The sequence below is a fragment of the Streptomyces sp. NPDC030814 genome (assembly GCF_055572155.1).
Genome location: NZ_JBVIDX010000001.1, coordinates 767,607 through 822,638 on the forward strand (window position 1 = coordinate 767,607; position 55,032 = coordinate 822,638).

General features: G+C 71.6%; 54 protein-coding genes and 1 pseudogene (1 of these 55 cut by a window edge). 31 read left to right on the forward strand and 24 right to left on the reverse strand.

The features are described from left to right. Positions 1 to 11 precede the first annotated feature (11 nt). Together ACZ43N_RS03185 and ACZ43N_RS03190 are read right to left on the reverse strand one after the other, a co-directional pair. Complete coding sequence (locus ACZ43N_RS03185) at positions 12 to 503, reverse strand: NUDIX domain-containing protein (protein ID WP_468094607.1); 492 nt, start codon at positions 501 to 503, stop codon at positions 12 to 14. Between the two features lie 52 nt (positions 504 to 555). Beyond that, on the reverse strand, positions 556 to 1,626 hold the full coding sequence (locus ACZ43N_RS03190; RefSeq protein WP_468094608.1) for an ADP-ribosylglycohydrolase family protein: 1,071 nt from the start codon (positions 1,624 to 1,626) through the stop codon (positions 556 to 558). A 172-nt stretch (positions 1,627 to 1,798) separates the two neighbouring features. Between ACZ43N_RS03190 and ACZ43N_RS03195 the strand changes: the two genes are divergently transcribed. After that, complete coding sequence (locus ACZ43N_RS03195; protein WP_468094609.1) at positions 1,799 to 2,968, forward strand: glycerate kinase; 1,170 nt, start codon at positions 1,799 to 1,801, stop codon at positions 2,966 to 2,968. A gap of 4 nt (positions 2,969 to 2,972) precedes the next feature. Here the strand turns inward: ACZ43N_RS03195 and ACZ43N_RS03200 are convergent, their stop codons facing one another. The 10 genes from ACZ43N_RS03200 to ACZ43N_RS03245 form a co-directional block, all read right to left on the reverse strand. Next, entirely contained in the window at positions 2,973 to 4,184 is a 1,212-nt protein-coding gene (locus ACZ43N_RS03200; RefSeq protein ID WP_468094610.1) for an alpha/beta hydrolase, read from the reverse strand. Positions 4,185 to 4,388: 204 nt separating this feature from the next. Further along, entirely contained in the window at positions 4,389 to 5,267 is an 879-nt protein-coding gene (gene pssA, locus ACZ43N_RS03205; protein WP_468094611.1) for a CDP-diacylglycerol--serine O-phosphatidyltransferase, read from the reverse strand. Beyond that, on the reverse strand, positions 5,254 to 5,910 hold the full coding sequence (locus tag ACZ43N_RS03210; RefSeq protein ID WP_468094612.1) for a phosphatidylserine decarboxylase: 657 nt from the start codon (positions 5,908 to 5,910) through the stop codon (positions 5,254 to 5,256). Before ACZ43N_RS03210 ends, pssA begins: the two co-directional genes overlap by 14 nt. Before the next feature lie 180 nt (positions 5,911 to 6,090). Beyond that, complete coding sequence (locus ACZ43N_RS03215) at positions 6,091 to 7,296, reverse strand: acyl-CoA dehydrogenase family protein (RefSeq protein WP_468094613.1); 1,206 nt, start codon at positions 7,294 to 7,296, stop codon at positions 6,091 to 6,093. 2 nt (positions 7,297 to 7,298) lie between these two features. Then, positions 7,299 to 7,811, reverse strand: coding sequence for a MaoC family dehydratase (locus ACZ43N_RS03220; protein WP_468094614.1), 513 nt, complete (start codon positions 7,809 to 7,811; stop codon positions 7,299 to 7,301). A 5-nt stretch (positions 7,812 to 7,816) separates the two neighbouring features. Next, entirely contained in the window at positions 7,817 to 8,776 is a 960-nt protein-coding gene (locus ACZ43N_RS03225; protein WP_468081052.1) for an HpcH/HpaI aldolase/citrate lyase family protein, read from the reverse strand. Then, entirely contained in the window at positions 8,773 to 10,800 is a 2,028-nt protein-coding gene (locus tag ACZ43N_RS03230) for a protein meaA (protein WP_468094615.1), read from the reverse strand. Before ACZ43N_RS03230 ends, ACZ43N_RS03225 begins: the two co-directional genes overlap by 4 nt. Positions 10,801 to 10,815: 15 nt before the next feature. Next, the gene (gene ccrA / locus ACZ43N_RS03235; RefSeq protein ID WP_468094616.1) at positions 10,816 to 12,153 is read right to left on the reverse strand and encodes a crotonyl-CoA carboxylase/reductase; all 1,338 of its coding nucleotides are present in this window, start codon (positions 12,151 to 12,153) and stop codon (positions 10,816 to 10,818) included. A gap of 436 nt (positions 12,154 to 12,589) precedes the next feature. After that, positions 12,590 to 13,399: a TetR family transcriptional regulator gene (locus tag ACZ43N_RS03240; protein WP_468094617.1), complete on the reverse strand. Its 810-nt coding sequence runs from the start codon at positions 13,397 to 13,399 to the stop codon at positions 12,590 to 12,592. Between the two features lie 160 nt (positions 13,400 to 13,559). After that, complete coding sequence (locus ACZ43N_RS03245; protein WP_468094618.1) at positions 13,560 to 15,374, reverse strand: 3-hydroxyacyl-CoA dehydrogenase family protein; 1,815 nt, start codon at positions 15,372 to 15,374, stop codon at positions 13,560 to 13,562. A 369-nt stretch (positions 15,375 to 15,743) separates the two neighbouring features. Here ACZ43N_RS03245 and ACZ43N_RS03250 point away from each other — a divergent pair, with 369 nt between their 5' ends. Further along, positions 15,744 to 16,319 carry an adenylosuccinate lyase gene (locus ACZ43N_RS03250; protein ID WP_468094619.1) on the forward strand — a complete coding sequence of 192 codons (576 nt, stop codon included), beginning with the start codon at positions 15,744 to 15,746 and terminating at the stop codon, positions 16,317 to 16,319. A gap of 67 nt (positions 16,320 to 16,386) precedes the next feature. Here ACZ43N_RS03250 and ACZ43N_RS03255 read toward each other — a convergent pair whose 3' ends face one another. From ACZ43N_RS03255 to ACZ43N_RS03270, 4 genes are all read right to left on the reverse strand, one after another. After that, positions 16,387 to 16,935 carry a GNAT family N-acetyltransferase gene (locus ACZ43N_RS03255; RefSeq protein ID WP_468094620.1) on the reverse strand — a complete coding sequence of 183 codons (549 nt, stop codon included), beginning with the start codon at positions 16,933 to 16,935 and terminating at the stop codon, positions 16,387 to 16,389. Positions 16,936 to 16,977: 42 nt separating this feature from the next. After that, entirely contained in the window at positions 16,978 to 17,376 is a 399-nt protein-coding gene (locus ACZ43N_RS03260) for a RidA family protein (protein ID WP_468094621.1), read from the reverse strand. A 57-nt stretch (positions 17,377 to 17,433) separates the two neighbouring features. Further along, a complete protein-coding gene (locus ACZ43N_RS03265; RefSeq protein WP_468094622.1) occupies positions 17,434 to 19,005 on the reverse strand; it encodes an alpha/beta hydrolase in 1,572 nt (523 codons plus the stop codon). Between the two features lie 159 nt (positions 19,006 to 19,164). After that, positions 19,165 to 20,208: an Rv2578c family radical SAM protein gene (locus ACZ43N_RS03270; protein WP_468094623.1), complete on the reverse strand. Its 1,044-nt coding sequence runs from the start codon at positions 20,206 to 20,208 to the stop codon at positions 19,165 to 19,167. A 209-nt stretch (positions 20,209 to 20,417) separates the two neighbouring features. Between ACZ43N_RS03270 and ACZ43N_RS03275 the strand changes: the two genes are divergently transcribed. From ACZ43N_RS03275 to ACZ43N_RS03325, 11 genes and pseudogenes are all read left to right on the forward strand, one after another. After that, complete coding sequence (locus ACZ43N_RS03275) at positions 20,418 to 20,861, forward strand: SRPBCC family protein (protein WP_468094624.1); 444 nt, start codon at positions 20,418 to 20,420, stop codon at positions 20,859 to 20,861. A 191-nt stretch (positions 20,862 to 21,052) separates the two neighbouring features. Continuing rightward, complete coding sequence (locus ACZ43N_RS03280) at positions 21,053 to 23,488, forward strand: MFS transporter (protein WP_468094625.1); 2,436 nt, start codon at positions 21,053 to 21,055, stop codon at positions 23,486 to 23,488. Between the two features lie 239 nt (positions 23,489 to 23,727). Then, positions 23,728 to 26,241: an ATP-binding SpoIIE family protein phosphatase gene (locus ACZ43N_RS03285; protein ID WP_468094626.1), complete on the forward strand. Its 2,514-nt coding sequence runs from the start codon at positions 23,728 to 23,730 to the stop codon at positions 26,239 to 26,241. A 303-nt stretch (positions 26,242 to 26,544) separates the two neighbouring features. Continuing rightward, positions 26,545 to 27,267 carry a class I SAM-dependent methyltransferase gene (locus ACZ43N_RS03290; RefSeq protein ID WP_468094627.1) on the forward strand — a complete coding sequence of 241 codons (723 nt, stop codon included), beginning with the start codon at positions 26,545 to 26,547 and terminating at the stop codon, positions 27,265 to 27,267. A 116-nt stretch (positions 27,268 to 27,383) separates the two neighbouring features. Further along, positions 27,384 to 28,217: a M55 family metallopeptidase gene (locus tag ACZ43N_RS03295; protein WP_468094628.1), complete on the forward strand. Its 834-nt coding sequence runs from the start codon at positions 27,384 to 27,386 to the stop codon at positions 28,215 to 28,217. Continuing rightward, complete coding sequence (locus tag ACZ43N_RS03300; RefSeq protein WP_468094629.1) at positions 28,210 to 29,541, forward strand: M20/M25/M40 family metallo-hydrolase; 1,332 nt, start codon at positions 28,210 to 28,212, stop codon at positions 29,539 to 29,541. The genes ACZ43N_RS03295 and ACZ43N_RS03300 overlap by 8 nt, the downstream gene beginning before the upstream one ends. Positions 29,542 to 29,584: 43 nt before the next feature. After that, positions 29,585 to 31,594, forward strand: a complete 2,010-nt coding sequence (locus ACZ43N_RS03305) for a prolyl oligopeptidase family serine peptidase (protein WP_468094630.1) — start codon at positions 29,585 to 29,587, stop codon at positions 31,592 to 31,594. Between the two features lie 35 nt (positions 31,595 to 31,629). After that, positions 31,630 to 32,556 carry a S66 peptidase family protein gene (locus tag ACZ43N_RS03310; protein ID WP_468094692.1) on the forward strand — a complete coding sequence of 309 codons (927 nt, stop codon included), beginning with the start codon at positions 31,630 to 31,632 and terminating at the stop codon, positions 32,554 to 32,556. A 92-nt stretch (positions 32,557 to 32,648) separates the two neighbouring features. Further along, positions 32,649 to 32,909, forward strand: a complete 261-nt coding sequence (locus tag ACZ43N_RS03315; RefSeq protein ID WP_468094631.1) for a LapA family protein — start codon at positions 32,649 to 32,651, stop codon at positions 32,907 to 32,909. 67 nt (positions 32,910 to 32,976) lie between these two features. Beyond that, positions 32,977 to 33,522 carry a GNAT family N-acetyltransferase gene (locus ACZ43N_RS03320; RefSeq protein WP_468094632.1) on the forward strand — a complete coding sequence of 182 codons (546 nt, stop codon included), beginning with the start codon at positions 32,977 to 32,979 and terminating at the stop codon, positions 33,520 to 33,522. 21 nt (positions 33,523 to 33,543) lie between these two features. Beyond that, positions 33,544 to 34,107: pseudogene (locus ACZ43N_RS03325) on the forward strand (arginase family protein); the annotation flags it as partial. A 12-nt stretch (positions 34,108 to 34,119) separates the two neighbouring features. Here the strand turns inward: ACZ43N_RS03325 and ACZ43N_RS03330 are convergent. Then, positions 34,120 to 34,473 (reverse strand): VOC family protein, encoded by a 354-nt coding sequence (locus tag ACZ43N_RS03330; RefSeq protein ID WP_468094633.1) that lies wholly within the window; start codon positions 34,471 to 34,473, stop codon positions 34,120 to 34,122. Between the two features lie 137 nt (positions 34,474 to 34,610). Between ACZ43N_RS03330 and ACZ43N_RS03335 the strand changes: the two genes are divergently transcribed. Further along, on the forward strand, positions 34,611 to 35,120 hold the full coding sequence (locus tag ACZ43N_RS03335; protein ID WP_468094634.1) for a phage holin family protein: 510 nt from the start codon (positions 34,611 to 34,613) through the stop codon (positions 35,118 to 35,120). Positions 35,121 to 35,126: 6 nt separating this feature from the next. Beyond that, the gene (locus ACZ43N_RS03340) at positions 35,127 to 36,173 is read left to right on the forward strand and encodes an SDR family oxidoreductase (protein ID WP_468094635.1); all 1,047 of its coding nucleotides are present in this window, start codon (positions 35,127 to 35,129) and stop codon (positions 36,171 to 36,173) included. 169 nt (positions 36,174 to 36,342) lie between these two features. Here the strand turns inward: ACZ43N_RS03340 and ACZ43N_RS03345 are convergent, their stop codons facing one another. Further along, positions 36,343 to 37,302: an LLM class F420-dependent oxidoreductase gene (locus ACZ43N_RS03345; protein WP_468094636.1), complete on the reverse strand. Its 960-nt coding sequence runs from the start codon at positions 37,300 to 37,302 to the stop codon at positions 36,343 to 36,345. Positions 37,303 to 37,536: 234 nt separating this feature from the next. Here ACZ43N_RS03345 and ACZ43N_RS03350 point away from each other — a divergent pair, with 234 nt between their 5' ends. The 13 genes from ACZ43N_RS03350 to ACZ43N_RS03410 all read left to right on the forward strand — a co-directional run bounded on the left by ACZ43N_RS03350 (position 37,537) and on the right by ACZ43N_RS03410 (position 47,281). Next, the gene (locus ACZ43N_RS03350; RefSeq protein ID WP_468094637.1) at positions 37,537 to 39,003 is read left to right on the forward strand and encodes an NAD(P)/FAD-dependent oxidoreductase; all 1,467 of its coding nucleotides are present in this window, start codon (positions 37,537 to 37,539) and stop codon (positions 39,001 to 39,003) included. Then, positions 39,000 to 40,847 carry a transketolase gene (locus ACZ43N_RS03355; protein WP_468094638.1) on the forward strand — a complete coding sequence of 616 codons (1,848 nt, stop codon included), beginning with the start codon at positions 39,000 to 39,002 and terminating at the stop codon, positions 40,845 to 40,847. The genes ACZ43N_RS03350 and ACZ43N_RS03355 overlap by 4 nt, the downstream gene beginning before the upstream one ends. A 42-nt stretch (positions 40,848 to 40,889) precedes the next feature. Further along, positions 40,890 to 41,831, forward strand: a complete 942-nt coding sequence (ligD, locus tag ACZ43N_RS03360; protein ID WP_468094639.1) for a non-homologous end-joining DNA ligase — start codon at positions 40,890 to 40,892, stop codon at positions 41,829 to 41,831. A gap of 62 nt (positions 41,832 to 41,893) precedes the next feature. Beyond that, positions 41,894 to 42,292 (forward strand): gas vesicle protein GvpO, encoded by a 399-nt coding sequence (locus ACZ43N_RS03365; RefSeq protein WP_468094693.1) that lies wholly within the window; start codon positions 41,894 to 41,896, stop codon positions 42,290 to 42,292. 46 nt (positions 42,293 to 42,338) lie between these two features. Beyond that, positions 42,339 to 42,764: a gas vesicle structural protein GvpA gene (locus tag ACZ43N_RS03370; protein ID WP_468081099.1), complete on the forward strand. Its 426-nt coding sequence runs from the start codon at positions 42,339 to 42,341 to the stop codon at positions 42,762 to 42,764. Next, positions 42,761 to 43,510 carry a GvpL/GvpF family gas vesicle protein gene (locus tag ACZ43N_RS03375; RefSeq protein WP_468094640.1) on the forward strand — a complete coding sequence of 250 codons (750 nt, stop codon included), beginning with the start codon at positions 42,761 to 42,763 and terminating at the stop codon, positions 43,508 to 43,510. Before ACZ43N_RS03370 ends, ACZ43N_RS03375 begins: the two co-directional genes overlap by 4 nt. Before the next feature lie 43 nt (positions 43,511 to 43,553). Beyond that, positions 43,554 to 43,814 (forward strand): gas vesicle protein GvpG, encoded by a 261-nt coding sequence (locus tag ACZ43N_RS03380; RefSeq protein ID WP_468094641.1) that lies wholly within the window; start codon positions 43,554 to 43,556, stop codon positions 43,812 to 43,814. Then, the gene (locus tag ACZ43N_RS03385) at positions 43,814 to 44,461 is read left to right on the forward strand and encodes a DNA primase (protein ID WP_468094694.1); all 648 of its coding nucleotides are present in this window, start codon (positions 43,814 to 43,816) and stop codon (positions 44,459 to 44,461) included. The genes ACZ43N_RS03380 and ACZ43N_RS03385 overlap by 1 nt, the downstream gene beginning before the upstream one ends. After that, positions 44,454 to 45,665, forward strand: a complete 1,212-nt coding sequence (locus ACZ43N_RS03390) for an SRPBCC family protein (protein WP_468094642.1) — start codon at positions 44,454 to 44,456, stop codon at positions 45,663 to 45,665. The genes ACZ43N_RS03385 and ACZ43N_RS03390 overlap by 8 nt, the downstream gene beginning before the upstream one ends. After that, complete coding sequence (locus ACZ43N_RS03395; protein WP_055512022.1) at positions 45,662 to 46,027, forward strand: gas vesicle protein; 366 nt, start codon at positions 45,662 to 45,664, stop codon at positions 46,025 to 46,027. The genes ACZ43N_RS03390 and ACZ43N_RS03395 overlap by 4 nt, the downstream gene beginning before the upstream one ends. Further along, positions 46,024 to 46,818 carry a GvpL/GvpF family gas vesicle protein gene (locus ACZ43N_RS03400; protein ID WP_468094643.1) on the forward strand — a complete coding sequence of 265 codons (795 nt, stop codon included), beginning with the start codon at positions 46,024 to 46,026 and terminating at the stop codon, positions 46,816 to 46,818. The genes ACZ43N_RS03395 and ACZ43N_RS03400 overlap by 4 nt, the downstream gene beginning before the upstream one ends. After that, on the forward strand, positions 46,815 to 47,003 hold the full coding sequence (locus tag ACZ43N_RS03405) for a gas vesicle protein (protein WP_055512018.1): 189 nt from the start codon (positions 46,815 to 46,817) through the stop codon (positions 47,001 to 47,003). Before ACZ43N_RS03400 ends, ACZ43N_RS03405 begins: the two co-directional genes overlap by 4 nt. After that, a complete protein-coding gene (locus tag ACZ43N_RS03410) occupies positions 47,000 to 47,281 on the forward strand; it encodes a gas vesicle protein K (RefSeq protein WP_055539027.1) in 282 nt (93 codons plus the stop codon). Before ACZ43N_RS03405 ends, ACZ43N_RS03410 begins: the two co-directional genes overlap by 4 nt. Before the next feature lie 36 nt (positions 47,282 to 47,317). Here the strand turns inward: ACZ43N_RS03410 and ACZ43N_RS03415 are convergent, their stop codons facing one another. The 3 genes from ACZ43N_RS03415 to ACZ43N_RS03425 form a co-directional block, all read right to left on the reverse strand. Then, positions 47,318 to 47,488 carry a hydrophobic protein gene (locus tag ACZ43N_RS03415; RefSeq protein WP_468094644.1) on the reverse strand — a complete coding sequence of 57 codons (171 nt, stop codon included), beginning with the start codon at positions 47,486 to 47,488 and terminating at the stop codon, positions 47,318 to 47,320. A 43-nt stretch (positions 47,489 to 47,531) separates the two neighbouring features. Further along, the gene (locus ACZ43N_RS03420) at positions 47,532 to 48,353 is read right to left on the reverse strand and encodes a class I SAM-dependent methyltransferase (RefSeq protein WP_468094645.1); all 822 of its coding nucleotides are present in this window, start codon (positions 48,351 to 48,353) and stop codon (positions 47,532 to 47,534) included. 112 nt (positions 48,354 to 48,465) lie between these two features. Beyond that, a complete protein-coding gene (locus ACZ43N_RS03425; protein ID WP_468094646.1) occupies positions 48,466 to 49,953 on the reverse strand; it encodes a phosphatase PAP2 family protein in 1,488 nt (495 codons plus the stop codon). 268 nt (positions 49,954 to 50,221) lie between these two features. On the opposite strand from ACZ43N_RS03425, the gene ACZ43N_RS03430 reads away from it, so the two are divergent. After that, entirely contained in the window at positions 50,222 to 51,841 is a 1,620-nt protein-coding gene (locus tag ACZ43N_RS03430; protein ID WP_468094647.1) for an ABC-F family ATP-binding cassette domain-containing protein, read from the forward strand. Between the two features lie 279 nt (positions 51,842 to 52,120). Here the strand turns inward: ACZ43N_RS03430 and ACZ43N_RS03435 are convergent, their stop codons facing one another. Further along, entirely contained in the window at positions 52,121 to 53,242 is a 1,122-nt protein-coding gene (locus ACZ43N_RS03435; protein WP_468094648.1) for a baeRF2 domain-containing protein, read from the reverse strand. A 56-nt stretch (positions 53,243 to 53,298) separates the two neighbouring features. On the opposite strand from ACZ43N_RS03435, the gene ACZ43N_RS03440 reads away from it, so the two are divergent. Both ACZ43N_RS03440 and ACZ43N_RS03445 read left to right on the forward strand, forming a co-directional pair. Beyond that, positions 53,299 to 53,565 carry a DUF6158 family protein gene (locus ACZ43N_RS03440; protein ID WP_468094649.1) on the forward strand — a complete coding sequence of 89 codons (267 nt, stop codon included), beginning with the start codon at positions 53,299 to 53,301 and terminating at the stop codon, positions 53,563 to 53,565. After that, positions 53,562 to 54,251 carry a TIGR03086 family metal-binding protein gene (locus tag ACZ43N_RS03445; RefSeq protein WP_468094650.1) on the forward strand — a complete coding sequence of 230 codons (690 nt, stop codon included), beginning with the start codon at positions 53,562 to 53,564 and terminating at the stop codon, positions 54,249 to 54,251. Before ACZ43N_RS03440 ends, ACZ43N_RS03445 begins: the two co-directional genes overlap by 4 nt. Before the next feature lie 89 nt (positions 54,252 to 54,340). Here ACZ43N_RS03445 and ACZ43N_RS03450 read toward each other — a convergent pair whose 3' ends face one another. Together ACZ43N_RS03450 and ACZ43N_RS03455 are read right to left on the reverse strand one after the other, a co-directional pair. Beyond that, on the reverse strand, positions 54,341 to 54,883 hold the full coding sequence (locus ACZ43N_RS03450) for a type 1 glutamine amidotransferase domain-containing protein (protein ID WP_468094651.1): 543 nt from the start codon (positions 54,881 to 54,883) through the stop codon (positions 54,341 to 54,343). 74 nt (positions 54,884 to 54,957) lie between these two features. Then, positions 54,958 to 55,032: the 3' end of a CBS domain-containing protein gene (locus ACZ43N_RS03455; protein ID WP_468094652.1), read on the reverse strand. Its footprint extends 366 nt past the window's final position; the window shows 75 of its 441 coding nt (coding positions 367-441); its start codon lies off the right edge, out of view; it ends in the stop codon at positions 54,958 to 54,960.

The following is a 55,032-nucleotide window of genomic DNA, read 5'->3' on the forward strand; positions in this document are numbered from 1 at the left end:
GTCGACGGTCCTCAGCCCACCCGGATCCCGTTCTCCAGCTCGACCGGACCGGTGCCGTCCGCCAGCGCGTCGAGTGCGGCGAGCACCCGGCGGCCCAGTGCCTGCGGGAGGTAGTCCGCGAGTTCTGCCCGCGGCACGAGCCGCCACGACAGCAACTCCTCCTCCTGCAGCCGGATGCGGTGCAACTCGTCCTCGCCGAGCACCCCGCCGTCGTACAGATACGCCACCAGCGGCGGCCGTCCCGCTCCGTGCACCCAGTCCACCGCGAGCAACCGCCCCAACTCGACGTCGAGGCCGATCTCCTCGGCGGTCTCGCGCCGCGCACCCTGCCGGGGCGTCTCCCCGTCGTCCGACTCGATCGTCCCGCCCGGCAGCGCCCACCCCTCGCGGTAGTTGGGCTCCACGAGCAGGACCCGCCCCTCGGCGTCACGGAGGACCGCGGCGGCGCCGGCGAGGACACGCGGGAGGCTCGCGATGTACGCGGCGAAGTCTTGAGTGGTCATCCAGGAAGGGTAGACGGCGCCCGAGGGGCGGGAAATCGGCGCTCGGGGGCAATCAGAGCGCCGAGACCGCCGCCAACCGCACGGTCCGCTCCGCGAGTTCGCTGATCCGCACCCCGTCGAAGCCGAACACGGCGCTGCGCACGGTGTCCTCCAGCGGGTCCTTCCACCGGTCCGGGATCGCCGCCGCCCCGCACAGCACCCCCGCCACCGAACCGGCGGTGGCGCCGTTCGAGTCGGTGTCCAGGCCCCCGCGCACGGTCAGCGTGACGGTGCGGGTGAAGTCGCCGTCGCCGTACAGGAGCCCGGCGGTGAGCACCGCCGCGTTCGGGATCGTGTGGATCCAGTGCGTCCCTGCGGTCTCCTCGGCCACCGTCGTGAGTGTGTCGTCCCACGCCATCCCCGTCTCGTGCAGCGAGGCGACCCGCCGCACGGTCCGCGCGAGCCGGCTGCTCGCCGGGATCACCGTCAGCGCCTGCTCCACGGCCTCCCGCACGGTGCCCGCGGTGAACGCCGCCGAGACCAGCGCCGCCGCCCACATCGCCCCGTACACGCCGTTCCCGGTGTGCGACAGGACCGCGTCACGGCGGGCCAGCGAGGCCGCGCGGCGGGGCGCGCCCGGACAGGTCCAGCCGTGGACGTCGGCGCGGATGAGGGCGCCGATCCACTCCTGGTACGGGTTCTCGTACGTGGCGGTCAGCGGCGGCTTCAGACCATTGGCCAGGTTGCGGTAGGCCGCCCGCTCCGCCGTGAACGTCTGGAGATACGGCAGCCGCAGCAGCCACAGGTCGCCGACCTGCTCGGTGGTGAAGTCGAAGCCGTGCGTCTCCAGCAGATGGAGCCCGAGGATCGCGTAGTCGACGTCGTCGTCGCGGCAGCTGCCGTGGATGCGGCCGCGTACGCACTCACGCCACTCGGGGCGCAGTGCGAGCCGGTCGTCCTCGTGGGCCGGCTCCGGCAGGTAGTCGGTGAGGGGCAGCGCGTCGGCCCGGCGCAGATAACGGTCGATGCGCTCCCGCGTCCAGTGGTCGCCCAGCTCGACCGGCTTCCCGAGCATGTTGCCCGCGATCCGGCCCAGCCAGCCTCCGAGTACACGGTCGGCGAGTTCGCTGCCCACAGGGGTCATGGCTGAAGGTCTACCCAATTCCGCGGATCGGCGCTCGGTGAACGGGTGGGCACGCGGCGTGTCGTGTTCGCCGGGCGGGCCGGGGCATGACGCGGGGGCCACGGTGAGGTTAGGGTCACAGCGGCGCGACTGCCTTGACGTGCGCAAGGCCCGATGACGAGGGGAATGCAAGGTGGCGAACGCCGCTGTGGACGGGACCGACACTGACACGGCAATCCCGCGGGTGCTGATCGCCGCGGACAAGTTCAAGGGCACGCTCACCGCCGTCCAGGTCGCCGAGCGGGTGGCGGCGGGCCTGCGCCGGGTCCTGCCGGACCTGGAGGTCGAGGCGCTGCCGGTGGCCGACGGGGGAGACGGCACGGTGGCCGCCGCGGTCGCCGCCGGATTCGAACGACACGAGGTACGGGTGACCGGCCCGCTGGGCGAGCCCGTGACGGCCGCGTACGCGCTGCGCGGCGACACCGCCGTGGTCGAGATGGCCGAGGCGAGCGGGTTGCAGCTGCTGCCCGACGGGGTCTTCGCACCGCTCACGGCCTCCACCTACGGCTCGGGCGAGCTGTTGCGCGCCGCCCTCGACGCCGGTGCGCGCACGATCGTGTTCGGGGTGGGCGGGAGCGCCACCACGGACGGCGGCGCCGGCATGCTCGCAGCGCTCGGCGCGCGCTTCCTGGACGCGGCGGGCGAGAGCGTCGGACCGGGCGGCGGCGGGCTGCGCGACCTGGTGACGGCGGACCTGTCGGACCTGGATGACAGGTTCGCCGCCATCGCCCTCGTCCTGGCGAGCGACGTCGACAACCCGCTGACGGGCCCCAAGGGGGCGCCCGCCGTGTACGGCCCGCAGAAGGGGGCGAGCCCCGAGGACGTCGCGGTCCTCGACGCGGCGCTGGCGCACTTCGCGGCCGTGCTGGAGAAGTCGCTCGGCGGCCGGGCCGCCGAGCACGCGCTCGCGCCCGGCGCGGGTGCCGCGGGCGGCATCGGCTACGGCGCCCTCGTCCTCGGCGCCCGCTTCCGCCCCGGCATCGAGGTGATGCTCGACGTCCTGGGCTTCTCCCAGGCACTGGACAGGGCGACGCTGGTGATCACCGGCGAGGGCTCACTGGACGAGCAGACGCTGCACGGCAAGGCCCCCGCGGGTGTCGCCGCGGCCGCGCGGGCCGAGGGCAAGGAGGTCGTGGCGGTCTGCGGCCGCCTGGCTCTGCCCCCCATGGCGTTGGGGCGGGCGGGCATCCGCCGGGCGTACCCGCTGACGGAGGTCGAGCCCGACGTGCAGCGGTGCATCGCCGACCCGGGCCCGATCCTGGAGCGGGTGGCCGAACGGATCGCCCGGGACTTCCTCACCTGATCCGCTACGGCAGCTTGATCAGATTGCCGTCCAGCTCCCGGAAGTAGCTGCCGCTGCCGAGGCCCTCCACCTTGCCGTTCTTGAACCAGTGCTTCGAGAAGTGGTGGACGGCCTTCGCGGTGGTCTCCCAGACCATGGAGTGGCCCGATCCCTCGAAGCAGAACATCAGCTTCCGGTTGCCCCCGATGGCCGTGTACAGGTCCGGAACTGAGAAGTGCAGGTCGTCGGGCATCGGAGTGCGCGTGACGGCGGTGCGGTCCTGCTCGCCGTAGAGGATGAGTACGGGGACCCGGTCGCCCAGGACGGACTGGCCGTCCTTCTTGAGCGGCGCGGTCTTGTTGTTCCACCCCCACCAGTAGGTGTTCCGGTACCTCAGGACGCCCTCCCGGTCGCCGTTCAGGGGCGGCCCCCATTTGCCGGCTACGGGGTCGTCCTCCATGCAGGCCGCCCACACGAGCTCGTCGATGCCCTCTTCCCACAGGCCCTCAGGGCCGGTCAGGCTGCGCTTGAACCCGCCCTTGCTGGTGACGTGCATCGGGAAGCCGAACATGAGGGGCGGCTTCCCGACGGGCAGCGTGGAAGCCTCCGGCGGCTGACCGAACGGATTGGCCTCCTGCAGGGACCACCGTCCCCGCGGGGGGAACATCGGAGCGAGCAGCAGCAGGCTCTCGACCTGCTCGGGGTGCTGGAGGGCGTAGGGCCCCATGATGAACGAGGCCGCGGACCAGCCGACGAAGCGGATCCGCTTCTGCGGGCCGACCTGGGACCCGATGAACTGGACCACCGCCGCGAACTCCGCCCAGTCGCTCAGCGAATTGCCCAGTTCGGTCTTGTACTGCGGCGGGCAGGGCGCCGGGATCGTGTGGGGGACGAGGACCGACTGCTGCTGGGCCGGGTTCGTGTTGCACGGGTCGTCCATCTGCCCCGGGCGGGTCGACCTGCCCGAGCCCTGCAGATCCATGATGAAGACGTCGTAACCGGCTTGGGCCAGTTCCTTCGCCCAGCTGTACCGGTCGGGGTCGCCGCCGGGCACCTGTACCAGGTCGAAGCCCGCCAGCGCCGGCACGCTCCTGCCGTGCAGCATCAGCACGGGTTGGCGGTCGTGGCCGTGGGTGCCGTCGTACTCCCGTACGGGCAGCACGATCTCCATGTCCTTGGTCGCCGGCATGGTCGACTTGAGCTTGACCTTGTGCTCTCTCAGTTCGTACGAGGTCATGTCCGTCTCCTGGAGGTGGCGAAAGGGTCAACTGGTGTGAAAACCCCTCATTTCCACCCTCCCCTTCCTCCTCACGCCCGGCAACCGGGCCCGTACACGAGGTAGTTGACCCCTCAAGGTCAAGGCGCCGACGACTTTGAACGCACAACAGGTGTGGCCCGAGCCGGGAGGGCTCGGGCCACACCTGTCGGTGCCGGAGTGGGGTCAGGGCAGCTGTGCCGCCCGCGCCTCGCGGCGGTTGTCGCGGAAGTTGTTCACCCGGCGGGCTGTGGCGAACAGGGGGATGACCGCGCCCATGACGAGCTGCAGGGCGCAGCCGGCCTGGAGGAGGAACTGACCGCCGGGGGCGTCGAAGGCCCAGGCCGCCAGAAGACCCATGGACAGGACGATCCAGGAGAGCATCGCGACCGCGAGCACACCCCGCGGCTTCGGGTACTCGACCCGGCTCACCATCAGCCACGCCGTGCCCAGGATCGCCAGAAGCGTCGCCTCGAAGGGCAGCTCCAGGAGCACGATCGACACCACGGTCAGCGCGCCGAACGGTGACGGCATGCCCTGGAACGTGCCGTCCTTCACCGTCACGCAGGAGAATCTGGCGAGCCTCAGCACCACCGCCAGCAGGACGACGATCGCGCCCACCGCGGCCACGCGCTGGTGCGCGTCGTTCGCGACCATGCCGTAGACGAGGACGAAGTACGCCGGCGCCAGGCCGAAGCTGATCAGGTCGGAGAGGTTGTCCAGCTCCGCGCCCATCGGCGAGGAGCGGAGCTTGCGCGCCACCAGCCCGTCGAACAGGTCGAAGATCGCCGCGCAGAGCATCAGGATGACCGCGGTGGCCGCGCTGTGGCGGGCCATGCCGGTCTCCTGGCTGCCCGTGAGGTGCGGGATCAGGATGCCCGTGGTGGTGAAGTACACCGCCATGAAGCCGCACGTCGCGTTGCCGAGGGTCAGCGTGTCCGCTATTGACAGGCGCAGCGACAGCGGCATCTCCTCCGCGTCGTCCTCCGCCTCGTCGACGTCCGGCACCCACTCGGTCGCCGGGCCGGTCTTCCCGGCCTGTGTATCAGGATCAATCACGGTCAATGCGAGTCACCCCAGCCACGGTCTTCTGACCCACCTCGACGTCGACCTCCACGCCCTCGGGCAGGTAGATGTCGACCCGCGAACCGAAGCGGATCAGCCCGATCCGGTCACCCTGCTCGACCTTGGTGCCCTCGGGAACGTACGGAACGATGCGGCGAGCGACGGCGCCGGCGATCTGGATCATCTCGATGTCACCGAGTTCGGTGTCGAAGTGCCAGACGACGCGCTCGTTGTTCTCGCTCTCCTTGTTGAACGCGGGGACGAAGCCGCCCGGGATGTGCTCGACGGACGTCACCGTGCCGGAGAGCGGCGCGCGGTTGACGTGCACGTTGAGCGGGCTCATGAAGATCGCGACGCGGGTCCGGCCGTCCTTCCACGGCATGATGCTCTGCACCACTCCGTCGGCGGGTGAGATGACCCGGCCCTGGGCGATCTCACGCTCGGGGTCGCGGAAGAACCACAGCATGCCCGCCGCCAGCGCGGTGGCGGGTACGGCCACTGCCCGCGCGGCGCCGGAGCGGCGCGAGCGGGCGAGGCTGAGTGCTGCGGTGGCGACGGTCGGGAGAAGCCACGGCGATGCTCCGCGCGCGAGCCGTACGCCCACGAGGCTGTCGCGAGGTGCAGAGGTTTGGCTGTGGGGCATGGATGACCTTCGTAGCGGATGATGCCGCGCGGTGACAGGGGACGGCGGCTTTCCGGGGATCGTACCGGTCGCGGCCCGCAACTGGGCAAGCCAGGAAGCCGAGTCGACGGCCGAACACTGCTGACGGGGTGTGATCTTCTTCTCGAAGAAAACACCCCGAACCAGACATTCGACCCTGGACTAGCCCTGGAATCGATACTCCTCGAGTAGCCGGCGACCGATGATCATTTTCTGGATTTCGGCGGTGCCTTCACCGATGAGCAGCATCGGAGCCTCGCGGTAGAGGCGCTCGATCTCGTACTCCTTGGAGAAGCCGTAGCCGCCGTGGATCCGGAAAGCGTCTTCCACGACTTCTTTGCAGTATTCGGAGGCGAGATACTTCGCCATCCCTGCTTCGAGGTCGTTTCGTTCGCCCGAGTCCTTTTTGCGTGCTGCGTTCACCATCATGGCATGAGCGGCCTCGACCTTGGTAGCCATCTCGGCCAGCTTGAACTGGATCGCCTGGTGCTGGGCGATCTGCTTGCCGAAGGTGTGGCGCTGCTGGGCGTACTGGACGCCCAGCTCGAATGCACGCTGTGCGACACCGCAGCCACGGGCGGCCACATTCACCCGGCCGACTTCGACACCGTCCATCATTTGGTAAAACCCTCGGCCGGTGACACCGCCGAGTACACGATTGGCCGGAATGCGCAGTCCGTCCATGATGAGCTCGGTCGTGTCGACCCCCTTGTAGCCCATCTTGTCGATCTTCCCGGGGATGGTGAGGCCGGGGCGGACCTCCCCGAAGCCGGGCTCCTTCTCGACCAGGAAGGTCGTCATCGACTTGTGGGGCGCCGTGCCCTCGGGGTGTCCTTCGTCACTCCGGACCAGAACGGCGACGAGCGTGGACGTCCCGCCGTTCGTCAGCCACATCTTCTGGCCGTTCAGGACGTACTCGTCGCCGTCCTTGACCGCCTTCGATGTGATCGCCGACACATCCGAGCCGAGCCCGGGCTCCGACATCGAGAAGGCGCCGCGGACATCGCCGGCGGCCATCCGGGGCAGGAAGTATTCCTTCTGCTCCTCGGTGCCGTGCTGCTTGAGCATGTACGCCACGATGAAGTGCGTGTTGATGATCCCGGACACGGACATCCAGCCGCGGGCGATCTCCTCGACGCACAGCGCGTACGTGAGGAGGGACTCGCCCAGACCGCCGTACTCCTCGGGGATCATCAGGCCGAACAGACCCAGCTCCTTGAGCCCGTCGACGATCGCTTGCGGGTACTCGTCGCGGTGCTCCAGCTCGGTCGCGACCGGGATGATCTCCTTGTCCACGAAGTCGCGGACGGTGGAGAGGATCTCCTGCTGGACGTCCGTGAGACCGTGGGTCTGGGCGAGTCGCGCCATGGCTACTTCTCCTGCTCCTTGAGCTCGGGGCGGCCGGGCTGCTCGCCGCCGCGCTCCTTGATGTACGTCTCGGTCGGCACCATGACCTTGCGGCGGAACACGCACACCAGCGTGCCGTCCTGCTTGTAGCCCTTGGTCTCGACATGGACGATGCCGCGGTCGTTCTTCGACTTCGACGGCCACTTGTCGAGCACGGTCGTCTCGCCGTAGATCGTGTCGCCGTGGAAGGTCGGCGCCACGTGCCTGAGCGACTCGATCTCCAGGTTCGCGATCGCCTTGCCGGACACGTCCGGGACGGACATGCCGAGCAGCAGCGAGTAGATGTAGTTCCCGACCACGACGTTCTTGCCGAAGTCCGTCGTCTTCTCGGCGTAATTGACGTCCATGTGGAGCGGGTGGTGGTTCATGGTGAGGAGACAGAAGAGGTGGTCGTCGTACTCCGTGACCGTCTTCCCGGGCCAGTGTTTGTAGACCGCCCCGACCTCGAACTCCTCGTACGTGCGTCCGAACTGCATCGCGCTCAGGCCTCCGGGATCTCGAACTTGGACGTACGGGTCATCCCCGCCGCCCGCCCCTTGCCGGAGATGACGAGGGCCATCTTGCGGCTGGCCTCGTCGATCATCTCGTCGCCGAGCATCGCCGAGCCCTTCTTGCCGCCCGCCTCGGACGTGTAGTAGTCGTACGCGTCCAGGATCAGCTCGGCGTGGTCGTAGTCCTCCTGCGAGGGCGAGAAGATCTCGTTGGACGCCTCGACCTGGCCCGGGTGCAGCACCCACTTCCCGTCGAAGCCGAGGGCGGCGGCACGCTGCGCGACCTCGCGGTAGCCCTCGACGTTGCGGATCTGCAGGTAGGGGCCGTCGATCGCCTGGAGGTTGTTGGCGCGGGCGGCCATCAGGATCTTCATCAGGATGTAGTGGTAGGCGTCCGCCGGGTAGCCGGGCGGCTGCTCGCCCACGACCAGGGACTTCATGTTGATCGACGCCATGAAGTCGGCCGGGCCGAAGATGATCGTCTCGACGCGCGGGGAGGCCTGCGCGATCTCGTTGACGTTGTTGAGGCCCTGGGCGTTCTCGATCTGCGCCTCGATGCCGATCTTCCCGACCTCGAAGCCCATCGTCTTCTCGATCTGGGTGAGCAGCAGGTCGAGGGCGACGACCTGCTGGGCCGTCTGCACCTTCGGCAGCATGATGCAGTCGAGGTTCTGGCCGGCCCCCTCGACGACGGTGACGACATCGCGGTACGTCCACTCCGTCGTCCAGTCGTTGACGCGCACGACCCGCGTCTTGCCGGTCCAGTCACCCTCGTTCAGGAACTTGACGATGGTGTGCCGCGCCTCGGGCTTGGCGAGCGGGGCGCAGGCGTCCTCCAGGTCGAGGAAGACCTGGTCCGCCGGGAGGCCCTGCGCCTTCTCCAGGAAGCGGGGGTTCGAGCCCGGTACGGCCAGGCAGGAACGCCGCGGGCGGAGACGGTTGACGGTCATGCGGGGACCTCCAGGGGGTCGAGCTTGTTGGCCTTGCGGATCTCGTCGACGATACGGCCGATGATCCCGGTGATGTCGAAGTCCTTCGGGGTGAACACGGCGGCCACTCCGGCGGCCCTGAGCTGCTCGGCGTCACCGTTCGGGATGATCCCGCCGGCGATCACCGGGATGTCGGTCGCGCCGGCGTCCCGCAGCCTGTCCAGGACGTCCGGGACGAGCTGCGCGTGCGACCCGGAGAGGATGGACAGCCCCACCGCGTGCACGTCCTCGGCGAGGGCCGCGTCCACGATCTGCTCGGGGGTGAGCCGGATGCCCTGGTAGACCACCTCGAACCCGGCGTCACGCGCCCGCACGGCTATCTGCTCCGCCCCGTTGGAGTGCCCGTCGAGGCCCGGCTTGCCGACCAGGAAGCGGAGCTTGCCGACGCCGAGGTCCCGCGCGGTCAGCTCGACCTTGCGGCGCACCCCGGACAGGGCCGAGCCCTCCTCCGCCGCCACGGCCACCGGGGCGGAGGAGACACCGGTCGGCGCGCGGAACTCACCGAACACCTCACGCAGGGCCCCGGCCCACTCGCCGGTCGTGACCCCGGCACGGGCGCACTCCAGGGTGGCCTCCATGAGGTTGTCGGTGCCCTTCGCGGCCTCCTTCAGCCGCTCCAGCGCCTTGCAGGGGCGCGGGTGGTTGAAGGGCGGCTGGTAGCGCGTGTCCCGCCAGTGCTGCAGGGAGGCGATGACACGGGCCTCGACGGCCGGGTCGACCGTCTGGATCGCCGTGTCCAGGTCGGCGGTCAGGGGGTTCGGCTCGGTCGTCTCGAAGATGTTGACGCCGACGATCTTCTCCTGGCCGGACTCGATCCGGGCCCGGCGCTCGGCGTGCGAGGCGACGAGCTGCGACTTCAGATAGCCGGACTCGACGGCGGCCATCGCGCCGCCCATCTCCTGGATCCGCTCGATCTCGGTGAGCGACTCCTCGACCAGCGCGGCGACCTTCGCCTCGATGACATGGGAGCCCTCGAAGATGTCCTCGTACTCCAGCAGGTCGCTCTCGTGCGCCAATACCTGCTGAATGCGCAGCGACCACTGCTGGTCCCACGGCCGGGGCAGCCCCAGCGCCTCGTTCCAGGCCGGCAGCTGCACGGCACGCGCCCGCGCGTCCTTGGAGAGGGTCACGGCCAGCATCTCCAGCACGATCCGCTGGACGTTGTTCTCCGGCTGCGCCTCGGTCAGCCCGAGGGAGTTGACCTGGACGCCGTACCGGAAGCGGCGCTGCTTGGGGTTCTCGATGCCGTACCGCTCGCGCGTGATCCGGTCCCAGATCCGCCCGAACGCCCGCATCTTGCACATCTCCTCGATGAAGCGGACGCCCGCGTTCACGAAGAAGGAGATACGGGCCACGACGTCCCCGAACTTCTCCTCGGGAACCTGCCCCGAGTCGCGTACGGCGTCGAGAACCGCGATCGCGGTGGACATCGCGTACGCGATCTCCTGGACCGGCGTGGCGCCCGCCTCCTGCAGGTGGTAGCTGCAGATGTTGATCGGGTTCCACTTCGGGATGTGGGAGACCGTGTACGCGATCATGTCCGTCGTCAGCCGGAGTGAGGGTCCCGGCGGGAAGACATGGGTTCCCCGCGACAGGTACTCCTTGACGATGTCGTTCTGGGTCGTGCCCTGGAGCTTGGTGATGTCCGCACCCTGCTCCTCGGCGACGACCTGGTAGAGCGCCAGCAGCCACATGGCGGTGGCGTTGATGGTCATCGAGGTGTTCATCTGCTCCAGGGGGATGTCCTGGAACAGCCGGCGCATGTCACCGAGGTGCGCGACCGGCACGCCGACCCGGCCGACCTCGCCGCGGGCGAGGATGTGGTCGGAGTCGTACCCGGTCTGTGTCGGCAGGTCGAACGCCACCGACAGGCCGGTCTGGCCCTTGGCGAGGTTGCGCCGGTACAGCTCGTTGGACGCCTCCGCCGTGGAGTGGCCGGCGTACGTGCGCATGAGCCACGGCCGGTCCTTCTGGCGCTCAGTCATCTGTGCTCCCGGATGTCAGATGTTGCGGAAGCGGTTGATGGCGTCGATGTGCTGGTCGCGCTTGGCCTGGTCGCGCACGCCCAGACCCTCCTCGGGGGCGAGGCAGAGCACGCCGACCTTGCCCTGGTGGAGGTTGCGGTGCACGTCGTAGGCGGCCTGGCCGGTGTCCTCCAGGGAGTACACCTTGGACAGGGTCGGGTGGATCTTGCCCTTCGCGATGAGCCGGTTGGCCTCCCAGGCCTCGCGGTAGTTGGCGAAGTGCGAGCCGATGATCCGCTTCAGGGACATCCACAGGTAGCGGTTGTCGTACTCGTGCATGTAGCCCGAGGTCGACGCGCAGGTGGTGATGGTGCCGCCCTTGCGGGTGACGTAGACGGAGGCGCCGAAGGTCTCGCGGCCCGGGTGCTCGAAGACGATGTCGATGTCCTCGCCGCCGGTGAGCTCGCGGATGCGCTTGCCGAAGCGCTTCCACTCCTTGGGGTCCTGGGTGGACTCGTCCTTCCAGAACTTGTAGCCCTCGGCGTTGCGGTCGATGATCGCCTCGGCGCCCATGGACCGGCAGATCTCCGCCTTCTGCGGCGAAGAGACGACACAGATCGGGTTGGCGCCGCCCGCGAGCGCGAACTGCGTGGCGTAGGAGCCGAGTCCGCCGCTCGCGCCCCAGATGAGGACGTTGTCGCCCTGCTTCATGCCGGCGCCGTTGCGGGAGACGAGCTGCCGGTACGCGGTGGAGTTGACCAGGCCCGGGGCGGCGGCCTCCTCCCAGCTGAGGTGGTCCGGCTTCGGCATCAGCTGGTTGGACTTGACCAGCGCGATCTCGGCGAGGCCGCCGAAGTTGGTCTCGAAGCCCCAGATGCGCTGCTCGGGGTCGAGCATGGTGTCGTTGTGGCCGTCGCTGGACTCCAGCTCGACGGACAGGCAGTGCGCGACGACCTCGTCACCGGGCTTCCAGGCGTTGACGCCGGGGCCGGTGCGCAGGACGACGCCCGCGAGGTCGGAGCCGATGATGTGGTACGGCAGGTCGTGGCGCTTGGTCAGCTCGCTGAGCCGGCCGTAGCGCTCCAGGAAGCCGAACGTCGACAGCGGTTCGAAGATCGACGTCCACACCGAGTTGTAGTTGACCGACGAGGCCATGACGGCCACCAGGGCCTCGCCCGGGCCGAGCTCGGGCAGGGGCACCTCGTCGAGGTGGATCGACTTGCGGGGGTCCTTGTCGCGGGTGGCGAGCCCGGCGAACATCTCCGTCTCGTCCTTGTGCACGGTGATCGCGCGGTACGACTCGGGGAGCGGCAGAGCGGCGAAGTCGGCGGACGTGGACTCCGGCGACTGGATCGCGTCCAGGATTTCCTTCACGGTGGTGCCTCCGGCGACGAGCGTCCGAGGGAAGACGCTGTTGAGGGTTACGTCGGGTGCTGCTGATCTGTCTGGCTGATGCCGTCGGTTCGGCGGAGGGTGGTGCTTTCGGCGGCGCTTTGTGGCGCGGAAGGGTGCCTGTGACGCAGGCGTCCGGGCGCGCAGGCACGTGGCTTGCGGGGACAGTCGGCGTACGGGATTTCTCTGTTCGCCGGCCGCCCGGACACCTTCAACGTATGGCACGCCGTGTCACCCCGCAAGGCACCGAGTGCCAGAAAGTTCGCTCAGGTGAAATCTTTACGTAACACTTGAGCGATGATCGATCAGAGAGGGTCCTAAAAGGGCCTCTGACATGCCAAAACGGCCACCCGGTGGGGTGGCCGTCATCACAGTTACCGATGAGTAAAGAGGGGTTTCGAAGGCCCCGCGGGAGGCGTCAGCGGTCGCGGAGGGCCTCCTCGATCGTGCGCATGACCTCGTCCAGGGGGGCGTCCGTGCGGGCGACGGTCACGAGGACCTCGCCGTGGGTGGAGGCCGTCGCGACGGCCGGCTCCGGGCTCATGGAGCGGCCGGCGCCGATGCCGGTGCCGAAGGTCTTGCGGACGATGGCGAACGCGTGGTCGAGCTGGGTCTCCACATCGCCCTGGCCGCCGGAGCGGAGCCAGCGGCGCAGGACGTGGTTGTGGGCCGTGACGACCGCCGACGCGGCCACCTCGGCGAGCAGCGGGTCGTCGTTGCCGTCGTCCACATGGGCGTGCTCGTCGAAGTGGCCCAGCAGATAACGGGTGAAGAGACGCTCGTAGCGGGCCACGGAGGCGATCTCCGCCTCGCGCAGGGTGGGGACCTCACGGGTCAGCTTGTAGCGGGCGACCGAGATCTCCGGCCGCGCCGCGTACATCTTCATGACTTCCTTGATGCCCCGGCACACCGTGTCGAGCGGATGCTCGTGCGCCGGTGCCGCGTTGAGCACCGCCTCGGCGCGGATCAGGGTGTCGTCGTGGTCCGGGAAGATCGCCTCTTCCTTGGAACGGAAGTGGCGGAAGAAGGTGCGGCGGGCGACGCCGGCCGCCGCCGCGATCTCGTCGACGGTGGTCGCCTCGTACCCCTTCGTCGAGAACAGCTCCATGGCCGCGGCCGCCAGTTCCCGGCGCATCTTGAGCCGTTGGGCGGCGGCACGACTGCCCGCGGCACTCTCCGGCGCGTCGGGCGTAGCTGGTGTACGTGAGGACTTGGCGGGCTGGGACATGCCCCGAACGTACTGCATTCGCGCAGGAGAGTGCGCAGGTCCACCGATCCCCCCGCCCCGCGCGGGCGGGGGAGTGCGAGTGCCGGAGGGCACGGACCGGCCGCCCGGGGAGAGTAGTCCGCCCCAGTCCGTGCCCTCGTGGAACCAGTCGCCCGGACGCTCAGCGCTTGGCATATTCGCGGAAGCCGCGGCCGGTCTTGCGGCCGAGGCAGCCCGCGGCCACCAGGTGCTCCAGCAGCGGCGCGGGGGCCAGCCCCGGGTCGCGGAACTCGCGGTGCAGGACCTTCTCGATGGCCAGCGAGACGTCCAGCCCCACCACGTCCAGCAGTTCGAACGGCCCCATCGGGTAGCCGCCGCCCAGCCTCATCGCCGCGTCGATGTCGTCCAGCGTCGCGTAGTGCTCCTGGACCATCTTGATCGCGTTGTTCAGGTACGGGAACAGCAGCGCGTTCACGATGAAACCGGCCCGGTCGCCGCAGTCCACCGGGTGCTTGCGGATGGCGCCGCACAGCTCGCGGACGGTGGCGTGCACGTCCTCGGCGGTCAGGACCGTGCGGACCACCTCGACCAGCTTCATCGCCGGCGCCGGGTTGAAGAAGTGCATGCCGATCACGTCCTGCGGGCGCGAGGTGGCGCGGGCGCAGGCGACGACGGGCAGCGAGGACGTGGTGGTCGCGAGGATCGCGCCCGGCTTGCAGACCTTGTCGAAGGTCGCGAACAGCTGCCGCTTGACCTCCAGGTCCTCCGCGACGGCCTCCAGCGCCAGGTCGACGTCCGCGAACGCGTCGTACGAGCCCGCCGGGGTGATCCGGTCCAGGGTCTCGGCGGCGGCCTCCACCGTCATCCGGCCCTTGTCGACCGAGCGCGACAGCGACTTGCCGATGCGGGCCTTGGCGGCCTGCGCCTTCTCCTCGCTGCGCGCGGCCAGGACCACCTGGTAGCCGGCCTTGGCGAACACCTCGGCGATGCCCGACGCCATCGTCCCGGAACCCGCGACACCGACCGAGCGGACGGTGCGCCCGGGGGCCGTGGCGGCCCCCTCCAGCGGCGTCAGCGCGTCCCGCACGACGGTCGCGGAGCCGGGCGCCTCGTACGTGTAGAAGCCGCGCCCCGACTTGCGGCCCGTCAGGCCCGCCTCGCTGAGCTGCTTCAGGATCGGCGCCGGCGCGTGCAGCCGGTCGTGCGAGGCCGCGTACATGGCCTCCAGGACCGTACGGGCGGTGTCGATGCCGATCAGGTCGAGCAGCGCCAGCGGGCCCATCGGCAGACCGCAGCCGAGCCGCATCGCCGCGTCGATGTCCTCGCGGGAGGCGTACTTGGCCTCGTACATCGCGGCGGCCTGGTTGAGGTAGCCGAACAGCAGCCCGTCGGCGACGAATCCGGGCCGGTCGCCGACCGCGACGGGCTCCTTGCCCAGGTCGAGCGCGAGGTTGGTGACGGCGGCGACGGCCTGCGGCGCGGTCAGCACCGAGGAGACGACCTCGACCAGCTTCATCGCGGGCGCCGGGTTGAAGAAGTGCAGCCCGAGGACCCGCTCGGGGTGCGCGGAGTCGGCGGCCAGCCGGGTGACCGAGAGGGCGTTGGTGCCCGTGGCCAGAACCGTCTCGGGACGCACGATCGCGTCCAGCTCCCGGAAGACCTGCTGCTTGATGTCGTACGACTCCGGGACCACCTCGATCACCAGGTCGGCGTCGGCGGCGGCCCGCAGGTCGGTGAAGGTGCGGAACCGGGCGAGGGCGTCACCGCGTTCCCGCTCGGTGATCCGCCCGCGCGCCACGGCACGCTCGGTCGAGGACTCCAGGGCGGCGACGGCGCGGGCGGCGGCCGCCTCGCTGATGTCGATGCCGATGACCTCGCGGCCGGCCCGGGTCAGCACCTCGGCGATACCGGTGCCCATGGTGCCGAGACCGACGACGGCGATCGTCGTGAGGGACGACTGCGGGGACAGGGACGAGTCGTAAAGGGGAGTGGCCATCGCGGGACTCCAGGGATGAGGGTGACGACTGAGGAAGCGCCCGGGTACGCCGACGAGGGCGCGACCAGCGCGAGGGGTGCGGGTGTTGCCGGGCTGCCATGCGCACACGCCCGGGGCCGCCGCCGTGGGCGTGCACACGCCCAGGGGGAACGGCTGAACCGACCGGCCCTGTCCCGAGGCCGAGTCGCACTGCGGTACTGCGCGTACCGAACCGACTGCGCTCACGACGGCCGCGTCACCAGACCATCGAGAGCGAACACGAGTGGGTCACTCGCTCGTCTGAGCTTAACCGGTGGGTAACGAGCGCGCCAGCCCTCGTCTTTGTGATGTAGCTCCCTGAAGGGAAAGCCCGCCCGTAATCTCGGAGGTATGGACGAAGCGTTGCGATCGCTCACGGAGCGTGTGCGGAACGAGTCGGGCGGCACGGGCGGCTGCGAACGGCTCCTCGCCACCGAGGACGCCGACGAGCTGGCCGCCGTGCTCACCGAGCCCGGACAGCCGTTGTGGGCGCGCGAGGTGGCCGCCTTCCGGCTCGGGGTGGCGGGGGACAGGCGGGCCTTCGAAGCGCTCGTGCTGCTCCTCAACCACCGCGACCCGCCCCGCTGTGCCGCAGCCGCCCACGCCCTGGCCCGGCTCGGAGACCCCCGCACCGCACGGGCGGCCGCCGCCCTCGCCACCAACGAGCTGCGCGTCGCCTATGCCCTGCATCCCGTACGTCTGCTCGTCGAGCTCCGCGCCCCCGAAGCCGTGCCCGCGCTGATCACCACGCTCGAACGCCGCCTCACGCCGCACGACCCCTACCGCCGTGTGGCCCTGGCGTGCGTGGAGGGGCTCGGGGCGCTGGGCGACGTCCGGGCCAGGCGGGTCCTGAGTGAGGCGCTCGCCCATCCGGCGCTGGCGGAGGCGGCGGTCCGCGCCCTCGCCAGGATCCCGAAACAGCGGTGACGTCCGCGGGGGCGCCGTTCCCCGGCGCAGGGCGGCCGGGGCCTTTCGCGCCGTTCCCCCGCGCCCCTCAGAAGGTGTTCTCGCCGGGGCCCAGCCGGAGGGTGTACCGCAGCTCCGGTATCTCCACCCCGTCCGCCTCGAACGGCTCCTCGGCGCCGTCGGGCGCGAAGCCGTGGTGCTCGTAGAAGCGGCGGGCCCGGGCGTTCTCCTTGAGGACCCACAGGAACACCCGGGGGTGCCCGGCTGCCTCGCACCGGTCGAGCGACACCCTCAGCAGCGCACCGCCCACGCCGCCGCCGAGGCGGTCCGGCCGTACGTAAATCGCGTACAACTCGGCGTCCCCGGTGCGCACCTCACTGTCCCGGTACGGTCCGTACGCCGCCCAGCCGAGGATCTCGCCTGCGTGCTCGGCGACCAGGTTCACCACCGGGTTGGCGGGCTCGAGGAGCATCCCGCGCCGCTTCTCGGCGTCCTCCGCCACGTCCAGACCGTCGAGGTACGACTGCGGAACGAGCCCCGCGTAGGCCGCCCGCCAGCCGCCGACCCGGATCTCGGCGACGGCACGGCAGTCGGCCACGGTCATGGCCCGGACACGGAGGTCATGAAGATCATCCATGACGGCACCCTAGGTCGTGTCCGGGGGGCGGAGTCCTCCGGATCACCCGGCGAGCACGGCGAACGCCTCGATCTCCAGCAGGAACTCGGGGCGGACGAGCGCGGCGACCTGCACCGCCGACGCGGCGGGGAGCCGGTCGTCGGGGATGTGCTCGGCGCGAGCCGCGCGGATCGCCGGCAGATGCGCCGTGTCCGTGACGAAGTACGTGAGCTTGACGACGTCGTCGAAGGTCGCCCCGGCCGCGGTCAGACAGCGCCGCAGGTTCTCGAAGACCTGGCGGGCCTGCACCGCCGGGTCGCCCTCGCCGACGAGCTCGCCTTCCTCGTCGAGCGCGACCTGGCCGGACACGGCCACGAAGCGGCCGGTGCCCGTCACGACATGGGTGTACTGGGCGGCGGGGGCGACCCCGTCGGGGGCGGTGATCCTGGTCAGTTCACTCATGACCCCATCCTGGGCCACGACGGCGACCACGCTCCCGACGGGCCGTCAGGGAACCTATCAGGAGCGGAAGCCGAGCAGACCGTGGAGCGTCGAGCCGCGCGACGCGGACGACGCCGCCCCGGGCTTCCGCGGTTCGGGATCGGGCAGCCTCTCGCACACCGCGTCGGCCTCGCCGGTGCCGCGCGGCACGGTGCCGTCGTTCAGATAGGCGGCAAGATGCCCGTCGAGGCAGGAGTTCCCGCTCAGCGTGATGCCGTGGTTCCCGCCGCCCCGTTCGACGACCAGGCTGGAGCCGCGCAGCAAGTGGTGGGTGATGACGCCGCCCTCATAGGGGGTGGCGGCGTCGTCGGTGGCCTGGAGGATCAGGACCGGCGGCAGCGCGTGGTTGGAGACGTCCACGGGGTTCAGGGACGTCGTGGGCCAGAACGCGCACGGCGCGTTGTACCAGGCGTTGTTCCAGGTCATGAACGGTGCCTTCTGGTGCACCGCCCAGTTGTCGTCGCGCCACTGGTCCCAGTCGCGCGGCCAGTAAGCGTCACGGCACTGCACCGCGGCGTAGACGCTGTAGCCGTTGGCGCCGGAGGAGTCGACGGCGGCGAAGTTCTCGTACGCCTCGACCAGCGGGTCGTCGTCCTTCTTGTTCACGAAGGCCGCGAACGCCTCCGCGAGATCCGGCCAGTAGCCGTTGAAGTAGCCGCCGGGCAGGAAGGTGTCCTCCAGTTCGGAGGCGCCCACCGTGCCGTCCGCGGGCTTCCCGGCCAGCGCCGACCGCATCGCGTACCACTTGGTTTCGACCGTTTGCGGATCGGTGCCGAGCCGGTAGGTCCTGTCGTTCCTGGCGATCCAGGCCATCAGGGCCCGGTGGCGGTCGCCGAACGCGTGATCCTGCTGGAGGTTGTCCTCGTACCAGACCCCGGTGGGGTCGACCACGGAGTCCAGCACCGCGCGCCGTACCCGGTGGGGGAAGAGCTTGGCGTAGACGGCGCCCAGATAGGTGCCGTACGAGTACCCGAAGTAGTTGATCTTCTTCGCGCCGAGCGCCGCACGGATGGCGTCGATGTCCTCGGCCGCGCTCACCGTGTCGATGTACGGCAGCACGTCCCCGTGCTTCTCGGCGCACGCCCGCGCGAAGTCCTCGGCGCGCTGCAGATTCGCCCTCTCGCTCTCGCCGGTGCTCGGCAAGGAGTCGGGGCGCACCGGCGCGAAGTGGTCCGGCCTGCAGTTCAGCGCGGGCTTGCTGGCGCCGACGCCGCGCGGGTCGAAGCCGATGACGTCGTACTGCGCGGCCACCTGCTTCGGCAGTGACGAGGCGACGAATCCGGCCAGGGTGAGTCCACTGCCGCCGGGGCCGCCGGGGTTGACCAGCAGAGGCCCCTGGGACCTCTTCGCGGTGTGCGGCACACGGGAGAGGGCGAGCGTGATCTTCCTGCCCCGCGGATCCGCGTGGTTCAGCGGCACCTCGAGGGAGGCGCACTGGAGGGTCGGATACGCGCTGGTGGCGCACTTCTTCCAGGAGATCTCAGCCACCGGTGCGGCTCTGGAGCCGCCGCTCGCGTCGGCCGGGACCGCCGTGGCCATCCCGGCCAGCACGGCGGCGGCACCGCACAGAGCGGTCGCGCGTTTCTTCATGTGTCAGGTCTCCCAAAACGGAGGATGTCGAGCCGTGCACACCACGGCCTTTGGTCGCATCGTCCCGGAATGAGAGAGCGGAACAAACCGGTCTGTCACATCTTGACCCGATCGGCGAGGAAGGAGCGCCCGGATGACCCCGCGGTCAGGGATGTTCCGTCACAGAAGGGTCAGTTGGGTGGGTGCCGTGTCCGGTGCCGTCTCGGGCGGGGCCGTCTCGGGCGCCGTGATCCTCCTAGGCAGCCCCGCGCGCCGGGGTCCCATGCCGAACTCCTCGGCCAGTTCGTGCACCTGACGGGTCACCTGGCGCTGGTACCACTTCGGGGCGTACGCCCCCTCCGCGTAGAGCCGCTCGTAACGCCGTACGAGATGGGGGTGGTGGCGCTCCAGCCACGCCATGTACCACTCGCGTGCGCCCGGCCGCAGGTGCAGCACCAGCGGTGTCACGGACGTCGCCCCGGAGGCCGCGATCGCCCGGACGGTGTCGCGCAGCCGGTCGGGGTGGTCGCTGAGGAAGGGGAGCACGGGGGCCATCAGCACCCCGCAGCCGATGCCGTGGTCGGCGAAGGCCCGCACGATGTCGAGGCGGCGCTCCGGGGCCGGTGTGCCCGGCTCGACCGTGCGCCACAGTTCCTGGTCGGTGAAGCCGACGGAGACGGAGATCCCCACCTCGGTGACCTCCGCGGCCTGCCGGATGAGGTCGAGGTCGCGCAGGATCAGTGTGCCCTTGGTCAGGATCGAGAACGGGTTCGCGTGGTCCCGCAGGGCGGTGATGATGCCCGGCATCAGCCGGTACCGGCCCTCCGCCCGCTGGTAGCAGTCCACGTTGGTGCCCATCGCGATGTGCTCCCCGCGCCAGCGCGGTGAGGCCAGCTGACGGCGCAGCAGTTCGGGTGCGTTGACCTTCACCACGATCTGGGAGTCGAAGTCGTGGCCCGTGTCCAGGTCCAGATAGCTGTGGGTCCGGCGGGCGAAGCAGTAGACGCACGCGTGCGTGCAGCCCCGATAGGGGTTCACCGTCCACTCGAACGGCATCCGGGAGGCTCCCGGGACCCGGTTCACGATCGACTTCGCCCGGATCTCGTGGAAGGTCATGCCCCGGAACTCGGGCGTGTCGAAGGTGCGCGTCGTCACCGCCTCCGCGCCGAACAGCGCGGCGTCCCGGGCCGTGGCGGGGTTCTCGGCCAGATGGTCCCAGCGCATGGACGCCTCCTCGGTTGCTCCTGCCCCAGAATAGAACACACGTTCCCTTGATCGTGCGAATAGGTTTTCGAACATCGTGTGAAGGTCTCGTCGGGAGGGTGTCCCGCAGCCCGCTCGCCGCCCGTCCGGGCCCCCGATTTGGGCCGTCCGGCCGGGTGGTGGTTGGCTTTCCGCACATCCCCGAGTTACCAAGTGCTGGAGGAAGTGCAATGGCGCAGGTCGAGGCCACGACGGAACGAGTCGTCGCGGCGGACGCGGAGACGGTGTTCGACACTCTGGCCGACTACAGCGGCACGCGCGAGAAGCTGCTGCCCGAGCACTTCAGCGAGTACGAGGTGCGCGAGGGCGGCGACGGCGAGGGCACCCTCGTCCACTGGCGGCTCCAGGCCACCAGCAAGCGCGTCCGCGACTGTCTCCTGGAGGTCACCGAGCCCTCCGACGGTGAGCTCGTCGAGAAGGACCGCAACTCCTCCATGGTCACCGTCTGGCGTGTCACGCCCGCCGGCGAGGGCAGGTCCCGTGTCGTCGTCACCACCACCTGGCAGGGCGCCGGCGGCATCGGCGGCTTCTTCGAGAGGACCTTCGCCCCCAAGGGCCTCGGCCGGATCTACGACGCCCTCCTCGCGAACCTCGCCGCCGAGGTCGAGAAGTAGGCACCGGGCGCCCTCCTCCGGCGCACCCGCCGCCCGGCCCAAAGGGCGGCGTACCGGGGCCCGTTGTGCCCCTCACCGGTTCGAGTGGATCTCCATGGCGCTCCCCTGGACGCCGTAACCCGTCGCACTTACCGGCAGTTGCCGCTTGACGCGGGAACTGTGCGGTGAGTGCGACGAGGGGAGCGGTACGCATGGGCGCGACCACACTGCTGAAGGACGAACCGACCAGCACCCCCGCACCACCGCCGGCCGAACCGCCACCACTGGGCACCGCCCGCGTCCGTTCGGTGTTCTCCGCTCTCCTGCTCGTGCTGCTCCTCGCCGCACTGGAGCAGATGACCGTGGCCGTCGCGCTCCCGCGGCTCGCCGGTGAACTGCACGGCCGGGACCGGATGCCCTGGGTGATCACCGCGTATCTGCTCACCGCCACCGTCGCGCTGCCGGTCCACGGCAGACTGGGCGAGCTGTACGGCCGCAAGGGAGTGTTCCAGTTCGCGCTCGTCGTCTTCCTGGCCGGCTCGGCCCTCGCGGGCTCGTCCCACAGCATGGAGCAGCTCATCGCGTTCCGCGCGCTCCAGGGCGTCGGTGCCGGCGGCCTGATGACCGGCGTCCAGGCGATCATCGCCGACATCGTGCCGGAACACCGGCGGGGCCGTTACCTCGGTGTGGTCGGGGCCGCGTTCGGCCTCGCCTCGGTCGCCGGCCCGCTCCTCGGCGGCTACCTCACGGACCAGCTCTCCTGGCGGTGGTGCTTCTACGCCAACGTGCCCTTCGGGGTGATCGCCCTTGCCGTCGTCACCGTCGCGCTGAAGTCTCCGAAGTCGTCGAAGTCTCCGAGGTCTCCGAAGCCGTCGGGGACGGAGCCCCAACGGCCCCGGAGGCGGCTCGACGTGGTCGGCGCGCTGCTGCTCGCGGCCGCCTCGGCCTGCCTGGTGCTGCCGGCCGGCTGGGGCGGTACGGCCCACGCGTGGGACTCCCGGGTCGTCCTCGGGCTCGGTGCCGGCGCGGTCGCGGCGACCGTCCTCTTCCTCACCGTCGAGCGGTTCGCGGCCGATCCCCTCATCCCCCTGCGGTTGTTCCGGGACCCTGTCTTCGTCGTGACCGGGCTCGTGGGGCTGGCCATCGGTGCCGCGCTCTTCGGGGCGGCCACCTATCTGCCGGCCTATCTCCAGCTGGCCGACGGCGCCTCCGCGACCGAGTCGGGCGTCCTCATGCTGCCGATGACGGCCGGAATCGTCGCCGCTTCCGTCGTCTCCGGCCGGCTCATCAGCCGCACCGGGCACTACCGGGCGTATCCGGTCCTCGGCAGCGCCCTGGCCGCCGCGGGCCTGGTGCTGCTCTCACGCCTGGGGACCGACACACCCCGGCTGCACTTCGGCCTCTGGACGGCCCTGCTCGGCGCGGGCATTGGCATGGTGATGCCGGTCCTGGTCCTCGCCGTGCAGAACTCCGTGCGGCCCCACGACATCGGCGCCGCCATCCACGCGAGCAACTACTTCCGCCAACTCGGCGGAAGCCTGGGGGTAGCACTGCTCGGCACGCTGCTGACGGCCCGGCTGGCCGACCGCCTGCCCGCCCCCGCGAACCACCGGGCCACGACCCGGTCCGGTGCCCCCGGACCCGTCCACGGGCTGCCCGACCCGCTGCCCGCCGCGTACGCCGAGAGCTACGCCACGGCCATGCCGCGGCTCTTCCTGTACCTCGCGCCGGTGCTCGTCCTCGGGCTCGTCATCGCCGTCTTCCTCAAGGAGAGACCACTGCTCTGGCACGGCGAGGTTCCCGACGAGCCGGCTCCCGACGGCCCCAGGCCCCCGGTCCCCGTCCCTCAGGCCCGATCGCCCCACACCCCGGGCGCCGCCCCGGCGACCCCCGAAGTCCCGCTGTGCGGCACCGTGCGGCACCCGGACGGCACCGTCATGCCGCGGGCCGCGCTCACCCTCATCGACGCCGTCGGCCGGCAGACCTGGCGCGGCGGCAGCGGCGAGGACGGGCGGTACGCGCTGGCCACGCCCGGACCGGGGGCGTACGTGCTCATCGCGGCGGCCGGCGGCCACCGGCCGCAGGCGGTGACCGTGACCGTCGGGGAACGCCCCGTCGAGGTCGACATCGTGCTCGGCGGCGCGGGACGCCTGGTCGGCGCCGTGCGCACCACGGACGGCCGGGCGGTGAGCGACGCGACCGTCACCCTCACCGACGTCCACGGCGAGGTCGTGGTGACCACCCGCAGCGGCGAGCGCGGCGAGTACGTCATCACCGACCTGGTGGCCGGGGAGTACCTCCTCGCCGCCGACGCCCACTCCTACCGCCCCGCCGTGCTGCCCGTCACCGTCCGGGCCGCCGGCGAGACCCGGCAGGACATCGAAGTCGCCGGGGGCGCCGTCCTGAAGGGCACGGTCCGCGCCGGTGGCGGCCGTCCCGTCGAGGACGCGCGGGTGACCCTCCTCGACGCCGCGGGCAACGTCGTCGGCACGCTCACCACCGGTATCGACGGCATGTTCCGATTCGGTGACCTGCCCAGCGGCGAGTACACGATGATCGCGACGGGATACCCGCCGGTCGCGAAGGTCCTCCGGGTCACGGGCGGCGGCCGGACGGTACGGGATCTTCAGCTGGGGCACGCGGACTGAGATGTGAGGCGCGCACCCGAGACCGCCGGCCGGGCGGGGCACCCGGGCCGGCCGCGGGCGCCGCTCCAGGCCCGGAAGGGGGGCGTGCGAGTCGAACGCGCGCCAAGCGTGTGCCGGGCTGTGCGCCGGAGGCTCCCGGTGGTCAATTCCCGTATTGCCACACCCCGCGACGCTACGCCGCCGTACGGTAGTGAGGGCGCCGCAGATCTTGCGAGCCGTGGGAAGAAAGGGCCTTGGCCATGGACCGTGGCACCGACACGGGGGCGAACACCGGCCGTGGAGCGGGTGACGAGGCGGTGGGGCGGACCGCGGCCGGCCGTGTCCCCCTGGCCGTGGTCGTCGTCGACCGCGGCGGCCTCGTGTCGCACTGGAGCACCGGCGCCCGGCGGCTGTTCGGCACGGCCAAGGAGAACGCGGTGGGCCGCCCAGCCCTGGACCTGCTGCCCGTGTCCGGCGCACTCCCCGAGGAGGACGACACCCCGTCGCACGCCGCGTACGGCCCGTACGACGGACTCGGCCCCGACCTGGAGTCCTCGCTCGACGGACAGCTCTGCTACCCGTCGGCCGGACGGGCCCGGCTCACCGTCCCCGAGGACGAGCCCGGCGGTGCGAACGGCCCCGTGGCAGGACACCGCACCCGGATCGACGTCCTGTGGTGGGCCTACCCGCTCGTCGGGCCCGGCCGGGAACGCCTGCTGGTGCTGGCCGCCGACGCAGGGGCGCTGAGGGGACAGCACGAAGGGGTGGCCGTCGAGCGCATCGCGCCCGGCTTCGCCCTCCACACCGACTTCCCCGGCGCCGAGGAACTCGCCCGCCGCCTCCCCGAGATCCTGCCCAGCATGAGCGTCGACGACAGCGCCCGCATCGTCGCTCAGGTCCTCGAGCTGGGCTACCCGGTACTGGAGTTCAGCCAGAACGACCGGGTGCCCGTGACCCCCGACTGGGGCGTGCCCCGGCGCGCCGAACGGCAGCGGCGCCGCGAACGCGCCGCCCGCGCCGTCGCCGAGGGACTGCCGGTCCCCGAGGAACTGGAGGACGAGGGGGAGGACCTCGAATACGCCGCCGTGCGGGAGCGCCTGGAGTTCCTCAACGAGGTGAGCGGACGCATCGGCACGTCCCTCGATCTGTCCCGCACGATCGTCGAGGTCAGCAAGGCCGTCGTGCCCCGCTTCACCGATGTCGCCGGCACCTATCTGCGCGAACAGGTCGTCGCCGGTGAGGGCTTCCCCGAAGGGGTGCCCGACACGACCACCATGTGGCACCGGGTGGCGGTCGAGCACACGGACGAGCCCGGCCGCTGGGACGACGTCGTCCCGGTGGGCGAGGCCATGCCGTTCCCCGCGCACACGCCGTTCTTCCAGTGCATGACCACCGGCGAACCCGTGCTCGTCCCCCGGATCAGCGAGCAGATGGGGCACGCGATCGCCGCGCAGTTCGAGAAGCGCGACATCCGGCCGCTGATCACCGGCCGCTCCATGCTGATCGTGCCGCTGAAGGCCCGCAACGTGGTGCTCGGCTTCATGATCCTGCTGCGCCACCCGGAGCGCGAGGTCTTCGACGACATGGACCGCGTCACCGGCGCCGAACTCGCCGCCCGTGCCGGGCTCGTCCTCGACAACGCGCGCATGTACACCTACCAGGAGAACGTCGCCGAGACGCTCCAGGACAGCATGCTGCCCACCATCGAGGCCCACCGGACGGGCTGCGACATCGCCACCCGCTACCTGCCCGGCACCCTGCTCGGGCGGGTCGGCGGCGACTGGTTCGACTCGGTGAAGCTGCCCGGTGCCCGTACCGCCCTGGTCGTCGGCGACGTCATGGGGCACGGGCTCAACTCGGCAGCGATGATGGGCCAGTTGCGCACCGCCGTCCAGACCATGGCCGCACTGGACCTGCCGCCCGCGCAGCTCCTGCGCAACCTCGACGACCTCGCCCAGCGCCTCGGCGACACCTACCTCGCGACCTGCCTGTACGCCGTCTACGATCCGATCGCCGGCGAACTGCACCTCGCCAACGCCGGCCACATCCCGCCGGTGCTGGTCCGCGCGGTGGACGGCCGCAGCGAACTGCTCGACCTGCCCACCGGCGCGCCCATCGGGGTCGGCGGGGTGCCCTTCGAGGCGGTACGCGTCCCCGTGGAGCCCGGCGACCGGCTCGTGATGTGCACCGACGGGCTGGTGGAGGTGCGCGGTGAGGACATCGGCGTCGGCCTCGCGACACTGTGCGAGTCCGCCGCCCACCCGGCCGCATCCATGGACGATGCCTGCGACACCATCATCCGCGCCCTCAACATCAGGGGCGGCCGCAAGGACGATGTGGCCCTGCTGATGGCCCGCCTGGGCGGCGTCGCACCGCAGGACGTCGCCGAGTGGCGCCTCGCCTCCGACCCGGCCGACGTCGGCCGGGCCCGCGCCGTCGTCCGTGAACAACTCCACGTCTGGGGGCTGGAGCAGCTCACGGACACGGCCGAACTGCTGGTCGGCGAACTGGTCACCAACGCCGTTCGGCACGCGAGCGGACGCCGTGTCGAACTGCGGCTCGTGCGGGGCGACACCCTGCTCTGCGAGGTCGACGACGAGGACCACACCCTGCCGACGCTCCTCAGCACCGGCCCCGCCGACGAGTTCGGCCGGGGGCTGCGCGTCCTCGGCACCCTCGCGCGCGAGTGGGGGACGAGCCGGACGGGCGCCGGGAAGACGGTGTGGTTCGAGCTGACGCTGCCCCGGCGCCGCTTGGGGGTCCTTTCACTATGAGCGTCCGATCAGGTCGCGTGGCCCGGCGCCTTGCGATGTGCGGTGCCAGGCCACGCGACCCGGGCGGGCAGGGTGAAAGGACTCCTGAGGAGCGACCGTGGAGCCGGGGACGGGGACCGCTCCCGCCGGTGTTCTCCGTGAGGCGCGGGCAGCGCGAGTGAAACGGGCGGGGCATGACGCGTTGTGCGCGATCCGGATGCGAGGTGAAGGTACGCGCACGGCGCTTGTCCCCGCGTGACGGGCACGGTAGACCGTTCTGGGCCGTCCCGTCCGGTGGGCCCGCGTCGCACCCTGGGGGTTGGCATGAGCGTGACGAGTCGGTACCGGGACGCCTGGGAGGGGTTCTGGCGTGAGGCCCCGGACGAACCGGGGGCCGTGTTCTGGGACGCCGAGCCCGAGCGGACCTCCGCGGTCCACCTGGCCCTCTTCGAGCCCCACCTGACGGCCCTGGACCTGCCCCTGGTGGACCTCGGCTGCGGCAACGGCACCCAGACCCGCTACCTCGCCGACCGCTTCGCCCGGGTCGTCGGCACGGACCTGTCGGCCGCCGCCCTCGACCACGCCCGCCGTGCCGACCCCGACGGCCGGGCCGGCTACCGGCTCCTCGACGCGGCCGACACGTCGGACGCCGACGCCCTGCGCGCGGACCTCGGTGACGCCAACGTCTATCTGCGCGGCGTCCTCCACCAGTGCGAGCCCGACGACAGACAGCGCCTCGTCGCCACCGTCGCCACGCTGGTGGGGGAGCGCGGCCGGGCCTTCCTCGTCGAACTCTCCGAAGCCGCCAAACCCGTGCTCATGGGCCTGGCCGGCGGCCCCGCCGGCCCGCCCCCGAAACTCGCCCCGGTCCTCCGCCACGGCATCGCCCCCGCCGAGGTCAGCGACGCCGCGGTCCCCGCCTACCTGCACGCGGCCGGGCTCACGGTCCTCGCCGACGGCGAACTCCCCCTGGTCACCACCGAACACACGGCCGACGGCACCCGGATCGAACTGCCGTCGAGGTGGTACGTGGCCGGCCGGACCTGAGCACGGGAGCGACACCGGGCGGGCAGCGGGCGAAACCGCCCGGGAAGGAGGGAAACCGCACGTCCGACGCGGCTCGTCGCCGCGCCGGTCCGGGGCGGCGCGTAACGTGAGGCGGCATGAAGATCCTCATCAGCGCGGACATGGAGGGCGCCACCGGGGTCACCTGGCCGGCCGACGTGCTGCCGGGTACCCCGCAGTGGGAGCGCTGCCGGGCGATGTTCACCTCCGACGTGAACGCCGCCGTACTCGGCTTCCTCGACGGCGGAGCCGACGAGGTGCTCGTCAACGAGGCGCACTGGACCATGCGCAACCTGCTCCTGGAGCAACTGGACGAGCGGGCGCAGATGCTCACCGGGCGGCACAAGGCGCTGTCCATGGTCGAGGGCGTGCAGCACGGGGACGTCGACGGCATCGCCTTCATCGGCTACCACGCGGGCGCCGGCATGGAAGGCGTCCTCGCCCACACCTACCTCGCGAACTCCATCACCGGCGTGTGGGTCGACGACGTACGGGCCAGCGAGGGGCTGCTGAACTCGCATGTGGTCGCCGAGTTCGGGGTACCGGTGGTGCTGGTGACCGGTGACGACGTGGCGTGCGAGGACGCCCTGGGGTATGCGCCCGGCGCGCTCAAGGTCGCGGTCAAGGACCATGTGTCCCGGTACGCGGCGGTGTGCCGCACCCCGGCGCGGACCGCCGCCGACATCCGCGCGGCGGCGAAGGAGGCCGCGTCGCTCGCGGTCCGGCACGAACCGGTGCGGGGCGGCCCCTTCACCGTGGCGCTGGAGTTCGACGCCGAGCACCTGGCGATGGCCGCCACGGTCGTACCGGGCGTGACGCGGATCGGCGAACGCAAGATCGCGTACACCAGCACGACCATGTACGAGGGAATCCGTACCTTCAAGGCGGTCACGACGATCGTCTCGGCCGCGGTGGAGGAGACGTATGGCTGAGCAGACGGCAGCGGTGGACGAAGAGGCGCTCGACGAGGTCGTCCGGTTCACCTCGGACCTGATCCGCATCGACACCACCAACCGCGGCGGCGGGGACTGCCGGGAACGGCCCGCCGCCGAGTACGCCGCCGCGCGGCTCGCCGAGGCAGGGCTCGTACCCACGCTGCTGGAGCGCACCCAGGGCCGTACGAACGTCGTTGCCAGGATCGAGGGCACCGACCCGTCGGCGGACGCGCTGCTCGTCCACGGTCATCTCGACGTGGTGCCCGCGCGGGCGGAGGACTGGAGCGTGCACCCGTTCTCCGGGGAGATCCGCGACGGCGTGGTCTGGGGCCGGGGCGCGGTCGACATGAAGAACATGGACGCGATGATCCTCGCCGTCGTACGGCAGTGGGCCCGCCACGGCGTACGGCCCCGCCGCGACCTCGTGATCGCGTTCACCGCCGACGAGGAGGCCAGTGCCGAGGACGGCTCCGGGTTCCTCGCCGACCGGCATCCGGGCCTGTTCGAGGGCTGCACCGAGGGCATCAGCGAGTCGGGGGCGTTCACCTTCCACGACGGAGCCGGCCGGCAGATCTACCCGATCGCAGCCGGGGAACGCGGCACCGGCTGGGTGAAGCTCACCGCGCGCGGCCGGGCCGGCCACGGCTCCAAGGTGAACCGGGACAACGCCGTGACCCGGCTGGCGGCGGCGGTCGCCCGGATCGGCGCCCACGCGTGGCCCCTGCGGCTCACTCCGACGGTGCGCGCCGCCCTCACCGAGCTCGCCGGGCTGTACGGCATCCAACCCGAGCTCGACGACCCCGAGGGCGTCGACCGGCTGCTGGAGAAGCTCGGCCCGGCCGCCGCCCTGGTCGAGCCGACCGTGCGAGGCAGCGCCAACCCGACCATGCTGGACGCCGGCTACAAGATCAATGTGATTCCGGGTGAGGCCGTCGGCCACGTCGACGGGCGGTACCTGCCCGGCGGCGAGGACGAGTTCCGCGACACCCTGGACCGGCTCACCGGTCCCGACGTGGACTGGGAGTTCCAGCACCGCGAGGTGGCCCTCCAGGCGCCGGTCGACTCGGCGACGTACGCGCGGATGCGGGCCGCCGTCGAGGAGTTCGCGCCCGAGGGCCACGTGGTGCCGTACTGCATGGCCGGCGGCACGGACGCCAAGCAGTTCTCGCGCCTCGGGATCACCGGCTACGGCTTCTCGCCGCTGAAGCTTCCCGAGGGCTTCGACTACGCGGCCCTCTTCCACGGCGTCGACGAGCGCGTCCCGGTCGAGGCGCTCCACTTCGGCGTCCGGGTACTCGACCGCTTCCTGAGGACGGCCTAGGAAGCGGCGGTCCGGGGAAGTCACAGACGGGGGACGAAGGGAGATGGGGGACACGGTGCAGACGCTGGCGTACGGTTCGTGGCACTCTCCGATCGACGCGGCGCTCGCGGCCGCCCACGACGGGCACCCCGAGTTCGCGGCGTTCGTCGGCGACGAGGCGTGGTGGACCGAGCCACGCCCCACCGAGGGCGGCAGACGCACCCTCGTACGGCGGACGCCCGACGGCACGGAGGAGTCGGTGCTGCCGGCGCCGTGGAACGTGCGCAGCCGGGTGATGGAGTACGGCGGCCACCCGTGGGCCGGCGTCCTGCGGGACAACGGGCCCCTCGTGGTGTTCGTGAACTTCGCCGACCAGCGCCTCTACCGGTACGAGCCCGGCGGAGAGCCGCGCGCGCTCACCCCCGTGTCCCCGGTGGGCGGCGGGCTGCGCTGGGTCGATCCGGTGCTGCACCCCGAGCGGGGCGAGGTGTGGTGCGTCCTGGAGGAGTTCACCGGGGAGGGGCCCGCCGACGTACGGCGGGTCGTCGCCGCCGTGCCGCTGGACGGCTCGGCGGCCGAGGACCGCGGGGCCGTCCGTGAGCTCTCCGCACAGAAGCATCGTTTCGTCACCGGGCCCCGGCTCTCGCCCGACGGCCGCCGTGCCGCGTGGCTCGGCTGGGACCACCCGCGCATGCCCTGGGACGGCACCGAACTGATCGTCGCCGACGTCACCGACGACGGCACGCTGCGCGGCGCCCGGACCGTCGAGGGCGGCCCCGACGAGTCGATCGCCCAGGTCGAGTGGGCCGCCGACGGCACCCTCGTGTACTGCGGTGACCGTACGGGCTACTGGAACATCTACCGCCGTGAGCACGACGGCCGCAGCACTCCGCTGTGCGCCCGCGAGGAGGAGTTCGGCGGGCCGCTGTGGAAGATCGGCCTGCGCTGGTTCGCCCTGCTGGACAGCGGGCTCATCGCCGTCGTGCACGGCCGGGGCGCCACGGCGCTCGGCATCCTCGACCCCGAGACCGGCCAGATCACCGACGCGGACGGCCCCTGGACCGAGTTCGCACCGTCGCTCGCCACCCACGGAGGCCGGGTGATCGCCATCGGCGCCAGCCCCCGCAGCGCGTACGAGGTCGTCGAACTGCACACCGGCCCCACGGGCTCCGGCTCCGCCGGTACGCTCGCCGGCCGCGCCCGCGTCATCGGGGCGGCGCACGACGACCCGGTCGACCCCGCCTACTATCCCGAACCCCAGATCCGTACCTTCCTCGGCCCCGCCGGACGAGAGATCCACGCGCACGTCTACCCGCCCCACAACCCCGGCTGCCTCGCCCCCGGCACCGAACTGCCGCCGTACGTCGTCTGGGCGCACGGCGGACCCACCAGCCGCGCGCCCCTGGTCCTCGACCTGACCATCGCGTACTTCACCTCGCGCGGCATCGGCGTCGCCGAGGTCAACTACGGAGGGTCCACGGGGTACGGGCGGGAGTACCGCAACCGGCTGCGCGAGCAGTGGGGCGTCGTCGACGTCGAGGACTGCGCGGCCGTCGCCCTCGCCCTTGCCGACGAGGGCACCGCCGACCGCTCCAGGCTCGCCATCCGGGGCGGCAGCGCGGGCGGCTGGACCACGGCCGTCTCCCTCACCACGACCGACGTCTACGCCTGCGGAACCATCCTGTACCCAGTGCTGGACCTCACCCAGTGGGGGTCGGGGGAGACCCACGACTTCGAGTCGCGGTACCTGGAAAGTCTCGTCGGGCCGCTCGCCGAGGAACCGATGCGGTACACGGAGCGGTCGCCCGCCGAGCACGCCGACCGGATCACCGCGCCCTTCCTGCTGCTCCAGGGCCTCGACGACGTGATCTGCCCGCCCGCGCAGTGCGAGCGGTTCCTCACGCGGATGGAGGGAGGACGGGTGCCGCACGCGTACATCGCCTTCGAGGGGGAGGGGCACGGATTCCGGCGGGCGGAGACGATGGTGCGGGTCCTGGAGGCGGAGCTTTCGCTGTACGCGCAGGTCTTCGGGTTGAATCCTCCTGGAATCCCTACCCTGGAGCTCGCCAAGTGACGACACCCACGCCGACCCGCACCCCGGCCCCCGCCGTGACGCCGCTGACCCGGCCCGCCCGCCTCGCGCCCGGCGCCCGGGTGGCCGTCGTCGCCCCCAGCGGGCCGGTGCCCGAGGAGCGGCTCAGCGCTGGGCTGGACGTCCTGCGCGGCTGGGACCTCGACCCCGTCGTCGCACCGCACACGCTCGACCGGCACCCCGACTTCGACTACCTCGCGGGCACCGACGCCGACCGGGCCGCCGACTTCCAGGCCGCCTGGTGCGACCCGTCCGTGGCCGCCGTGGTGTGCGCCCGCGGCGGTTACGGCGCGCAGCGGATGGCCGACCTGCTCGACTGGGACGCCATCCGCGCGGCCGGGCCGAAGATCCTCGTCGGGTTCAGCGACATCACCTCGCTCCACGAGGCCTTCGCCACCCGGGCCGGGCTGGTCACCCTGCACGGTCCGATGGCCGCCGGCGTCGACTTCCTCAAGAACACCCGCGCTCAGGACCATCTGCGGGCCACCCTCTTCGCCCCCGAGTCGGTCCGGACGATCACCGCCGAGGGCGGCACGGCCCTCGTCCCCGGCCGGGCTCGGGGCGTCCTGCTCGGCGGCTGCCTCTGCCTGCTCGCCGCGGAACTCGGCAACCCGCACGCCCGGCCGTCCGCGCGGGGCGCCCTGGTCTGCCTGGAGGACGTCGGCGAGGAGACCTACCGCCTCGACCGCTACCTCACCCAGCTGCTGCGCGCCGGCTGGTTCGACGGGGTCGCCGGGGTCCTCCTCGGCTCCTGGGCCCAGTGCGAGCCGTACGAGCGGGTCCGGGCCCTGCTCGTGGACCGCCTCGGCGGCGTCGGTGTGCCGATGGTGGAGGAGTTCGGCTTCGGACACTGCGACGGCGCGATCACCGTCCCGTTCGGTGTGACGGCCGAGCTGGACGCGGACGCGGGGACGCTGACGCTGGACGAGCCCGCGCTGGTCTGAGGCGGGGCGCGGGACCCCGGGCGCCGTGACGGCTCCCGCCCGGCGAGGTCTCCCGCCGGGCGCGGAACGCCGCCGCGTCGCATCCTGGTCGTATGAGCCCGAAGACGACCGCGTCGGAGCGAGGCAGGGGCAGGGTACGCGGGCACCGGCAGTGGGGTGACCTGCTGACGCCCGGCAGGCTCACCGTCGGCCTGCTCGCCGTGCTCGCTCTCGTCTTCATCTTCGAGAACACCCGGACCACCAAGATCCGGCTGCTGATCCCCGAGGTCACGATGCCGCTGTGGCTGGCGCTGCTGGGGACGGCGCTGATCGGCGCGGTGTGCGGGGCGTACTTCATGAAACGCCGCTGGTGAGACGGTCGGCGGTGCTGTGTCCGTGACCGGTCGTCGGCTGTCCGGCGCCTCGGCGTACCGTGGCGGGGTGTCCGAGAACGTGCGCTACCTCGCCGTGGGCCCCCGGGTGGGGCTACGGCACTTCACCCTCGACGACGGCGCCGAGTTCGTCGCGCGGGCCCGGGAAAGCAGGGAACTCCACCGCCCGTGGCTCTTCCCGCCGACCACGCAGACCGCGTACGGCGCGTACGCGGGACGGCTCATCGAGGACCCCACGAAGGCCGGGTTCCTGGTGTGCGAGAGGGACGGCGGGGCGATCGCCGGGTTCATCAACATCAACAACATCGTGGGGGGCGCCTTCCAGTGCGGGGCCCTCGGGTACGGCGCCTTCGCCCACGCGGCCGGACGAGGGCTGATGGGGGAGGGGCTCGGGCTGGTCGTCGAGTACGCGTTCACCGCCCTTGGGCTGCACCGGCTGGAGATCAACGTCCAGCCCGGCAACGCCGCCTCCATCGCCCTGGCCCGTCGCTGCGGGTTCCGGCTGGAGGGCTTCTCACCCGACTTCCTGTTCATCGACGGGGCATGGCGGGACCACGAGCGGTGGGCGCTCACGACGGAGATGCGGTCCCGCTGATCTGGTGAAACGGCCCCGGAATTCGGGCTGGTCGCGATCGACGCGTCCGCCGACTTCCGGCATCCGGGCAACTCGGACCGGATCGGGGCGGCCGGTGGCGAGGAACTCGCCCTCGCCACCGGCCGCGGACAGCACGACCTGACCGACCTGGAGGGCCTGAAGCCGTATCTGCGCGACGAGGACGTACGGCTCTTCGGCATCCGGGACGCATGCGAGGACGACCGGGCCGAGCCGGCCGGTCTGAAGATCCCTGTGGTGACCGTCGGAGATCTGCGCACCTGGGGCGCGGACGATCTCGCCCGGGTCACCGCGCGGAGCTACGAGACGCCCGAACTCGGCGGCTTCTGGGCGCACCTCGACGCCGACGTCCTCGACCCGTCCGTCATGCCCGCCGTCGACAGCCCCGACCCCGACGGGCTGCTCCCCGACGAACTGACCGCGCTGCTCGGCCCTTTGGTGACGTCACCGCACTGCGTCGGCCTCAACGTCACCGTCTACGACCCCGATCTCGACCCGGACGGTACGGCGGGCGCGCTGCTCACGGACATCGTGGTCTCCGCCTTCGTGGACCGGCCCCGCACCTGACGGGGGCGCCGGCTACCCCGGCGCGCGGCGGTCGGCGTACTCGTACACCGAGCCGTCCGGGTGCACCGCGATGAGGTTGCGGCCGACGGGCGTCGGCACGGGCCCCGCCAGGACACGGGCACCCGAGGCGGTGAGCACCCGGTTCGCCTCGTCGACGTCCTCGACCGCGATGGTGGCGGCCACCTTTCGCAGCACCTCCAGCTCGGACTCCGGGCCGCTCATCAGCAGGAAACACCCCACGGCTGCGACCTGCACGCCACCGCGCTCGAAGCGCATCGCCGGTCCGCCCGCGAGTCTCTCGTAGAACGGCACCGCGGCCTCAAGGTCGTCGACGCAGATACGGAGCGTGGTTCCGAGAATCTCCATACGGAGGAGCCTAGTTGGAAAATTCCCAGTACCGGCCGCGAAGGAGATCGTTCCGGACGGCCGGAGCCGGTGGGGGCCCGGGTACGGCCCCCGCGCGCGCCGCGTTACCCGGGGAGGGCACCGGGTACTCGGGCGGCATGGACCGCTTGGATCATCTCGAACATCTGGACAAGCACCTGGTCGACGAGCTGGCGCTGGTGGCCCGCGAGACCGTGCGGGACGAGCTGCGGCAGCAGACCCGCAAGCAGCGTCGCCGGGCCGCGCTCTACGCCGCGTCCGGCGCCCTCGCCCTGTACGCGGGCGCCGCGCTGGCGCTCGCCCTCGGCCTGGCGCTCTCGCTGGGCCTGCCCGACTGGGCCGCCGCGCTGATCACCGCCGTCGTGCTCGGTGCGGTGGCCCATGTGCTGAGGAGCGCGGCCCGTCCCTCGGCGTCCCGGCCCACGGCCGAGCACGAGGCCGAGCGAGCCGCCGGTGGTGACGATGCCGTCGGTCATACCGCGCCGGGCATGCCGCCGGGCGGGGTGGCCCCGGCCGGCTATCCGCCGGTGCCGCCCGTCGCCCCCGCCGCCGGACCGGTGCCGGGCACGGCGGCCGGGTCACCGCCCGTACCGGGCGGTGACCCGGAGACGCCGCACCACAGGGCGTGATGAGCGGTGGGCGCCGCGCTGTCGGGACACCGCCGCAGGGCCGTGGTGGTCACCGGGGCCAGCGGCGGCGTCGGCCGTGCCACCGCCGTGGCCTTCGCCGCCCGGGGCGACCGGGTGGCGTTGCTCGCGCGCGGGCGTGAGGGCCTCGCCGCGGCCGCCGACGACGTCGAGCGGGCCGGGGGCGAGGCCCTTGTCGTCCCCGTCGACATGGCCGACGCCAAGGCGGTCGAGGACGCCGCCCAGCAGGTCGCCGACGCCTTCGGGCACATCGACGTCTGGGTCAACAACGCCTTCGCCGGGATCTTCGCGCCGTTCGTGGACATCACTCCCGACGAGTACCGGCGGGTCACGGAGGTCACCTACCTGGGCTATGTGTTCGGGACCAGGGCCGCGCTGCGGCACATGCTGCCCCGGGACCACGGCACGATCGTCCAGGTCGGCTCGGCGCTCGCCTACCGGGGCATCCCGCTCCAGTCCGCGTACTGCGGGTCCAAGCACGCGATCCAGGGCTTCAACGAGTCGCTGCGGTGCGAGCTGCTGCACGACGGGTCGCGGGTGCGGACGACGATGGTGCAGCTGCCGGCCGTCAACACGCCCCAGTTCGAGTGGGTGCTGAGCCGGCTGCCGGGACGGGCGCGGCCCGTCGCCCCGATCTTCCAGCCGGAGGTCGCCGCCCGGGCGATCGTGCACGCGGCCGGGCACGGGCGGCGGCGCGAGTACTGGGTGGGCGGCTCCACCGTGGCGACGCTGATCGCCAACGCGGTGGCGCCGGGGTTCCTCGACCGCTACCTCGGCCGGGCCGGCTTCTTCGCGTCCCAGCAGGACCAGGGGGAGTACCGCGGGAACGGGAACCTCTGGGTTCCCGCGGACGGCCCCCACGGGCGGGACCACGGGGCACACGGGCGCTTCGACGCCGAGGCGCGGGCCAGGAGCGCGCAGGAGTGGGCGTCGCGGAACCGCAACCGGGTGGGCACGGTCGTGGCGGTCGGCGGCCTGGGCGCCGCGCTGACCGCCGGTCTGCGCCGCTTGGTCCGGTCACCGTCGCGGCAGTGATGGCCGGAGTCGGAGGGGCGGAGCGCGGGCAGGCGGCCCCCTCGGGAGGCAGGCGGCCCCCCGCGGGAGGCCGCCTGCCGCACGTGCACTCCGCCCGGACGCGTGCACTCGGCCCAGACGATGGGGAGAGAAAGCACCGTCTGGGCCGAGAATCCGGGGTGGGCCGCCGTCAGCCCTGGCGGAGCCGGGGCAGCACCTTCGTGCGGTAGAAGTCGAAGAACCCGCGCTGGTCGGGGCCGATCTGACTGACGTAGACGCGGTCGAAGCCCGCCTCGACGAAGGCCCGCAGCTCGCCGACGTGTTCCTCGACGTCGTCGCCGCACACCGTGTTCTCGGCGACCATCTGCTCCGTCACCAGCGGCTCCAGCTGCTCGAAGTGGCGGGGCGTCGGCAGGATCTGGCCCATCTCGCCGGGCAGGAACTGGCTCGGCCAGAGACGGTGGACCGTACGGACGGCCTCCTCCCGGTCCTGCCCCCAGCACACCTTCGTACCGCCGCTGACCAGATTGCCGCCCCCGCCGCCCTTGCGGTACTGCGTCACCATCTCCTCGTCCGGGCCCATCGTGATGAAGCCGTCGCCCACACGGGCGGCCAGCCCGGCGGCCTTGGGTCCGAACCCGGAGATGTCGATGGGCACGGGCTCGTCCGGGACCGTGTAGAGGCGGGCGTTCTCCACGGTGTAGTGGGGCCCGTGATGGGTGACCTCCTCGCCGGTGAACAGGCGCCGCATGATCTGGATCGACTCCTCCAGCATCTCCAGGCGCACGCTCGCCGGCGGCCAGGGCGTGCCGAGGATGTGCTCGTTGAGGGCTTCGCCCGAGCCGAGGCCGAGCCGGAACCGGCCCCCGGTCATCACCGCGCTGGTCGCCGCGGCCTGCGCCACCACCGCCGGGTGGATCCGGACGGTCGGGCAGGTCACCGCCGTCTCGACCGGCAGCGACACGGCCTCCGAGAGGGCGCCGATCACCGACCACACGAACGGGCTCTGGCCCTGTTCGCCGTTCCACGGGTGGTAGTGGTCCGAGATCCACAGGCAGTCGAATCCGGCCTGCTCGGCCATCCTCGCCTGCTCGATCAGGTCGGCGGGACCGAACTCCTCGGTCGCCAGGAAGTAGCCGAACTCGGGCATGGGGGGTGTCCTCCGCGGGGGTGCGGGTCAAGTCGCGGTCCGAGTACCCGGAGGTCACGGTGGAAACCCACGGCCTTCGGGCGCCCCGGCGGTTTGGGCGCCCCCACCAGGGGGACGCGATAGGCCCGTACGGCGCGGGCCGGAAGCCCTGGGACGAAGCCGTACGCACACACCGGACAACCGAGGACTCCACGACCGAGGACTCCGTACGCGCGACCCCGCCGGAGGCGAACCGTGAGTCGACCCCGCATCGTGATCGTCGGAGCCGGCTTCGCCGGCTACCGGACGGCCCGCACCCTGGAGAGGCTGAGCCGGGGCAAGGCCGACATCACCCTGCTGAACCCGACCGACTACTTCCTGTATCTGCCCCTGCTGCCCCAGGTCGCCGCCGGCATCCTGGAACCGCGCCGCGTCACCGTTTCCCTCACCGGCACCCTGCGCCACACGCGCCTGGTGCTCGGCGAGGCCGACGAGATCGACCTCGACGCCCGCACCGTGCGCTACGCCGACCCCGAGGGCGGTGTCGGCACCCTGACCTACGACCGGCTGGTGCTCGCCGCCGGCAGCGTCAACAAACTGCTGCCGATCCCGGGAGTCGCCGAGCACGCCCACGGCTTCCGCGGCCTGCCCGAGGCGCTGTACCTCCGGGACCACGTGACCCGGCAGGTCGAGCTGGCCGCCGGGTCCGAGGACCCCAAGGCCTGCCGGTCGCGCTGCACCTTCGTGGTGGTCGGCGCCGGTTACACCGGTACCGAAGTGGCCGCCCAGGGGCAGCTGTTCACCGACGAGCTGGTGCGCAGGCAGCCGCGCTGGGACGGTGTGCGGCCCCGCTGGATGCTGCTCGACATCGCCGAGCGGGTGATGCCGGAGATGGACGAGAGGCTGTCGGCGACCGCCGACCGGGTGCTGCGGCAGCGGGGCGTCGACGTGCGGATGGGGACCTCCGTGAAGGAGGCGACGCCCACCGGAGTGCTGCTGACCGACGGGGAGTTCGTCGACACCCGCACCCTGGTGTGGTGCGTGGGCGTACGGCCCGATCCGCTCGCCGAGTCGCTCGGGCTGCCCATGGAACGCGGTCGGCTGCTCGTCGAGCCGACGCTCCAAGTGCCCGGCCGCCCCGAGGTGTTCGCCTGCGGGGACGCCGCCGCAGTGCCCGATCTGACCAAGCCCGGCTCGTACACCCCGATGACCGCACAGCACGCCTGGCGGCAGGGCAAGGTCGCGGCCCTCAACGTGGCCGCCTCCCTCGGCCGGGGCGAGCCGAAGCCGTACCGCCACAGCGACCTGGGCTTCGTCGTGGACCTCGGTGGCGTCAAGGCCGCCGCCAACCCCCTCGGCATCCCGCTGTCCGGCCCCGTCGCCGGCGCCGTCACCCGCGGCTACCACCTGGCCGCCATGCCCGGCAACCGCGTCCGTGTCGCCGCCGACTGGCTCCTCGACGCGGTCCTGCCCCGCCAGGGCGTCCAGCTCGGCCTGGTCCGCTCCTGGTCGGTCCCCCTGGACACGGCCTCCCCGGAACTGGCCAGGACACCGGGCGCCCCGGCGAAGCCCGGAGCGGACGGGCAGAAGGGCGCCGCCGGGAACCCGGGCACGGCCGCAACGAAGACCCCGGAGAAGACCGGGGCGGCACACGGCCCCGGGACGCCGGAGCGGCCCGACGCCGCACGAAAGCCCGCACCGGGTTCGGAAGGAGACTCATGAACAGCCGTCAACTGGGCGAGCTGGCCCAGCAGTTGCGAGTCGACAGTGTTCGCTGCTCGGAGGCGGCCGGGTCCGGGCATCCCACGTCGTCGATGTCGGCGGCGGAGCTGATGGCGGTGCTGATGGCCCGGCACCTCCGCTATGACTTCGAGCGTCCGGAGCACCCCGGCAACGACCGCTTCGTGCTGTCGAAGGGCCACGCCTCGCCCCTGCTGTACTCGGCGTACAAGGCGGCCGGGGCGATCAACGAGACCGAGCTGATGACCTACCGCAAGCTGGGCAGCCGTCTCGAAGGGCACCCCACGCCGCGCCGCCTGCCCTGGGTGGAGACGGCCACCGGCTCCCTCGGCCAGGGCCTGCCCGTCGCCGTCGGCATCGCGCTCGCCGGGAAGCGGCTGGACCGCACCGGGTACCGGGTCTGGGTGCTGTGCGGGGACAGCGAACTCGCCGAGGGTTCCGTCTGGGAGGCCGCCGAGCACGCCGCCTACGAGCACCTGGACAACCTCACCGCGATCGTCGACGTCAACCGGCTCGGCCAGCGCGGGCCCACCCGGCACGGCCACGACCTGGACGCCTACGCCCGCCGCTTCGCCGCCTTCGGCTGGCACACCGTCGAGATCGACGGGCACGACGTGGACGCCGTCGACCGCGCCTACGGTGAGGCCGCGTCCACCAGGGGCCAGCCCACCGTGATCCTCGCCCGGACCCTCAAGGGGAAGGGTGTCGAGGCCGTCGAGGACCGCGAGGGCCTGCACGGCAAGCCGCTCAAGGACGCCGACGAGGCGATCGCCGAGCTCGGCGGCGTACGGAACCTCCGCGTCGAGGTGCACGAGCCGCCCGCCGCGCGGATGCTGCACGCCGTACGGACCGGGCACCCGGAGCTGCCGCGCCACGACATCGGCGAGGAGGTGGCCACCCGGGACGCCTACGGGCAGGCGCTCGCCGCGCTGGGCAGCGCACGCGGCGACGTCGTCGCCCTGGACGGGGAGGTCGGCGACTCCACCCGCGCCGAGTTCTTCGCCAAGGAACACCCCGACCGGTTCTTCGAGTGCTACATCGCCGAACAGCAGCTGGTGGCCGCGTCGGTGGGGCTCGCGGCGCGCGGTTGGGTGCCGTACGCCTCCACGTTCGCGGCGTTCCTCACCCGCGCCCACGACTTCGTCCGCATGGCCTCGATCAGCGGGTCCGGCATCAATCTCGTCGGCTCGCACGCGGGCGTCTCGATCGGCCGGGACGGGCCCTCGCAGATGGGCCTGGAGGACCTGGCGATGATGCGCGCCGTGCACGGCTCGACCGTGCTGTACCCGTGCGACGCCAACCAGACCGCCAAGCTCGTCGGCACCATGGCCGACCTCGAAGGCGTCCGCTACCTGCGCACGTCCAGGGGAGGGACCCCCGTCATCTACAGCCCGACCGAGGACTTCCCGGTCGGCGGCAGCAAGGTGCTGCGCGCCTCCGACCACGACCGGCTCACGGTCGTCGCCGCAGGGATCACCGTCCACGAGGCGCTGAAGGCCGCCGACGCGCTGGGCCGTGAGGGCATCCCGATCCGCGTCATCGACCTCTACTCCGTCAAGCCCGTCGACCGCCGCACCCTGCGGGAGGCCGCCGAGCGCACCGGCTGTCTCCTCACCGTCGAGGACCACCACGAGGAGGGTGGCCTCGGCGACGCCGTGCTCGACGCCTTCCTCGACGGCCGCCCCGTGCCCCGCCTGGTGCGCCTGGCTGTCCGCGACATGCCGGGCTCGGCGTCCCCCGAGGAGCAACTGCACAAGGCGGGCATCGACGCGGAGGCGATCGCGGCGGCCGGCCGCCTCCTGGTGGAGCACGCGATCACGCCCTGACCGTGGCGCGGTGAACGGTACGTAAGGCGAGGGGAGTTGACCATGGGGGCCGCACGCACCCTGCGGGTGGGCCGGCGCGGTGTGGAGATCCACCGCCCCGAGAAGGTGCTCTTCCCCGGCGACGGTGGCGGGGGGCAGGGGCAGGGCGGCGGCAAGGAGTACACCAAGGGCGACCTCGTGGCGTACTACCGTGCCGTCGCCCCGTTCATGCTGCCCCATCTGCGGGGGCGCCCGCTGATGCTGGAACGGCACCCCGACGGGCTCGGCGGCCCCACCTTCATGCAGAAGAACACGCCCGACCACTATCCCGACTGGATCGAGCGGGTCGAGGTCGCCAAGGAGGGCGGCACGGTCGTCCACGCGGTGTGCGAGGACACCGCCACCCTCGTCTACCTCGCCGACCAGGCCTGCGTCACCCTGCACCGCTGGCTCTCCCGGACCGGCAGGATCGACCGGCCCGACCGGATGGTTCTCGACCTCGACCCGGCCGAGGACGACTTCGAGCAGGTCCGGCGAGCGGCCCGGGACGTCAAGGAGCTGCTCGACGAGCTGGGGCTGCCGTCGGCGCCGATGACCACGGGGTCCAAGGGCGTGCATGTCGTCGTGCCGGTGAAGGGGGACGCCGACTTCGACGCGGTGCGCGACTTCGCCAGGGAGATCGCCGAGCTACTGGTCGCCGCCCACCCCGAGCGGCTCACCACCGCCGCCCGCAAGAAGGACCGGGGCGGGCGCCTGTACCTCGACATCCAGCGCAACGCCTACGCCCAGACCGCGGTCGCCCCCTTCACCGTACGGGCCCGTCCCGGTGCCCCCGTCGCCACACCGATCGCCTGGGAGCAGCTTGACGATCCCGCCCTGGACGCCCGGCGCTGGACGATCGAGGACGCCGTGGAGCAGGCCCGCACCGACCCGTGGGCCGGGGTGATGGGCCGGGCCCGTGCCCTCGGCCCGGCCCGGCAAAGGCTCGGCACCCTGCGCGGTTGAAACGGCACGCATCTTGAATGTTTGGTCAACGGCCCGGGGGCCACTCGGTGTTCGAGGTGGCCATGTCGAACACATCCAGCACATCGAAGACGCAGAGTTCACAGAAAAGCCAGAAATCGCAGGAAGCGGATGAATCGGAAGGGGTGCGGGAGTCGTCCGGGCGGTCCGGTAACGACGCGGCGGACAACCGCCCCAGCCCCATGCAGGTGCTGCGCCATGCGCGGACCCAGCTCGCTGAGCTGACCGGTATGGCGCCCGAGTCCGTGTCGTCCTTCGAACAGACCGAGGACGGCTGGACGTTGGAGGTCGAGGTCCTGGAAATGGCCCGGGTCCCCGACACCATGAGCCTGCTCGCGAGCTACCAGGTGGAGCTCGACCCCGACGGTGAGCTCACCGGATACCGCCGCGTCCGGCGTTACGAACGCGGGAGGGCGGACCCACATCGCCCCGGCGGCCGCTAGGCCGCCGTCCCGTCCCAGCATCCCCAGACAAGGAGGAACGGCCGGCATGACCGTAGTCCCGGCACAGCAGTCCGGTGGTGGAGGCGGCAGCAGCGGCCTCTACGACGTCCTGGAACTGGTCCTCGACCGAGGGCTGGTCATCGACGCCTTCGTACGGGTCTCCCTCGTCGGCATCGAGATCCTGAAGATCGACGTGCGTGTCGTCGTCGCGAGCGTCGACACCTATCTGCGCTTCGCCGAGGCGTGCAACCGGCTCGACCTGGAGGCCGGACCGCGCAAGAACCCCGGCCTGCCCGACCTGGTCGGTGAGATCACCGAGTCCGGCGCGCGCGGCAAGTCGAAGGGGGCGCTGTCCGGCGCCGCCGAGACGATCTCCGATGCCTTCAAGCAGGCCCGCGACGACGGCCAGACCGAATCGCGACCCCGGGCCCGCAAGACCACCAGCTCGCGCAAGAGGGAGGAACAGGAGTGAGCACGTACGTCTACGGCATCGCGGCGAGCTCGCACACCGCTCTCCCCGAGGGCATGGGCGGGGTGGGCGACCCGCCGCGCCCCGTGCGCATCCTGAAGGAGGGCGAACTGGCGGCGATCGTCAGCGACGCCCCCGAGGGGCTGCGGCCCAAGCGCAAGGACCTCCTCGCCCACCAGAACGTGCTGAGTGAGGCCGGCGGGGGCGGCTCCGTGCTGCCCATGCGGTTCGGCAGCGTCGCCCAGGACGACGAGGCCGTCACCGGGGTGCTCGCCGAACGTGCCGAGCACTACCGGGAGCGGCTGGACGCCCTCGACGGCAAGGTCGAGTACAACGTCAAGGCCAGCCACGACGAGCAGGGCGTGCTGCACCGCGTGATGAGCGAGGACGCCGAGCTGCGTGCGCAGGCCGAGGCCAACCGGAAGGCCGGTGGCGGGACCTACGAGGACCGGCTGCGGCTCGGCGAGATGGTGGCCACCGCGGTGCAGCGCCGGGAGGCCGAGGACGCGGCGGAGCTCCAGCGGGCGCTGGAGACGGCCGCGGCCGCCATCAGTGTGGGCCCCGACTCCACCGGCTGGCTGGCCAATGTGTCGTTCCTGGTGGACCGGCAGTCGGCCGAGGTGTTCCTCGCCGCCGTGGAGGAGGTCCGCAAGAGCCATCCGCACATCGAACTGCGCGTCAACGGTCCACTGCCGCCGTACAGCTTCGTCGAGCCGGGTCCCGCGCGGCACGCGGAGGCGGCGCACTGACCGCGCCGCGCGCACGGCGTACGAGGTCGAAGGAGGCGAGTGCATGGGTCTGATCACCGAAGTGCTGCTGCTGCCGTTCGCACCGGTGCGCGGCAGCCTCTGGGCGGTGAGACAGGTGCTCGCCGAGGCCGAGCGCCAGTACTACGACCCGGCGGCCGTCCGCGCCGATCTCGCCCGCCTCGAGCAGCGGCTCGACGCGGGCGAGATCGATGAGGAGGAGTTCGACCGCCTGGAGGACGAGCTTCTGGAGCGGCTGGAGATCAGTGCGCGCAGGGGCACAGGAAATGGCGACGGGACGACATGATGAACCGAGTGGGACTGGGCCTCGCTGTCGGGGCCGGATACGTCCTCGGACGTACGAAGAAACTGAAGCTCGCCTTCGCGATAGGCACGGCGGTGGCGGGCAAGCGGATGAACCTCGGCCCGCGGGCGATCGCGGAGCTGGTGTCCCAGCAGCTCAAGGACAATCCGCAGTTCAAGGAGATCGGCGACCAGCTGCGCGGCGACCTGCGCGGGGTCGGCAAGGCGGCCACGGGAGCCCTGGTCGAACGCCAGATCGAAGGTCTCGCGGACCGGCTGCACGGCCGCACCGCGCAGGTGCGCGACCAGCTCTCCGGCGGCGCTCCCGACCGGTCGGGGCGCGATGACGACGACGCGTACGGCGACGAGGACGTCGAGGCGTCCGGGGATTACGACGAGGAGGACGCCGGCGCGGACGACGCCGAGGCCGCCGACGAGGAGTCCGAGCCGGAGCGCAGGAGGCCGGAGAGGAAGACCTCGGCGAGGGCTGCCAAGAAGGCCCCCGCCAAGAAGACGGCCGCCCCCGCTCGCAAGGGCACGGCGAAGAAGGCCGCCAAGAAGACGGCCGCCAGGAAGACCACCCCGGCCAAGAAGACCGCCCGCAAGACCACCCGGTCGCGGGCCACGAGGGGAGGCGGTGGCGATGACTGAGACCCTGGGCGCGGCGACCGGCCGCGCGACGAGGACGGCGAAGGGCGCGACCGACACGGCGAAGGGCGCGGCGAGCGGTACCCCGCTCTCCGACCTCGCCCACAGCCCCGCCGTCGACCACCTCAAGGACGAGGCACGCGCATACCTGGCCGCGCAGGCCCAGCGGCTGCTCGTCGGCGTGGGCCGCAAGCTCGGCGAGACCACCGGCAAGCTGAACGACATCGCCGACGGCAACAGCCCAGGCTTCGCCAAGCTCGCCCTGGAGGGCGGCCGCAAGCTCGCCGAGGGCAAGGGGCCGTTGCGCACCGCCCTGGAGCTCGGCGCGGGCCGGGCCAAGGACGGCGTGCTGGGTGCCCTGAAGAACCTCGGCGGCGGCAAGGGCGGCCGGGGCGGCGGAGCGGGCAGCAAACCCACGGTGATCCTGGAAACCATTGACGTCGGCGTCCCCGTGCGCACCGCGTACGACCGGTGGACCCGCTTCCAGGACTTCAGCACCTTCGCCAAGGGCGTCAAGAGCGCCGACCGGGCCGACGACACCCACTCCGACTGGCAGCTCAAGGTCTTCTGGTCCAACCGCAGCTGGAAGGCCCACACAACCGAACAGGTGCCCGATGACCGGATCAGCTGGACGTCCGAGGGTGCCAAGGGCACCACGAAGGGCACCGTGTCCTTCCACGCCCTCACGGACAACCTCACCCGGGTCCTGCTGGTGATCGAGTACTACCCGAAGGGCCTGTTCGAGAAGACCGGCAACCTCTGGCGTGCCCAGGGTCGCCGCGCTCGGCTAGATCTCAAACACTTCGCCCGCTTTGTCACTCTTAAGGGTGAAGCGGAGGAGGGCTGGCGCGGGGAGATCCGTGACGGCGAGGTCGTGCGCTCCCACGAGGACGTCGTGGCGGAAGAGGAGCGCGACGAGGCCCCGGACGACGACGAGGCCCGCGACGAGAGCGGGGGCGCCCACGCGGAGGACGAGGACGCCTACGAGGACGAGGAGCCGGACGACGAGCCCCGGGATGCCGACGAGGACCCCGGCGAGTACGCGGACGAGGACGAGGAGGGCGCCGAGGACGCGTACGAGGAGGCCCCCGAGGCCGAGGCCGAGGCCGAGGACGCGTACGAGGACGACGTCGAGGAGGACAGCGACGAGGAACCGTACGACTATGAGGACGAGGAACGGGCCGCCGTGGGCGGGAGCCGCCAGTGACATTCCCGAGCCGAGTCCCCGAGCCGTACGGTCAGAACGGCAGCGCCAACCTGGCCGACATCCTGGAGCGTGTACTGGACAAAGGTCTGGTGATCGCGGGCGACATCCGGATCAACCTGCTCGACATCGAACTGCTCACCATCAAACTGCGCCTCATCGTCGCCTCCGTCGACAAGGCGAAGGAGATGGGCATCGACTGGTGGGAGACCGACCCGGCCCTGTCGTCACACGCCCGCCGCGACGAACTCTCCCGTGAGAACGCCGAGTTGCGCGCCCGGCTGGCCGAGCTGGACGACGGCAGGCCCCGGCGTGAGCCGGAGCCGGCCGTCGAGCGCGGCCGTGCCAGAGAGGAGCCCTCATGACCGGACTGCGCTATGTGTACGCCGTGTGCCGACCCTTCGACGCGCCGCTCCAGTCCCAGATCACCGGGGTCGGAGGCGCCCCTCCCCGGCTGCTGCGCCACCACGACCTCATCGCCGTGGTCAGCGAGGTGCCCGAGCGGGACTTCGCCGAGCAGCCGCTGCGCGCCCATCTGGAGGACCTGGACTGGCTGACCGAGACCGCCCACGCCCACCAGAACGTGATCGACGCGCTCACCGTCGTCACCACGCCCCTGCCGCTGCGGCTCGGCACCGTCTTCCACGACGACAGCGGTGTACGGGTCATGCTGGAGGCCCGTGAGGAGAGTTTCCGCCGCACTCTGGACCGGCTGTCGGGCCGGGTGGAGTGGGGCGTCAAGGTGTACGCGGAACCGGAGACCGAGGAGCAGACCCAGGAGCCGGTGAAGGTGGCCAGCGGGCGGGACTATCTGCGGCAGCGGCGGCGCAGCCGGCAGGCCCACGAGGAGCGCTGGGAGAGGGCCGAGCGCTTCGCCCGCCGACTGCACGAAACCCTCTCGGAATGCGCCGAGGACACCCGGCTGCACGCACCCCAGAATTCCGCCCTTTCCGGTGTGCCCGGTCGCAATGTGCTCAATGCGGCCTATCTGGTGCCACGCAAGATTTCCGAGGAGTTCGTGGAACTCGTGGATCGCACGAAGAATGAGGAACCCGGATTGCGCGTGGAACTCACCGGACCCTGGGCCGCCTATTCCTTCAGCGGAGAGGAGCCCGGTGAAGGGGACTCCGGTGATATGAGTGGAGAGAATTCGTGACCGTCATAGAACGCCGGGAAGTCGCCCTCGTCGACCTGCTCGACCGGCTTCTCGCCGGCGGGGTCGTCATCACCGGTGACCTCACCCTGCGCATCGCGGACGTCGACCTCGTCCGCATCGATCTGAACGCGCTCATCAGCTCCGTGAACGCGAACGTGCCCGCACCCTGGGGAGGCAGTGAGTGACCGGCCGCAACCGCCTCGAACTGGAACCCGACACGGTGGAACGCGACCTGGTCAAGCTGGTCCTGACCGTGGTCGAACTGCTCCGTCAGCTGATGGAGCGGCAGGCGGTGCGCCGTTTCGACACCGGGGAGCTCACCGAGGAGCAGGAGGAGCGCATCGGGCTCACCCTGATGCTGCTGGACGACCGGATGACCGAGTTGCGTGAGCGCTACGGCCTGCGGCCCGAGGACCTCAATCTGGACCTCGGGCCGCTCGGGCCGTTGCTCCCCAGGGACTGACCCGCCCCTCGGCGGGTCAGTCCCTGGGGAGCGAATTCACCACCTGTACCAGCGGCCCCTGCCTCCGGATGCGGACGTCCCGCGCAGCAGGAATCCGAGGAGCCACAGGACCAGAACGGCCAATGCGATGTACCAGAGAACCTTCACTGCGAATCCGGCACCGAAGAGAATCAGCACCAGCAGCAGTACCAGCAGGATGGGAACCATTATGCGAACCTCCTGATGGTCCGTGTTTCCAGAATTCTCGGTTTCAGGCCGGCTTGCGGCAGAGAATTTCTCCGTGCAGCACGGCGAACCAGGCGTCCTCCTGCCGCCCCCATTCCCGCCAGGCCGCCTCGATCGCCCGCAGTCGCCCCTCGGTCGCGTGGCCCCCCTCGGTGGCCCGCCCGGCGTACGCGGAGGCGACTGTCCGGTCCGCCCACAGCCCGCTCCACCAGGCCCGCTCCTCGGAGGTGGAGTACGTCCACGTGGAGGAGGTGGCCGTGATGTCGGTGAGCCCGGCCCGCAGGGCCCAGGACATCAGCCGGCGCCCGGCGTCCGGCTCGCCGCCGTTCGCCCGGGCCACCCGCCGGTACAGGTCCAGCCAGTCGTCCATGCCCGCCGACTGGGGGAACCACGTCATCGCCGCGTAGTCCGAGTCGCGGACGGCGATCAGGCCGCCTGGCCTCGTCACCCGCGCCATCTCGCGCAGCGCCTGCACCGGGTCTCCGACGTGCTGGAGCACCTGGTGGGCGTGGACCACGCAGAAGGTGTCGTCCGGGTGGTCCAGCGCGTGGACGTCGGCGACCGCGAAGTCCACATTGGTCAGGCCCCGTTCGACGGCCGTGGCCCGTGCCTGCTCCAGGATGCCGGGGGCGTGGTCGACGCCGGTGACATGGCCGTCCGGGACCAGGGCGGCGAGGTCGGCGGTGATGGTGCCGGGGCCGCACCCGATGTCCAGGACCTTCATGTGCGGCTTCAGTGAACCGAGGAGGTAGGCCGCCGAGTTGGCGGCCGTCCGCCAGGTGTGCGAACGCAGTACCGACTCATGGTGCCCGTGCGTGTAGACGGCGGTCTCCCGTGCCTTCGACATGACCGTTCCCCTTCTGCAGGTCCTGGGGGAACCGTACGCGCCCATGCCGAATAATGAGACCGCCGTCTTGAATGCTGGACCGGTGATCAGTCGGTGATCACGCCCTTATGGGTCACTGGAGGGGCCGGTAGACCGTGAGCGCCTCCGGGAGCTTCCGCAGCGTCAGATCGCCGTGGGCCTCGGTGACTTCGCCGTCGTACGCCAGCGGCGTGCCCGGCGTGATGCCCTCGACGCGCAGCCGGTTCACCCGGACCGCGGCGTGCGCGGGGGAGCGGGTCAGGGGGCCGGCGAGGGCCGCCGCCACCAGCCGCAGGGCCGGGCGGCGCCCACCGTGCACCACACGGACGTCGAACAGCCCGTCGGCCAGGTCGAAACGGTGCCCGGGGGCCAGTCCCAGCCGGTGGTACGTTCCGTTGCCGGCGAACAGCAGCCAGATCGGGCGCGGCCGGCCCTGGAAGGTGGCCTGGAGCGGGTGCCGGTCGGAGCGCAGGACGCGCAGCGCCGCGATCACACCGGCCGGCCAGCCGCCGAGCACCCGCTCCCAGCGCTCGCGCTCCCGCACCAGCTCCGGGTACACACCCAGGCTGAAGGTGTTGACGAAGCGGCCCTCCGCCTCACCGGACCTGAAGTGCCCCACGTCCACCCGGACGGCCTCGCCGTGGCGCAGGGCACGGCTGAGATCGCGTACGTCCTCCACCCCGAGGTCGCGAGCGAAGTGGTTGAGCGTGCCGCCCGGCAGGACGGCCAGGGGCAGACCGTGGCGCAGGGCGACCTCGGCGGCGGCGTTGACCGTGCCGTCGCCGCCGCACACGCCGAGCACCCGGGCGTGGGTGGCCGCCTTCTCCAACTCGGCGCGCAGATCCTCCGGTTCGCACTCGACCGTCTCTGCGCCGGGGAGCCTGTCCCGCAGGGCGCGGACGCGGTCGGCCGTCCCGGAGGCGGTGTTGGCGACCATGACCAGGCCGTCGCCGTCCGCCAGCGCGGGCGCGTCCGCGCGGGGCCGGCCGGGGGGCACGACCTGGTCGCGGGTCGGCACCATGCCCCGTACGGCGTAGGCGGCGCCCACACCCAGCGCGGCGCCCACCAGCACATCACTCGGGAAGTGCACGCCGGTGTACACGCGGGACAGCGCGACGGCGGTCGCCAGCGGGGCGACCGCCGCGCCCCAGCCGCGGGATTCAAGGGCGACACCGGTCGCGAAGGCGGCGGCGGAGGCGGAGTGGCCCGACGGGAACGATGTGGTGATGGGCTGGCGCTTCAACTGACGCACCACGGGCACGTTGTCCAGGACCGGACGGGGCCGGCGCACCGTGCGCTTGCCGAGGGTGTTGATCGTCGCCGAGGCGAGGGCGAGGGAGGCCACGCCGCGTGCGGCCGCCCTGCGGGCCCTCGGGCTGCGGGTCGCGGCGATCGCGGCCGCCGTGGCGAACCACAGGACACCGTGGTTGGCGGCGCGGCTCAGCCTCGGCAGCATGGGGTGGGCGCCCGGCCACTCGCGGGTCGCCACCGCGTTGAACAGGCGGCTGTCCGCGGCGAGGAAACGGTCCCGAAGGATGTGGTGGCCAGGAGGGCGGACGGTGAGGTCGACGTCTGCGGTCATGAGTCCACGGGTACCCCATGGTGCGGCAACCCTGTCAGGCGGGGGTGCGGTCGGGAGCGCGGCACGGCGCCGGCGCGCGGAGAAGTTGCGCTCAGTGGGGCGAGCGGCCGACCGGGGGTGCGCTTCACCGGCGTGAGCGGTGCCGCCGCGCGCTTGCCGCGGCAGGGTGGCAGAAAGGCCACGGCTGGGCGGGCGGCGCAAGCCGGTGCCTGCGGCGGGGCTCGAATCGGTTTGCGTCACGGTTCTCGGGACTCGCAGAATGCGCCGCATGGGATATCTCGAAGCGGCGCATCTGGAGTACTACCTTCCGGATGGGAGGGCCTTGCTCGGCGATGTGTCGTTTCGGGTGGGGGAGGGGGCGGTGGTCGCCCTCGTGGGACCCAACGGGGCCGGGAAGACGACCCTGCTGCGGTTGATCTCCGGGGAGCTGAAGCCCCACGGGGGGTCGGTCACCGTGACCGGCGGGCTCGGCGTGATGCGCCAGTTCGTGGGGTCCGTACGGGACGAGACGACCGTCCGGGACCTGTTGGTGTCCGTGGCGCAGCCCGGGATCAAGCAGGCGGCCCGGGCCGTCGACGCGGCCGAGCACGCGATCATGACCGTCGACGACGAGGCGGCCCAGCTCGCCTATGCCCAGGCCCTCTCCGACTGGGCCGAGGTCCGCGGATACGAGGCCGAGACGCTGTGGGACATCTGCACCATGGCCGCGCTCGGGGTGCCGTACGAGAAGGCGCAGTGGCGGCAGGTGCGGACACTGTCCGGCGGTGAGCAGAAGCGGCTCGTGCTGGAGGCGCTGCTGCGCGGCACCGACGAGGTGCTGCTGCTCGACGAGCCCGACAACTACCTCGACGTCCCCGGCAAGCGCTGGCTGGAGGAGCGGCTCGCGGAGACCCGAAAGACCGTGCTGTTCGTGTCCCACGACCGGGAACTCCTCGCCCGTGCCGCCGAGAAGATCGTGAGCGTGGAGCCCGGCCCGGCGGGTGCGGACGCCTGGGTGCACGGCGGTGGGTTCGACACCTACCACGAGGCCCGGCGGCAGCGGTTCGAGCGCTTCGAGGAACTGCGCCGCCGCTGGGACGAGAAGCACGCCCAGCTGAAGAAGCTCGTGCTGACGCTCCGTCAGGCCGCCGCCGTCAGCCATGAGATGGCCTCGCGCTACGCCGCCGCCCAGACCCGGCTGCGCAAGTTCGAGGAGGCCGGACCGCCGCCCGAGCCGCCGCGCGAGCAGGACATCACCATGCGGCTCAAGGGCGGCCGTACCGGCGTCCGGGCCGTCACCTGCGCCGGACTCGAACTGACGGGGCTGATGAAACCCTTCGACCTGGAGGTCTTCTACGGCGAGCGGGTCGCCGTCCTCGGCTCCAACGGGTCCGGCAAGTCGCACTTCCTGCGCCTGCTCGCCGGCGAGGACGTGGCCCACACGGGCCAGTGGAAGCTCGGTGCCAGGGTCGTACCCGGGCACTTCGCGCAGACGCACGCCCATCCGGAGCTGGAGGGGCGGACCCTGCTCGACATCCTGTGGAAGGAGCACGCGCAGGACCGGGGCGCCGCCATGTCACGGCTGCGCCGCTACGAGCTGACCAAACAGGCGGAGCAGCCCTTCGACCGGCTCTCCGGAGGCCAGCAGGCCCGCTTCCAGATCCTCCTCCTGGAGCTCCAGGGGGTCACGGCCCTGCTGCTCGACGAGCCGACCGACAACCTCGACCTCGAGTCGGCGGAGGCCCTCCAGGAGGGCCTGGAGGCCTTCGACGGCACGGTGCTCGCGGTCACCCACGACCGCTGGTTCGCCCGTTCGTTCGACCGCTATCTCGTCTTCGGCTCCGACGGCCGGGTCCGGGAGACCCCGGAGCCGGTGTGGGACGAGCGCCGGGTGGAGCGCGCCCGCTAGGGTCTGCCGGTCGGATCACGCCGACTGCCGGACCGGTGCCGTTGGACTGCCGGTGAGCGGGGCGTGGTGCGTGCACGTGCAGGGCGGAGAAGGGGGTCCATGCGGAGCATGGGCGACCGACGACAACGCCGCAGGTGTGCGCACCACGCCCCGCGCCCCAGGCTGATCCACACGACGGACCCTGATGCTGTGACCGGGAAGGTTCACCGGCTCACGACGGTCGGGGCACGATGCTTCGCCCGGCGCACGGCGAGTCACCGTGCGCCGGGCGAGCCGGTGTCACTTCCAGCGCAGCAGCGCGCCCAGACCGCCGACCGGGACCTCGGCCTCCGCCGCCTCGGGCGCCGGCGTCACCGAGATCGCCGGAGCACCGGTGGTCACCACGGACCGCAACAGCGCGTCGTCCGCCCGGGCCGACCGGGCGTGCTCCTCGGCGAGCCCGAGCGTCCGCAGCTCCGTACGGCGTACGGCCAGCTGATCGGGGTCCTCGCCGACCCACAGAGCCCGGTGGGTGTCGGGTCCCTCGGCGCGGACGAGCAGCTCGTCGATCCGGTGCTCGCGCGCCGCCTCCACCAGGTCGGCCACATCCTCGACGGCCCCCCGGCGTCCCTCGGTGTCCGGGCTGCGCGCGGCCAGGAACCGTTCGACCTCGTCGGCGGCCCGCCGACGGACGTGCTCGGCGCGGATCCGTGCCACGTCCTCGTCCAGCAGCCTGCTGCCCGCCCCGTGCGGGGCCTCGACGACCCGGTCGAGCAGCCGCTGGGGCAGCCGGTCCCGCACGGCGTGCCGCTCCCGGTCCTCACCCACGAGGATCAGCAGATCGGCGCGGGTGTCCTCCTGGCACACGGCGAGCGCGTCGGCGACCTCCGCCGCGTTGTGCTCCCAGGTGTTCTCCACCCGCAACTGGAAGTGCCGCTCCGACCAGTCGACCGTGCTCGTGCGGTGCACCGGCCACTGCTGCCCGGTCACCGACCCGGCGTCCTCGCTGCCGAGGGCTCCGCGCAGTTCGAACCGGGCACCCCGCCGGTCCACGTACGCCACCACGCACACCGGGTCCTCCCCGGCGAGATCCAGCAGCGGCGCCGTACGCGGCAGCGGCGCCCAGAAGGCCTGGTTCGCCGGTGGGGGCGCGGCCAGCGGCGGATCGAGGACCACCCGGCCGTCGCGGGCGAACAGCGCCCGGCCGTGCGGCTCGGCGTCGTGCCGCAGCTCCTCCACCGCCTGGTGCACGGCCCGGCAGGTCGCCTCGTCCGCCCCCTGGTCGGCGAGCTCACGGGAGACCGCGGCCGCCGTCAGGGACCGCTCCCGGGCCATGGACTCCGAGGGCGCGGACGTACCGACGTACACGGAGGCCCAGGGCCCGGGATGTTCGTACAGTGGATGGAGAAACGCGAGATCCATGGCTCCCTCCCGGATGCCGCTCGGGGTAACGCTTGCCGGGCGGGTACCCGGACCTCATGGAGGAACACGAAGATCGGGGTACCACCATGACCGGAGTGCACCCGGACCAGCTGGACGACCAGCAGTTGATGAAGGAGCTGGAGTCGATCCACCGGACGCGCCACGACACCCTGCTGCACGGATCGTCCGAAGCGCTGCGCACCCACAACGAGCGGATGGCGCAACTGGAGGGCGAGTACCTGCGCCGTCATCCGCGCCGCCCGGTCGTCTCCGGGCGCACGCGCGAGGGCGCCCGGGACCGAGGACCGGCGGCGACGTCATGAGGCGTACGACTTCCGACCCGGCCGGTGCCGGGGAAACCGACGGCTCGAGCGGTGGCACCGACCGTACCGGCACGGCGACCGACGCCCCGGCCGGCAATGCGACCGACACGGCACAGTCCCATCCGCTGCTCGCCCGGCACGCCGAGGCCCAGCACCTCTTCGGCCTCCGGGTGCACGCCGTCCGCGACGACCAGTGGGCCGCGGGCACCCCGTGCGCCGAATGGACGGTCCGTGACCTCGTCAACCACCTCGTCTCCGAACAGCTGTGGGTGCCGTCGCTGGTCAGGGACGGCTGCATGATCGAGGAGGTCGGCGACACGTTCGACGGGGATCTGCTGGGGCCCGACCCGGCCGCGTCCTGGGACACGGCGGCCCGCTCCGCGCGGGAGGCGTTCACCGCGCCGGGGGCGCTCGAACGCACGGTCCATCTGTCGTACGGCGACACCTCGGCGACCGCGTACTGCGCGCAGATGATCGCGGATCTCGTCGTCCACACCTGGGACCTGTCCCGCGCGATCGGGGCGGACGAGCGGCTCCCCGAGGAACTGGTGACCTTCGCGACGGAGGAGATCGCGCCGTACGCGGGGGACCTCGCGAAGAGCGGGCTGTTCGCGGCACCGGTGGAACCGCCGGCGGGCGCCGACGCACAGACCGAACTGCTGTGCCTGCTCGGCCGTCGGCCGTAGCGCTCCGCCGAGGCGAGCGGGCGTGCGAGCGTCCGGTGCGCCCGAAGGGGCGCCCTCTTCCGTGAAGGCGCCCCCGGTGTGTGCCGGCCTCAGGCGGCGGCCGTCTGGAAGACGTCGAGGAAGGCCTCGCAGAACGCCTTCAGATCGTCGGGCTTGCGGCTGGTGACCAGCTTGTTGGGACCGTGGTCGCAGACCTTCACCTGCTCGTCGACCCATTCGCCGCCCGCGTTGCGGATGTCCGTGCGCAGGCTGGGCCATGAGGTCAGGACCCGGCCGCGGACCACGCCCGCCTCGACCAGCGTCCACGGCGCGTGACAGATCGCGGCGACCGGCCGGCCCCGTTCGAAGAACTCCTGGACGAAGGAGACGGCCTTGGCGTCCATGCGCAGGAAGTCCGGATTGGCCACCCCGCCGGGCAGCACCAGTGCGTCGAACGACTCGGCGGGCACCTCGCCCACCACGTCGTCCACGGGGAACGTGTCCGCCTTGTCCAGATGGTTGAAGGCCTGGATGCGGCCCGGCTTCGTCGACACCAGCACAGGCTCGTGACCGGCGTCCGTCACGGCCTGCCAGGGGTCGGTCAGCTCGATCTGCTCCACACCCTCGGGTGCGGTCAGGAATGCGATTCGCATGCGTGCTCGGTCTCCTTTCTCCTCGGCTCTCCCCGTCCCGTTCCGGGGCCGGCTCCCGCGCCTGTCCGTAAGGGTCAGACCGGGGGCCGGCCCGGCCAGGTGTCCGGTTCGGCCCGGCTGATGTCGGCGAGCGCCGAGTCCGGGTCCTG

Coding starts and splice junctions, on each gene's coding strand:
- ACZ43N_RS03285 (WP_468094626.1), top strand. CDS start 23,728: ATGGACCGTGGCACCGACACGGGGGCGAACACCGGCCGTGGAGCGGGT.
- ACZ43N_RS03260 (WP_468094621.1), bottom strand. CDS start 17,376: ATGAGTGAACTGACCAGGATCACCGCCCCCGACGGGGTCGCCCCCGCC.
- ACZ43N_RS03190 (WP_468094608.1), bottom strand. CDS start 1,626: ATGACCCCTGTGGGCAGCGAACTCGCCGACCGTGTACTCGGAGGCTGG.
- ACZ43N_RS03385 (WP_468094694.1), top strand. CDS start 43,814: ATGAACCGAGTGGGACTGGGCCTCGCTGTCGGGGCCGGATACGTCCTC.
- ligD (WP_468094639.1), top strand. CDS start 40,890: ATGGGGGCCGCACGCACCCTGCGGGTGGGCCGGCGCGGTGTGGAGATC.
- ACZ43N_RS03245 (WP_468094618.1), bottom strand. CDS start 15,374: ATGGCCACTCCCCTTTACGACTCGTCCCTGTCCCCGCAGTCGTCCCTC.
- ACZ43N_RS03290 (WP_468094627.1), top strand. CDS start 26,545: ATGAGCGTGACGAGTCGGTACCGGGACGCCTGGGAGGGGTTCTGGCGT.
- ACZ43N_RS03345 (WP_468094636.1), bottom strand. CDS start 37,302: ATGCCCGAGTTCGGCTACTTCCTGGCGACCGAGGAGTTCGGTCCCGCC.
- ACZ43N_RS03275 (WP_468094624.1), top strand. CDS start 20,418: ATGGCGCAGGTCGAGGCCACGACGGAACGAGTCGTCGCGGCGGACGCG.
- ACZ43N_RS03430 (WP_468094647.1), top strand. CDS start 50,222: ATGGGATATCTCGAAGCGGCGCATCTGGAGTACTACCTTCCGGATGGG.
- ACZ43N_RS03370 (WP_468081099.1), top strand. CDS start 42,339: ATGACCGTAGTCCCGGCACAGCAGTCCGGTGGTGGAGGCGGCAGCAGC.
- ACZ43N_RS03240 (WP_468094617.1), bottom strand. CDS start 13,399: ATGTCCCAGCCCGCCAAGTCCTCACGTACACCAGCTACGCCCGACGCG.
- ACZ43N_RS03415 (WP_468094644.1), bottom strand. CDS start 47,488: ATGGTTCCCATCCTGCTGGTACTGCTGCTGGTGCTGATTCTCTTCGGT.
- ACZ43N_RS03230 (WP_468094615.1), bottom strand. CDS start 10,800: ATGACTGAGCGCCAGAAGGACCGGCCGTGGCTCATGCGCACGTACGCC.
- ACZ43N_RS03220 (WP_468094614.1), bottom strand. CDS start 7,811: ATGCAGTTCGGACGCACGTACGAGGAGTTCGAGGTCGGGGCGGTCTAC.
- ACZ43N_RS03185 (WP_468094607.1), bottom strand. CDS start 503: ATGACCACTCAAGACTTCGCCGCGTACATCGCGAGCCTCCCGCGTGTC.
- ACZ43N_RS03335 (WP_468094634.1), top strand. CDS start 34,611: ATGGACCGCTTGGATCATCTCGAACATCTGGACAAGCACCTGGTCGAC.
- ACZ43N_RS03440 (WP_468094649.1), top strand. CDS start 53,299: ATGGAGGAACACGAAGATCGGGGTACCACCATGACCGGAGTGCACCCG.
- ACZ43N_RS03270 (WP_468094623.1), bottom strand. CDS start 20,208: ATGCGCTGGGACCATCTGGCCGAGAACCCCGCCACGGCCCGGGACGCC.
- ACZ43N_RS03225 (WP_468081052.1), bottom strand. CDS start 8,776: ATGACCGTCAACCGTCTCCGCCCGCGGCGTTCCTGCCTGGCCGTACCG.
- ACZ43N_RS03210 (WP_468094612.1), bottom strand. CDS start 5,910: ATGCCCCACAGCCAAACCTCTGCACCTCGCGACAGCCTCGTGGGCGTA.
- ACZ43N_RS03305 (WP_468094630.1), top strand. CDS start 29,585: ATGGGGGACACGGTGCAGACGCTGGCGTACGGTTCGTGGCACTCTCCG.
- ACZ43N_RS03295 (WP_468094628.1), top strand. CDS start 27,384: ATGAAGATCCTCATCAGCGCGGACATGGAGGGCGCCACCGGGGTCACC.
- ACZ43N_RS03365 (WP_468094693.1), top strand. CDS start 41,894: ATGTCGAACACATCCAGCACATCGAAGACGCAGAGTTCACAGAAAAGC.
- ACZ43N_RS03390 (WP_468094642.1), top strand. CDS start 44,454: ATGACTGAGACCCTGGGCGCGGCGACCGGCCGCGCGACGAGGACGGCG.
- ACZ43N_RS03355 (WP_468094638.1), top strand. CDS start 39,000: ATGAACAGCCGTCAACTGGGCGAGCTGGCCCAGCAGTTGCGAGTCGAC.
- ACZ43N_RS03315 (WP_468094631.1), top strand. CDS start 32,649: ATGAGCCCGAAGACGACCGCGTCGGAGCGAGGCAGGGGCAGGGTACGC.
- ACZ43N_RS03435 (WP_468094648.1), bottom strand. CDS start 53,242: ATGGATCTCGCGTTTCTCCATCCACTGTACGAACATCCCGGGCCCTGG.
- ACZ43N_RS03450 (WP_468094651.1), bottom strand. CDS start 54,883: ATGCGAATCGCATTCCTGACCGCACCCGAGGGTGTGGAGCAGATCGAG.
- ACZ43N_RS03255 (WP_468094620.1), bottom strand. CDS start 16,935: ATGGATGATCTTCATGACCTCCGTGTCCGGGCCATGACCGTGGCCGAC.
- ACZ43N_RS03330 (WP_468094633.1), bottom strand. CDS start 34,473: ATGGAGATTCTCGGAACCACGCTCCGTATCTGCGTCGACGACCTTGAG.
- ACZ43N_RS03425 (WP_468094646.1), bottom strand. CDS start 49,953: ATGACCGCAGACGTCGACCTCACCGTCCGCCCTCCTGGCCACCACATC.
- ACZ43N_RS03280 (WP_468094625.1), top strand. CDS start 21,053: ATGGGCGCGACCACACTGCTGAAGGACGAACCGACCAGCACCCCCGCA.
- ACZ43N_RS03445 (WP_468094650.1), top strand. CDS start 53,562: ATGAGGCGTACGACTTCCGACCCGGCCGGTGCCGGGGAAACCGACGGC.
- ACZ43N_RS03265 (WP_468094622.1), bottom strand. CDS start 19,005: ATGAAGAAACGCGCGACCGCTCTGTGCGGTGCCGCCGCCGTGCTGGCC.
- ACZ43N_RS03400 (WP_468094643.1), top strand. CDS start 46,024: ATGACCGGACTGCGCTATGTGTACGCCGTGTGCCGACCCTTCGACGCG.
- ACZ43N_RS03200 (WP_468094610.1), bottom strand. CDS start 4,184: ATGACCTCGTACGAACTGAGAGAGCACAAGGTCAAGCTCAAGTCGACC.
- ACZ43N_RS03380 (WP_468094641.1), top strand. CDS start 43,554: ATGGGTCTGATCACCGAAGTGCTGCTGCTGCCGTTCGCACCGGTGCGC.
- ACZ43N_RS03420 (WP_468094645.1), bottom strand. CDS start 48,353: ATGTCGAAGGCACGGGAGACCGCCGTCTACACGCACGGGCACCATGAG.
- ACZ43N_RS03250 (WP_468094619.1), top strand. CDS start 15,744: ATGGACGAAGCGTTGCGATCGCTCACGGAGCGTGTGCGGAACGAGTCG.
- ACZ43N_RS03300 (WP_468094629.1), top strand. CDS start 28,210: ATGGCTGAGCAGACGGCAGCGGTGGACGAAGAGGCGCTCGACGAGGTC.
- ACZ43N_RS03215 (WP_468094613.1), bottom strand. CDS start 7,296: ATGGCGCGACTCGCCCAGACCCACGGTCTCACGGACGTCCAGCAGGAG.